Origin of the sequence: Microbacterium sp. B19(2022), assembly GCF_012030385.1 — a bacterium.
Lineage (GTDB): Bacteria > Actinomycetota > Actinomycetes > Actinomycetales > Microbacteriaceae > Microbacterium > Microbacterium oxydans_B.
This window is the reverse complement of record NZ_JAAUVO010000008.1, coordinates 1-56,557: the sequence shown is the minus strand read 5'-3', so window position 1 is coordinate 56,557 and position 56,557 is coordinate 1. Positions and strand designations below refer to the sequence as shown.

54 protein-coding genes, 1 tRNA gene and 1 riboswitch (1 of these 56 cut by a window edge) are annotated in these 56,557 nt (G+C 69.2%); of the genes, 26 read left to right on the top strand and 29 right to left on the bottom strand.

All coding sequences use genetic code 11. The features are described from left to right. Together HCX50_RS08980 and HCX50_RS08975 are read left to right on the top strand one after the other, a co-directional pair. Positions 1-407, top strand: the 3' portion of a protein-coding gene (locus HCX50_RS08980; RefSeq protein ID WP_167633929.1) for a carbonic anhydrase. It extends 277 nt beyond the left edge of the window; the window shows 407 of its 684 coding nt (coding positions 278-684); the start codon falls outside the window, past its left edge; it ends in the stop codon at positions 405-407. Continuing rightward, on the top strand, positions 404-1,798 hold the full coding sequence (locus tag HCX50_RS08975) for a class II fumarate hydratase (protein ID WP_167633927.1): 1,395 nt from the start codon (positions 404-406) through the stop codon (positions 1,796-1,798). Before HCX50_RS08980 ends, HCX50_RS08975 begins: the two co-directional genes overlap by 4 nt. Before the next feature lie 62 nt (positions 1,799-1,860). Here HCX50_RS08975 and HCX50_RS08970 read toward each other — a convergent pair whose 3' ends face one another. The 3 genes from HCX50_RS08970 to HCX50_RS08960 all read right to left on the bottom strand — a co-directional run bounded on the left by HCX50_RS08970 (position 1,861) and on the right by HCX50_RS08960 (position 5,354). Further along, the gene (locus tag HCX50_RS08970) at positions 1,861-3,246 is read right to left on the bottom strand and encodes a PhoH family protein (RefSeq protein ID WP_029262965.1); all 1,386 of its coding nucleotides are present in this window, start codon (positions 3,244-3,246) and stop codon (positions 1,861-1,863) included. Between the two features lie 158 nt (positions 3,247-3,404). Continuing rightward, a complete protein-coding gene (locus HCX50_RS08965) occupies positions 3,405-4,535 on the bottom strand; it encodes an aminotransferase class V-fold PLP-dependent enzyme (protein ID WP_091034272.1) in 1,131 nt (376 codons plus the stop codon). Positions 4,536-4,574: 39 nt separating this feature from the next. Beyond that, complete coding sequence (locus tag HCX50_RS08960) at positions 4,575-5,354, bottom strand: isoprenyl transferase (protein ID WP_091034563.1); 780 nt, start codon at positions 5,352-5,354, stop codon at positions 4,575-4,577. A 98-nt stretch (positions 5,355-5,452) separates the two neighbouring features. On the opposite strand from HCX50_RS08960, the gene trhA reads away from it, so the two are divergent. After that, a complete protein-coding gene (gene trhA, locus HCX50_RS08955; protein ID WP_091034275.1) occupies positions 5,453-6,184 on the top strand; it encodes a PAQR family membrane homeostasis protein TrhA in 732 nt (243 codons plus the stop codon). Positions 6,185-6,232: 48 nt separating this feature from the next. Here the strand turns inward: trhA and HCX50_RS08950 are convergent, their stop codons facing one another. Continuing rightward, the gene (locus HCX50_RS08950) at positions 6,233-6,538 is read right to left on the bottom strand and encodes a hypothetical protein (protein ID WP_237682422.1); all 306 of its coding nucleotides are present in this window, start codon (positions 6,536-6,538) and stop codon (positions 6,233-6,235) included. A gap of 68 nt (positions 6,539-6,606) precedes the next feature. On the opposite strand from HCX50_RS08950, the gene HCX50_RS08945 reads away from it, so the two are divergent. Together HCX50_RS08945 and greA are read left to right on the top strand one after the other, a co-directional pair. After that, positions 6,607-6,993, top strand: coding sequence for a DUF4307 domain-containing protein (locus HCX50_RS08945; RefSeq protein WP_167633925.1), 387 nt, complete (start codon positions 6,607-6,609; stop codon positions 6,991-6,993). Between the two features lie 96 nt (positions 6,994-7,089). Continuing rightward, the gene (gene greA / locus HCX50_RS08940) at positions 7,090-7,578 is read left to right on the top strand and encodes a transcription elongation factor GreA (RefSeq protein WP_029262971.1); all 489 of its coding nucleotides are present in this window, start codon (positions 7,090-7,092) and stop codon (positions 7,576-7,578) included. Positions 7,579-7,647: 69 nt separating this feature from the next. Here greA and ilvA read toward each other — a convergent pair whose 3' ends face one another. Beyond that, positions 7,648-8,877 (bottom strand): threonine ammonia-lyase, encoded by a 1,230-nt coding sequence (gene ilvA / locus HCX50_RS08935; RefSeq protein WP_091034280.1) that lies wholly within the window; start codon positions 8,875-8,877, stop codon positions 7,648-7,650. Further along, complete coding sequence (locus HCX50_RS08930; protein WP_205828950.1) at positions 8,874-10,070, bottom strand: AI-2E family transporter; 1,197 nt, start codon at positions 10,068-10,070, stop codon at positions 8,874-8,876. The genes ilvA and HCX50_RS08930 overlap by 4 nt, the downstream gene beginning before the upstream one ends. Positions 10,071-10,158: 88 nt before the next feature. Between HCX50_RS08930 and HCX50_RS08925 the strand changes: the two genes are divergently transcribed. After that, positions 10,159-11,415 carry a DNA glycosylase AlkZ-like family protein gene (locus HCX50_RS08925; RefSeq protein ID WP_167633923.1) on the top strand — a complete coding sequence of 419 codons (1,257 nt, stop codon included), beginning with the start codon at positions 10,159-10,161 and terminating at the stop codon, positions 11,413-11,415. Further along, positions 11,412-12,332: a hypothetical protein gene (locus HCX50_RS08920; RefSeq protein ID WP_167633921.1), complete on the top strand. Its 921-nt coding sequence runs from the start codon at positions 11,412-11,414 to the stop codon at positions 12,330-12,332. Before HCX50_RS08925 ends, HCX50_RS08920 begins: the two co-directional genes overlap by 4 nt. 27 nt (positions 12,333-12,359) lie before the next feature. Here HCX50_RS08920 and HCX50_RS08915 read toward each other — a convergent pair whose 3' ends face one another. The 3 genes from HCX50_RS08915 to HCX50_RS08905 form a co-directional block, all read right to left on the bottom strand. Then, a complete protein-coding gene (locus tag HCX50_RS08915) occupies positions 12,360-12,926 on the bottom strand; it encodes a LemA family protein (RefSeq protein WP_029262976.1) in 567 nt (188 codons plus the stop codon). Between the two features lie 93 nt (positions 12,927-13,019). Continuing rightward, entirely contained in the window at positions 13,020-14,333 is a 1,314-nt protein-coding gene (locus tag HCX50_RS08910) for a D-arabinono-1,4-lactone oxidase (protein WP_091034288.1), read from the bottom strand. Next, positions 14,330-15,577, bottom strand: coding sequence for an alanine racemase (locus HCX50_RS08905; RefSeq protein WP_091034291.1), 1,248 nt, complete (start codon positions 15,575-15,577; stop codon positions 14,330-14,332). Before HCX50_RS08905 ends, HCX50_RS08910 begins: the two co-directional genes overlap by 4 nt. Positions 15,578-15,664: 87 nt before the next feature. Between HCX50_RS08905 and HCX50_RS08900 the strand changes: the two genes are divergently transcribed. Beyond that, positions 15,665-15,737 (top strand) — tRNA-Leu (locus HCX50_RS08900). A gap of 9 nt (positions 15,738-15,746) precedes the next feature. On the opposite strand, the gene HCX50_RS08895 is transcribed toward HCX50_RS08900, so the two are convergent. From HCX50_RS08895 to HCX50_RS08845, 11 genes are all read right to left on the bottom strand, one after another. Continuing rightward, entirely contained in the window at positions 15,747-16,412 is a 666-nt protein-coding gene (locus tag HCX50_RS08895; protein WP_167633919.1) for a DedA family protein, read from the bottom strand. Between the two features lie 6 nt (positions 16,413-16,418). Beyond that, on the bottom strand, positions 16,419-17,315 hold the full coding sequence (locus tag HCX50_RS08890) for a cation-transporting ATPase (RefSeq protein ID WP_167633917.1): 897 nt from the start codon (positions 17,313-17,315) through the stop codon (positions 16,419-16,421). 289 nt (positions 17,316-17,604) lie between these two features. Beyond that, a complete protein-coding gene (locus HCX50_RS08885; RefSeq protein ID WP_167633915.1) occupies positions 17,605-19,122 on the bottom strand; it encodes an FAD-dependent oxidoreductase in 1,518 nt (505 codons plus the stop codon). Positions 19,123-19,147: 25 nt separating this feature from the next. Continuing rightward, a complete protein-coding gene (locus tag HCX50_RS08880) occupies positions 19,148-20,455 on the bottom strand; it encodes a S8 family peptidase (RefSeq protein ID WP_167633913.1) in 1,308 nt (435 codons plus the stop codon). Further along, positions 20,452-20,994 carry a DUF501 domain-containing protein gene (locus tag HCX50_RS08875; RefSeq protein ID WP_091034304.1) on the bottom strand — a complete coding sequence of 181 codons (543 nt, stop codon included), beginning with the start codon at positions 20,992-20,994 and terminating at the stop codon, positions 20,452-20,454. Before HCX50_RS08875 ends, HCX50_RS08880 begins: the two co-directional genes overlap by 4 nt. Before the next feature lie 47 nt (positions 20,995-21,041). Next, complete coding sequence (locus HCX50_RS08870) at positions 21,042-21,608, bottom strand: FtsB family cell division protein (protein WP_337749383.1); 567 nt, start codon at positions 21,606-21,608, stop codon at positions 21,042-21,044. A gap of 98 nt (positions 21,609-21,706) precedes the next feature. Then, complete coding sequence (gene eno / locus HCX50_RS08865) at positions 21,707-22,987, bottom strand: phosphopyruvate hydratase (RefSeq protein ID WP_091034310.1); 1,281 nt, start codon at positions 22,985-22,987, stop codon at positions 21,707-21,709. A gap of 118 nt (positions 22,988-23,105) precedes the next feature. Next, complete coding sequence (locus tag HCX50_RS08860; RefSeq protein ID WP_167633911.1) at positions 23,106-23,765, bottom strand: O-methyltransferase; 660 nt, start codon at positions 23,763-23,765, stop codon at positions 23,106-23,108. 31 nt (positions 23,766-23,796) lie between these two features. Then, positions 23,797-24,747, bottom strand: a complete 951-nt coding sequence (locus HCX50_RS08855; RefSeq protein WP_167633909.1) for a CPBP family intramembrane glutamic endopeptidase — start codon at positions 24,745-24,747, stop codon at positions 23,797-23,799. Between the two features lie 5 nt (positions 24,748-24,752). Then, complete coding sequence (locus tag HCX50_RS08850; protein ID WP_091034315.1) at positions 24,753-25,796, bottom strand: hypothetical protein; 1,044 nt, start codon at positions 25,794-25,796, stop codon at positions 24,753-24,755. Further along, entirely contained in the window at positions 25,793-26,143 is a 351-nt protein-coding gene (locus HCX50_RS08845) for a GntR family transcriptional regulator (RefSeq protein ID WP_091034317.1), read from the bottom strand. Before HCX50_RS08845 ends, HCX50_RS08850 begins: the two co-directional genes overlap by 4 nt. Before the next feature lie 102 nt (positions 26,144-26,245). Here HCX50_RS08845 and HCX50_RS08840 point away from each other — a divergent pair, with 102 nt between their 5' ends. Next, positions 26,246-26,716 carry a PaaI family thioesterase gene (locus HCX50_RS08840; RefSeq protein ID WP_167633907.1) on the top strand — a complete coding sequence of 157 codons (471 nt, stop codon included), beginning with the start codon at positions 26,246-26,248 and terminating at the stop codon, positions 26,714-26,716. Positions 26,717-26,759: 43 nt separating this feature from the next. Next, positions 26,760-27,989 carry an APC family permease gene (locus HCX50_RS08835; protein ID WP_167633905.1) on the top strand — a complete coding sequence of 410 codons (1,230 nt, stop codon included), beginning with the start codon at positions 26,760-26,762 and terminating at the stop codon, positions 27,987-27,989. 2 nt (positions 27,990-27,991) lie between these two features. Here HCX50_RS08835 and HCX50_RS08830 read toward each other — a convergent pair whose 3' ends face one another. Further along, positions 27,992-28,786, bottom strand: a complete 795-nt coding sequence (locus HCX50_RS08830; RefSeq protein WP_091034326.1) for an AraC family transcriptional regulator — start codon at positions 28,784-28,786, stop codon at positions 27,992-27,994. 87 nt (positions 28,787-28,873) lie between these two features. Between HCX50_RS08830 and HCX50_RS08825 the strand changes: the two genes are divergently transcribed. Next, positions 28,874-29,416, top strand: coding sequence for a VOC family protein (locus HCX50_RS08825; protein ID WP_091034329.1), 543 nt, complete (start codon positions 28,874-28,876; stop codon positions 29,414-29,416). Here the strand turns inward: HCX50_RS08825 and HCX50_RS08820 are convergent. The 4 genes from HCX50_RS08820 to nhaA all read right to left on the bottom strand — a co-directional run bounded on the left by HCX50_RS08820 (position 29,385) and on the right by nhaA (position 33,447). Continuing rightward, positions 29,385-30,191 carry an SGNH/GDSL hydrolase family protein gene (locus tag HCX50_RS08820; protein WP_337749378.1) on the bottom strand — a complete coding sequence of 269 codons (807 nt, stop codon included), beginning with the start codon at positions 30,189-30,191 and terminating at the stop codon, positions 29,385-29,387. The two genes, HCX50_RS08825 and HCX50_RS08820, sit on opposite strands and share 32 nt — an antisense overlap. 64 nt (positions 30,192-30,255) lie before the next feature. Further along, a complete protein-coding gene (hisS, locus tag HCX50_RS08815) occupies positions 30,256-31,506 on the bottom strand; it encodes a histidine--tRNA ligase (RefSeq protein ID WP_205828960.1) in 1,251 nt (416 codons plus the stop codon). A 64-nt stretch (positions 31,507-31,570) separates the two neighbouring features. After that, positions 31,571-32,176 (bottom strand): MazG family protein, encoded by a 606-nt coding sequence (locus HCX50_RS08810; RefSeq protein ID WP_205828959.1) that lies wholly within the window; start codon positions 32,174-32,176, stop codon positions 31,571-31,573. Positions 32,177-32,277: 101 nt separating this feature from the next. After that, a complete protein-coding gene (gene nhaA, locus HCX50_RS08805; protein ID WP_167633903.1) occupies positions 32,278-33,447 on the bottom strand; it encodes a Na+/H+ antiporter NhaA in 1,170 nt (389 codons plus the stop codon). Between the two features lie 114 nt (positions 33,448-33,561). Between nhaA and HCX50_RS08800 the strand changes: the two genes are divergently transcribed. Then, positions 33,562-36,252, top strand: a complete 2,691-nt coding sequence (locus HCX50_RS08800; RefSeq protein WP_167633901.1) for a phosphoenolpyruvate carboxylase — start codon at positions 33,562-33,564, stop codon at positions 36,250-36,252. Positions 36,253-36,385: 133 nt separating this feature from the next. Continuing rightward, complete coding sequence (gdhA, locus tag HCX50_RS08795) at positions 36,386-37,756, top strand: NADP-specific glutamate dehydrogenase (RefSeq protein ID WP_167633899.1); 1,371 nt, start codon at positions 36,386-36,388, stop codon at positions 37,754-37,756. Positions 37,757-37,866: 110 nt separating this feature from the next. Here the strand turns inward: gdhA and HCX50_RS08790 are convergent, their stop codons facing one another. Next, complete coding sequence (locus tag HCX50_RS08790; RefSeq protein ID WP_167633897.1) at positions 37,867-38,463, bottom strand: gamma carbonic anhydrase family protein; 597 nt, start codon at positions 38,461-38,463, stop codon at positions 37,867-37,869. Positions 38,464-38,509: 46 nt separating this feature from the next. Beyond that, complete coding sequence (mfd, locus tag HCX50_RS08785) at positions 38,510-42,097, bottom strand: transcription-repair coupling factor (protein ID WP_167633895.1); 3,588 nt, start codon at positions 42,095-42,097, stop codon at positions 38,510-38,512. A 79-nt stretch (positions 42,098-42,176) separates the two neighbouring features. Here mfd and HCX50_RS08780 point away from each other — a divergent pair, with 79 nt between their 5' ends. The 7 genes from HCX50_RS08780 to HCX50_RS08750 all read left to right on the top strand — a co-directional run bounded on the left by HCX50_RS08780 (position 42,177) and on the right by HCX50_RS08750 (position 47,779). Further along, positions 42,177-42,740, top strand: coding sequence for a GNAT family N-acetyltransferase (locus tag HCX50_RS08780; RefSeq protein WP_167633894.1), 564 nt, complete (start codon positions 42,177-42,179; stop codon positions 42,738-42,740). A 51-nt stretch (positions 42,741-42,791) separates the two neighbouring features. Then, entirely contained in the window at positions 42,792-43,655 is an 864-nt protein-coding gene (locus tag HCX50_RS08775) for an Fpg/Nei family DNA glycosylase (RefSeq protein WP_167633892.1), read from the top strand. A gap of 77 nt (positions 43,656-43,732) precedes the next feature. Further along, positions 43,733-43,877, top strand: a riboswitch (FMN riboswitch). Between the two features lie 63 nt (positions 43,878-43,940). Next, the gene (gene ribD / locus HCX50_RS08770; protein ID WP_091034370.1) at positions 43,941-44,990 is read left to right on the top strand and encodes a bifunctional diaminohydroxyphosphoribosylaminopyrimidine deaminase/5-amino-6-(5-phosphoribosylamino)uracil reductase RibD; all 1,050 of its coding nucleotides are present in this window, start codon (positions 43,941-43,943) and stop codon (positions 44,988-44,990) included. Beyond that, positions 44,990-45,619 carry a riboflavin synthase gene (locus HCX50_RS08765; RefSeq protein ID WP_091034373.1) on the top strand — a complete coding sequence of 210 codons (630 nt, stop codon included), beginning with the start codon at positions 44,990-44,992 and terminating at the stop codon, positions 45,617-45,619. The genes ribD and HCX50_RS08765 overlap by 1 nt, the downstream gene beginning before the upstream one ends. Beyond that, positions 45,616-46,884: a GTP cyclohydrolase II gene (ribA, locus tag HCX50_RS08760; protein WP_167633890.1), complete on the top strand. Its 1,269-nt coding sequence runs from the start codon at positions 45,616-45,618 to the stop codon at positions 46,882-46,884. The genes HCX50_RS08765 and ribA overlap by 4 nt, the downstream gene beginning before the upstream one ends. Continuing rightward, positions 46,881-47,354, top strand: coding sequence for a 6,7-dimethyl-8-ribityllumazine synthase (gene ribH / locus HCX50_RS08755; RefSeq protein WP_029263007.1), 474 nt, complete (start codon positions 46,881-46,883; stop codon positions 47,352-47,354). Before ribA ends, ribH begins: the two co-directional genes overlap by 4 nt. Before the next feature lie 71 nt (positions 47,355-47,425). Further along, the gene (locus tag HCX50_RS08750) at positions 47,426-47,779 is read left to right on the top strand and encodes a hypothetical protein (protein WP_029263008.1); all 354 of its coding nucleotides are present in this window, start codon (positions 47,426-47,428) and stop codon (positions 47,777-47,779) included. Positions 47,780-47,783: 4 nt separating this feature from the next. Here the strand turns inward: HCX50_RS08750 and HCX50_RS08745 are convergent, their stop codons facing one another. Continuing rightward, positions 47,784-48,770, bottom strand: coding sequence for a LacI family DNA-binding transcriptional regulator (locus HCX50_RS08745; protein ID WP_205828956.1), 987 nt, complete (start codon positions 48,768-48,770; stop codon positions 47,784-47,786). 159 nt (positions 48,771-48,929) lie between these two features. Between HCX50_RS08745 and HCX50_RS08740 the strand changes: the two genes are divergently transcribed. The 4 genes from HCX50_RS08740 (at position 48,930) to HCX50_RS08725 (ending at position 53,962) form a co-directional block, all read left to right on the top strand. After that, positions 48,930-49,847 carry a carbohydrate ABC transporter permease gene (locus HCX50_RS08740; protein ID WP_167633886.1) on the top strand — a complete coding sequence of 306 codons (918 nt, stop codon included), beginning with the start codon at positions 48,930-48,932 and terminating at the stop codon, positions 49,845-49,847. Between the two features lies 1 nt (position 49,848). Continuing rightward, positions 49,849-50,739, top strand: a complete 891-nt coding sequence (locus tag HCX50_RS08735; RefSeq protein WP_051662277.1) for a carbohydrate ABC transporter permease — start codon at positions 49,849-49,851, stop codon at positions 50,737-50,739. A 65-nt stretch (positions 50,740-50,804) separates the two neighbouring features. Continuing rightward, complete coding sequence (locus tag HCX50_RS08730) at positions 50,805-52,160, top strand: ABC transporter substrate-binding protein (protein ID WP_091034384.1); 1,356 nt, start codon at positions 50,805-50,807, stop codon at positions 52,158-52,160. Between the two features lie 65 nt (positions 52,161-52,225). Then, a complete protein-coding gene (locus tag HCX50_RS08725; RefSeq protein WP_091034386.1) occupies positions 52,226-53,962 on the top strand; it encodes a glycoside hydrolase family 35 protein in 1,737 nt (578 codons plus the stop codon). A 39-nt stretch (positions 53,963-54,001) separates the two neighbouring features. Here HCX50_RS08725 and HCX50_RS08720 read toward each other — a convergent pair whose 3' ends face one another. Next, positions 54,002-54,499 carry a metallophosphoesterase family protein gene (locus HCX50_RS08720; protein WP_091034389.1) on the bottom strand — a complete coding sequence of 166 codons (498 nt, stop codon included), beginning with the start codon at positions 54,497-54,499 and terminating at the stop codon, positions 54,002-54,004. 145 nt (positions 54,500-54,644) lie between these two features. On the opposite strand from HCX50_RS08720, the gene HCX50_RS08715 reads away from it, so the two are divergent. Beyond that, positions 54,645-56,105: an MFS transporter gene (locus HCX50_RS08715; RefSeq protein WP_167633884.1), complete on the top strand. Its 1,461-nt coding sequence runs from the start codon at positions 54,645-54,647 to the stop codon at positions 56,103-56,105. Between the two features lie 212 nt (positions 56,106-56,317). Then, entirely contained in the window at positions 56,318-56,524 is a 207-nt protein-coding gene (locus HCX50_RS08710) for a transcriptional regulator (RefSeq protein ID WP_091034395.1), read from the top strand. Positions 56,525-56,557: the final 33 nt, after the last annotated feature.

Here is a 56,557-nt window from a genome sequence, read left to right as displayed (position 1 = left end):
CGGTGCTCGAAGTGCCTCTGATCGTGGTCCTCGCGCACGACTCCTGCGGCGCGGTTCGCGCAGCGATCGACGGCACCGCGATCGACGCCGCGCCCCTGCCGCCGCACATCTGGAAGCTGATCGCCCCGATCGTTCCCGCGGCCCGGAAGGTCCTGGCAGAGAACGGCGGCGGCACCGTCGCCGACATCGACTCGGAGCTCGTCGGCATCGAGCACCTGCGCAACACCGTGCGCGACCTGCTGCAGTCGTCCGAGATCATCAGCAACGCCGTCACCGAAGGCCGTCTCGGCATCGTCGGCGCCAACTACCGTCTGGCCGAAGGCGTGGCAGTGCCCGTCATCACGGTCGGGCTCGACACCGACGTCACCAAGGGGATCGACCCCGCAACCAAGGAGGGTTCGGAATGACCGATAACGAGTACCGCATCGAGCACGACACCATGGGTGAGGTGCGGGTGCCCGTGAATGCCCTCTACGGGGCGCAGACGCAGCGCGCCGTCGAGAACTTCCCGATCTCGGGCAAGGGTCTCGAATCCACGCAGATCGCCGCGCTCGCGCGGATCAAGAAGGCTGCGGCGCTCGCCAACAAGGAGCTCGGCACGCTCGACGGAGCCATCGCCGACGCGATCGCGCAGGCCGCCGATCAGGTGGCCTCCGGCGCGCACGATGGCGAGTTCCCGGTCGACACCTATCAGACCGGTTCCGGCACGTCGTCGAACATGAACATGAACGAGGTGCTCGCGACCCTCGCGACCGGCATCCTCGGCTCGACCGTGCACCCGAACGACCACGTGAACGCCTCGCAGTCGTCGAACGACGTGTTCCCGACGTCGGTGCACATCGCCGTGACGCAGGCCCTCATCGACACCCTCATCCCCGCGCTCGACCACCTCGCGGTCGCCCTCGAGGCGAAGGCGGAGCTCTGGAAGGATGCGGTCAAGTCCGGCCGCACGCACCTCATGGATGCCACGCCCGTGACCCTCGGCCAGGAGTTCGGCGGCTACGCCCGACAGGTCCGCCTCGGCATCGAGCGCGTGCAGTCCGCTCTCCCCCGCGTCGCCGAGGTCCCCCTGGGCGGCACCGCGGTGGGCACCGGTATCAACACGCCCCTCGGCTTCCCGCAGAAGGTCATCGCGCTGCTCGCGGCCGAGACCGAGCTGCCCATCACCGAGGCCAAGGATCACTTCGAGGCGCAGGCCAACCGCGACGGCCTGGTCGAGGCATCCGGCGCTCTGCGGACGATCGCCGTCTCGCTCACCAAGATCAACAACGACCTGCGGTGGATGGGCTCCGGCCCCAACACGGGCCTCGGAGAACTGCACATCCCCGACCTCCAGCCCGGCTCCTCGATCATGCCCGGCAAGGTCAACCCGGTGGTCCCCGAGGCCGTGCTGATGGTGTGCGCGCGGGTGATCGGCAACGATGCGACGGTCGCGTGGGCCGGAGCATCCGGTTCGTTCGAGCTCAACGTCGCGATCCCGGTGATGGGCACGGCCGTGCTCGAGTCGATCCGTCTGCTGTCGAACGCTTCGCGCGTACTCGCCGACAAGACGATCGACGGTCTGCAGGCGAACGTCGAGCGGGCGGCGGCTTTCGCGGGTATGAGTCCGTCGATCGTCACTCCGCTCAACAAGCTCATCGGCTACGAAGCTGCGGCGAAGATCGCCAAGCACTCGGTCGCCAAGGGCATCACCGTGCGCGACGCCGTGATCGACCTCGGCTATGTCGAGCGCGGCGACCTCACCCTCGAGCAGCTCGACGAGAAGCTCGACCTGCTCTCGATGACCCACCCGGGCTGACCCGCACGAAACGACGGATGCCGCGAGGACTCGTTCCTCGCGGCATCCGTCGTTTCCGGTCGTCAGCTGAGCTCTCCGCCCTCCAGGAGCTCGGTGACGAGGGCGGCGATGGCCGAGCGCTCGGAGCGCGTCAGGGTGACATGCCCGAAGAGCTCGTGCCCCTTCAGCGTCTCGATCACGCTGGCGATCCCGTCGTGCCGGCCGACGCGGAGGTTGTCCCGCTGACCGACGTCGTGGGTGAGGATGACCCGCGAGTTCTGTCCCATGCGGCTCAGCACCGTGAGCAGCACGTTCCGTTCCAGCGATTGCGCCTCATCGACGATCACGAAGGCATCGTGCAGGGAGCGTCCACGGATGTGGGTGAGCGGCAGCACCTCGAGCAGTCCGCGCTCGACGACCTCTTCGATGACGTTGCCGGAGACGACCGAGCCGAGCGTGTCGAACACCGCCTGCCCCCAGGGGCCCATCTTCTCGCCCTGGTCGCCGGGCAGGTAGCCGAGCTCCTGGCCGCCGACCGCGAACAGCGGCCGGAACACGATGATCTTCTTCTGCTGCTGGCGCTCCAACACGGCCTCGAGCCCGGCGCACAGTGCGAGCGCCGACTTGCCGGTTCCCGCACGACCGCCGAGGGAGACGATGCCGACCTCCTGGTCGAGCAGCAGGTCGATCGCGATCCGCTGCTCCGCCGAACGGCCGTGCATGCCGAAGATGTCGCGGTCGCCGCGCACCAGGCGGAACTCGCCATCACCCGTGACGCGCCCGAGAGCGGAGCCGCGCTCGGAGTGGATGATCAGCCCGGTGTTCACCGGGATCCCCCGAGCCTGGTCGCTGATGCCGACTTCGCTCTCGTACAGGTCGCTGATGTCGTCGCCGGAGAGGTCGAGCGTCGCGATGCCGGTCCATCCGGAGTCCACCGCCTGCTCGGCGAGGTACTCCTCTGCCCGGAGTCCCAGCGATGCGGCCTTCACGCGCATCGGCAGGTCCTTCGAGACGATCGTGACGTCCTGGCCGTCTTGCGCGAGATGCATCGCGACCGAGAGGATGCGGGTGTCGTTGTCGCTGAGACGGATGCCGGCCGGGAGCACCGAGGAGTCGGTGTTGGCGAGCTCGACGCGGAGCGTGCCGCCCTCCCCGACCTCGACCGGAAAGTCCAGGCGTCCGTGTTCGATGCGCAGGTCGTCGAGGTGCCGCAGCGCCTGGCGTGCGAAGTATCCGATCTCCGGGTCGTGACGCTTGCCCTCCAGCTCCGTGATCACGACCACCGGGACGACGACCGAGTGCTCTGCGAAACGGAAGAACGCCTGCGGATCGCTCAGCAGAACGGAGGTGTCGAGCACGTAGGTGCGCAGATCCTGATCCGGATCGGCGGACGATGATGCCCGGCTTGACGTCTTACGGGTGGACTGCTGCGCGGTGCTGGTGGCCTGCTGCGCTGTACGTGTGGTCACGACCCACTCCCGACCCGGGGAATCCCGGCTATTCGAACGAGTCGACCAGGGGGTCACGAGCCGCGAACCTGAGGCCGACCCGAACGGGCGCCTTGCCCGATGCCTAGAACGTACGACCGCCCAGGGGATTAACCCGGGCTAGACACGCCAGGGATTCGTTACGCGCTGATGAACGTCTCGTTGCCGAACGCGTGCAGCGTCTCGTCGAGCAGTTCAAGGGTGGCCGCGTCTGTGCCCGCGTGCGGGGCGATGCGCACCGAGGATCCGCGCGCCGTCACCACGATTCCTGCATTCGCCAGCGCCGCCGCGAGCCGGGCGGGCTCTTCCGGCGCCAGCGCGACGATGCCGGCACGCTGCGAGCGCTCGCGCGGCGAACTCACCTCGATCCCATGGCGGTCGGCGATCTCGATGACACGGTCGACGTTGTCGGCGAGCCGCTCCTCGATGGCGGCGACTCCGGCGTCGCGCATGTCGCGCACACCGATCGCGAGTCGTCCCGCAGCGAGGGTGTCCGGCTGACTGACCGTATACGCCCTGGCGGATGCCGCCGGAGCCGGCAGCTCGTCGACGAACAGGTCGGTCGCCGTGGTCCCGGTGATCCCGGAGAGCACGGGGACGATCCGCTCCCGTGCTCGCGGCGCGAACCAGGCGAAGGCGCTGCCCCTGCCCGCACGCAGCCACTTGTAGCCGTGTCCGACCACCACGTCGGCGGCCGTGTAGTCGACGTCGATCACGCCGAACGACTGCACCGCGTCGACGATGAGCAGGCGGTCGGGACCGATCACGTCACGCAGTGCGGCGAGGTCGACACGGTACCCGGTGCGGAAGTCGACGTGACTCACCGCCAATGCGACGATCTCGTCGTCGAGAGCCTCGGCGACCGCATCCGGCGTCACGCGTCCGTCGTCGGGCGTGATCCACCGGGGCGTGACCGCGCGGTCCGATGCGGTCGCGGCCCGCTCGAGCGTCAGGCTGACGCTGGGGAACTCCGCCGTGCTCGCGATGACCGCCCCGGAGATGCCGTACAGCGCGTGCATCAGTCCCTGCGTCGACGAGGGCTGCAGGGTGACGTCGGCAGCGTCGCCGCCGAGCATCTCCGCGACGAGCTCTTGCGCCTGACCGACGCGCTCGGCGACCAGCGACAGGGAGGAGGGGCGTCCGCTTCCCAGGAGGTCGGCGTCGGCGAAGACCTCTTCGCGCACCGAGGGAGACAGCGGGCCGAAAGCCGCCCAGTTCAGGTAGCCGGACTCGTTGTCGAACGTGTCGACATAGTCCTGGAAAGTGCTCACTGCGTCATTGTGACACGGTGCCGGTCGCACCGCCTCCGGTCAGCGGCCGAACCGGCGTTCGCGATCCGTGTAGTCGCGGATCGCGCGGAGGAAGTCGACCTGTCGCAGATCCGGCCCGAGGGCCTCGACGAAATAGAACTCGCTGTGCGCGCTCTGCCAGAGCAGGAAGTCGCTGAGTCGCTGCTCACCGCTCGTGCGGATGACGAGATCGGGATCCGGTTGTCCCCCGGTGTACAGGTGCTCGCCGATCATCTCCGGAGTGAGGTGGGCGGCGAGGTCCTCCAGCGTGCCGCCCGAAGCTTCGTGCTTGGTGATGATGCTGCGAACCGCGTCGACGATCTCGTTGCGACCGCCGTAGCCGACGGCGAGATTCACGTGGAGTCCGCTGTGGTCCTTGGTGCGCGCCTCGGCGTCGGCGAGCACTCTGGCGAGTTCGGGCGGAAGGATGTCGGAGCGTCCGACGTGCTTGACGCGCCAGTTGCCCTCCTGGGACAGCGCCTCTGCCAGCTCGGCGATGATCTCGATGAGGTCGGCGAGCTCCGCGGAGTCCCTCTTTCGCAGGTTGTCGCTGGAGAGCAGATACAGCGACACGACGCGCACGCCGAGTTCGTCGCACCAGCCGAGGAACTCACGCATCTTCGCAGCCCCGGCCCGGTGGCCTTCTGCCGCACTGTCGAATCCGAGCTGGCGCGCCCATCGCCTGTTGCCGTCGATCATCATCGCGACGTGATGTGGGACGGAAGCGGGATCGAGGTGGCGACGCAGCCGACTGGTGTAGAGCCGATACAGCGGCCCTCGCACCGGATTCTCGCGTGATATCACCTCCCTACGCTACCGTGCCAGGGCTTTCGCCACGGTGTGCGGATGCTGAGGATCATGTGCTCGTCGAGGTATGCGCATCGGCTTAGAGTGAGCACGTGAGCACTCCCGAACAGTCCGGTCCCGATGTCCCCGAGCTCCCGCTGCACGCCGCCGGCGAAGTCGATGCCGCGGTGGAGATCCGGCCCACATGGCGAGGATGGATCCACGCGGGCACCTTCCCCGTGGCGGTGGTCGCCGGCGCGATCCTGATCCTCGTGGCCGATGGGGCCGCAGCGAAATGGGCCTCCGCCGTGTTCATGGTCACCTCGATGCTGCTGTTCGGCAACTCGGCGCTGTACCACCGGTTCGATTGGAAGCCGAAGGTGAAGGTACTCCTGAAGCGGATCGATCACGCGAACATCCTGCTGCTGATCGCCGGTACCTACACGCCGCTGGCGGTGCTCGCGCTGCCGCCTGAGCAGGGCGTGCTGCTCCTCTGCCTCGTCTGGGGTGGGACCGCCATCGGAATCCTGTTCCGAGTCTTCTGGATCAACGCGCCGCGCTGGCTCTACGTCGCCCTGTACCTGCTGCTCGGCTGGGCGGCCGTGATGTACATCGGCGACCTTCTCGCGGCGAACGTCGCGATGATGGTGCTCGTCATCGTCGGCGGGCTCCTGTACACGGGCGGCGCGGTCGTCTACGCGCTCAAGAAGCCGAATCCCTGGCCCGGCCACTTCGGCTTCCACGAGATCTTCCACGTGTGCACCGTGCTCGCGTTCCTGTGCCATTGGACCGCGTGCCTGCTCATCGCCCTCGCACCGCTGTCGCCCTCGCTCGGCGCTCCGTAGTCACCCGTCGGCCTGGGCTCGCTCGGGCGCTCCGGCGCCCTGGGGCACTCAGCGTGCCGGCGGTTCTTCGCCCTCGTCGCGGGCGCCGGCGCCGTCGATCTCGGTCGATCCCGTCGTGCTCGTGTCGCCTTGGGCTCCGAAGGCGGCGCGTGCGGCTTCCTCGGCGTCGAGTTCCTCGCGCACCTCGTCGCGGTACCGGACGCGGCGGATCCGACGATTCATGTCCCAGATGAGCAGGATCACGGCGATCACGATCACCACGATCACGGCGAAACCGATGAACCCGGGGGTGACGGCCTCCGGCTTCACCGTCATGGACGGTGTCGGCATCGGGGTCTCGGTCAGAGCGAGCATGAATCGGCCTTTCGTACGCAGGTCGCATAACCTGGTACTACCAGCCTAACGACCGGGAAGACCCACCTGTGACGACCGCACAAGAGCTCGACGAACGCTATGGACGAACCCGACGGCGGCGGTGGCCGTGGATCGTCGGCGGCGGCCTCGCGCTGCTCGTGGTCGGTGCGTTCAGCTGGATGACCGTCGCGCAGTCCATGGCCTCCGTCGACGCCGACGATCTGGGCTTCACGCTCGTCGACGAGTACTCGGTAGAAGTGAGCTTCCAGGTCACCGGCGTGCAGGGCCGGGACGTCGTCTGCGCCCTCGAAGCCCTCGATGAGGAGTTCGGCGTGGTCGGCTGGAAGATCGTCGAGATCCCCGCCGGGGACAGTCACTCACAGGCGAAGTCGGTCACCATCCCGACGGTCGCCGAGGCCACGACAGGTTTGGTGAACACCTGCTGGGTCGCCTAGACTCGTGGCAGACATACGACGCCCCGGCACGAGCCGGGGCGTCTTGGCATATCCCCCGCAGCATGCCGGAGGGATCCCGAAAGAAGGAGCTTCGCCATGTCCACCGATGCTCAGGTTCCCTTCCTCACGCAGGAGGCTTACGACCGGCTCGTCGCCGAGCTGGAGCACCTGTCGACCGTGGGTCGCGATGAGATCGCCAAGCGCATCGAGGCGGCCCGCGAAGAAGGCGACCTCAAGGAGAACGGCGGATACCACGCCGCGAAGGATGAGCAGGGCAAGCAGGAGGCCCGCATCCGTACCCTCGAAGCTCTGCTGAAGACCGCCAAGGTCGGCGAAGCTCCCGCCAGCCGCGGGATCGTCGAGCCCGGCACCGTCGTCACCGCGCTCGTCGCCGGCGGTGAAGAGGTCTTCCTCCTCGGCAGCCGGGAGATCGCCGTCGGCAGCGACCTCGACGTCTACAGCGAGGCCAGCCCGCTCGGTCAGGCCATCCTCGGCCTCAAGGTCGGCGAGAAGTCGGCCTACGAAGCGCCCAACGGGCGTTCCATCAGCGTCGAGATCGTGAACGTCGAGACCTACGCGGGCTGACTTCCTACGCAAGAAGCGCCCCCGCATCCTCTCGGACGCGGGGGCGCTTCTGCGTGAGCGACCGTGTACCTAGTCGGCGACGATGATGGGCTCGAACCCGGCGCGGCGCAGAGTGTCGAGAGTGTGCTCCGAATGCTCCGGGCCGCGCGTCTCGACGCTGAGCTCGAGGATGACCTCGCTGATCTGCAGTCCGTGACCGTGCCTGGTGTGGATCGCCTCGATGACGTTCGCGCCCGCCCCGGCGATGAGGTCGGAGACACGGGCTAGTTGACCGGGGCGGTCCGGCAGCGGAACCCGGATCGTGAGGTACCGGCCCGATGCGGCGAGCCCGTGGGACACGACCCGCTGCAGGAGGAGCGGATCGATGTTGCCGCCCGAGAGCACAGCCATGGTCGTGCCGGTACCGGAGACCTTGCCGGCCATGATCGCGGCGACACCGGCCGCACCGGCCGGCTCGACCACGACCTTCGCCTGCTCCAGCAGGATCAGGATCGCCCGAGCGAGGTCGTCGTCGGAGACGGTGACGACCTCGTCGACGAGATCCTTGATGATGTCGAACGGAATGGCGCCGGGGCGTGCGACCAGGATTCCATCGGCGATGGTCGGTCGAGTGACGATGTCGACGGGCTCCCCCGCAGCGAGAGACGGGGGCACGGCGGCGGCGTTCTCGGCCTGCACGCCGACGATGCGAACGGTGCGCCCCAGCTCCGCGGCGCGCGCCTTCACGGCCGCAGCGACACCGGCGATCAGGCCACCACCGCCGATACCGAGCACCACGGTGTCGACGTCCGGGGCGTCTTCGAGCAGTTCGAGTCCGAGCGTCCCCTGCCCGATCACGATGTCGCGGTGGTCGAACGGATGGATCAGCACGGCACCGGTGCGCTCGGAGAACTCCGCCGCCAGACGCAGCGAGGTCGCCACGGTCTCGCCCTCCAGCACGACCTCTGCACCGTACCCGCGCGTGGCGAGAAGCTTGGGAACCGGAACGCCCAGCGGCATGAAGATGGTCGCGGGAATGCCGAGCGCCTGCGCCGCGAGCGCGACGCCCTGAGCGTGGTTGCCCGCGGATGCCGCGACGACGCCGCGCGAGCGCTCTTCAGCGCTCAGGCGTGACAACCGATACGCCGCACCGCGGATCTTGAAGGAACCCGTGCGCTGAAGATTCTCCATCTTCAGCAGGACGGGGCCTCCGTGAATGTCGGAGAGGGCTCGCGACGGCAGCGTCGGCGTGTGCGAGATCACCTCAGCCAGACTCTGAGCTGCTTGTTCGAACTCGGTCAGGCTGGGGACTGCACTCATCGATTCCTCCGTCTCCGCTCGCGCGGTACTGTGCTCCAGATAAGGTCTCCGCTCGGACCGACGCCGGTGCGCCAGGAACCCGAACTGATGGTCACGGCCGCGACGTTGACGAAGGCCGCCAGTGGAACGGCGAAGAGCGCTCCGGGGATGCCGGCGATCATCGCGCCACCCGCCACGACGAGCACGACCGCGAGCGGGTGCACCTTCACCGCAGAGCCCATCATGATCGGCTGCAGGATGTGGCCCTCGATCTGCTGGACAGCCAGCACGACCACGAGCATCCACAGTGCGATCCACGGCCCGTTGTAGACGAGTGCGAGGAACACGGCGACAGCGCCGGTCGCGACCGCACCCACGATCGGGATGAAGGAGCCGAGGAACACCAGCACGGCGACCGGAAGCGCGAGCGGCACCTGCAGCAGGAAGGCCCCGAGGCCGATGCCGATCGCGTCGATGGTGGCCACGAACAACTGAGTGCGGGCGTAGTTCACGATCGTCGCCCAGCCGTTTCGCGCAGCCCCGTCGACCGCCGGGCGGGCCTTGCGCGGGAAGATCTTCACGGTCCACCGCCAAATGCCGGCGCCGTCGGCGAGCAGGCAGATGAGGATGAACAACGACAGCAGCGCACCGGTGGCGACGTGACCCACGGTGGTGCCGATGGCCAGGGCACCCGTCCACAGCGCCTGCGTCTGCTCGTCGAGGAAGTCGAGGCCCTGCTGCAGATAGTCGGCGATCTGGGTGTCGGAGAGGTTCAGGGGGCCCTCGTGCAACCAGACCTGGAACTGGTCGAACGCCTCGGTCGAGCGCGCCTGCACGTCGGGCAGCTGGGCACGCACCTGCCAGACGACGAGCCAGAGCAGGCCGGTCACGATGGCCGCTGTCCCGATGAGCGAGATGGCGATCGCCAGCCAGCGAGGGAGTCCGCGACGCAGCATCCACGAGAACGCCGGCCACAGGAGCGCCGTGATGAGGATGCCGACCATCAGCGGGATGACCAGGAGCTTCAGCAGCATCACCAGCCAGATGAAGACGCCGATCGCTGCGGCGATGATCAACAGCCGCCAGGAGTAGCTCGCTGTGATCCGCAGCGACAAGGGCACCGCCTCATCGGCGTCGGTCGTCACGGTGCGGTCTGTGGACACCGGGCGCGGACGGAAGAAATCTCGCAGCCGGGGGCGCTGGTCCTCGCTCATCGCCCAAGTCTACGGTCAAGCCGTATTCCGTTCGACGCATCCTTCGCTGAGAACGGGCGATGTCGGCGCCCGGCGATACGCTGACGGCGTGACCGAGACCCTCAGCTCCACCCAGGCCCGGCGAATCGCCCTCGCCGCTCAGGGGTTCACCCGCGCCAGACCCGAGGCGGTCACCGCCCGCCACGTGCACCGGGTGATGGACCGCCTGGGGGTGCTCCAGATCGATTCGGTGAACGTGTTCGCACGCTCGCACTACCTTCCCCTGTTCTCCCGTCTCGGCTCCTACGACCCGGCGCTCCTCGACAGGGTCTTCCTCTCCCGCACCACCCACTACGTCGAGTACCTCGCCCACGAGGCGACGTTCATCCCGGTGGCGGACTGGCCGCTGTGGCGATTCCGCATGGACGACTTCCGGCGGAAGTGGGCGGATGAAGACTCGTGGATGAGCAACAACGCGCGCACGGTGCAGTGGGTGCAAGACGAACTGCGTGCGCGGGGTCCGCTGCGTCCCGCCGATCTGCGTGACGACGCGCCGCGGGAACGCGGAACATGGTGGGACTGGGACGAGGCCAAGCTCGCGCTCGAACACCTCTGGCGCACGGGTGATGTCGCCGTCAGCGGCCGCCGGGGCTTCGAGCGCACGTACGCCCTGGCCGAGCAGGTGATTCCAGACGGTATCCGGTCGCGGGAGATCTCCCGCGCCGAGGCGATCCTCGAGCTGACGCGTCGTGCGGCTCGCTCGAGCGGTGTCGCGACGCAATCCGACCTCGCCGACTACTACCGGATCCGTGACCGTGCCGCGGTCGCCCGATCGGTCACCGAGCTCGTCGATGCCGGGGAACTGCAGCCGGTTCAGGTGCGCGGGTGGGAACGCGGAGGCCGTCCTTTGCCCGCCTGGCGGCATCGCAACGCCGTTCTGCCGCGCAAGGTCGGAGCCGCAGCCGTTCTGACGCCCTTCGATCCGGTGGTGTGGTTCCGCGACCGGGCGCTGCGCATCTTCGACCTCGACTACCGCATCGAGATCTACGTCCCGGCTGAGAAGCGCCGGTTCGGCTACTACTCGCTGCCCGTGCTCGTCGGCGACCGCATCGTGGCGAGGGTCGACCTGAAGGCCGACCGCGCCACCTCGACACTGCAGGTGCAGTCCGCGTGGTGGGAGCCGCAGGCCCGGCCGGGCGATGCCGAGCCCGTCGCCGCGGAACTGGCCCTCGCCGCCGCTTGGCAGGGTCTGGAGCGCGTGTCGGTCTCTGGTTGGGGCGATGCCACGGCAGCGCTTCATGAGGCGCTGAGCGGCACGGGCGCGCAGGTGCACAGACACGTGCACGCCAGAGAGAATTCCCCGTGAGTCGGCGGCGCTGGTGGCTGATCGCCGGTGCGGTCGGCGTCGTCGTGCTCGTCGCCGGTGGCGTGTGGATCTGGCAGGCGACCGGCCGCCCCGCCACGGCGGAGGAGGCGGCGGCGGAGTACCTGCGCGCGCTCGAATCCGGTGACCCCGCAGCGGTGGAGGCCACTGGTGCCGTGATGCAGCAGGAGACGCTCGACGCGTTCTCCGACGCGACCGCACTCGTCCACGATGCGGAGGTGATCTCCGTCAGCGGAGACGACAGCGCGCCGGTCGGTGGTGTGACGGCGACGGCCGAGATCTCCTTCCGCCTGGCTGACGAGAAACACTCCGCAGAGCTCACGCTCTCCCCCATCGACGGACGGTGGGTGGTGGATGAGTCCGGGCGGGGTACCGTGACCGCCCGCCCCTCGGTCGGCTCATTCATCGCCATCGGGGAGCAGCTCCTACCCGCCGACGAGGCGACGGCGCTGTTGCCGGCGACCTACACCGTCGCCGCCGCACCGGTGTCGCTGCTCAGCGGAGAGACATCGGTGACCGTGCTCCCCGGCGACGAGACGGCCGTCGACATCGATGTGTCGGTACGCCCCGAGGCGACAGCCGCCGCGCAGAAGCAACTCGACGAGCACCTCGAGACGTGCGCGAAGCCCGGCACCGCCGCGCCCGAGGGCTGCGGAATCCGCATCCCCTGGGGCACCGAGTTCCGCGCAGTGTCGGAGTACCGATACCGCATCGAGAAGCTACCGACGCTGGCCCTGACCGGCACGGAGTTCTCGGCGGAGGGCGGCGGCCTGGTCACCACGGTCACCGGAACAGGGCAGGACGGCGCGAAGCGCGAGGCCACCTACCGGACCGAGACGTGGACCGTGCGCGGCGACGTGTCGTTCACCGCAGACGGCGTGGTGCTCAGCGCCTGGTGAGCGGGCCCCTGGTGAATGCGATTCGAATCAGAACTGCACGCGAGGCGGCTCGGAGATCGCACTGCTGTCGGCGACCTCGAAGAACTCCCGCTCGGTGAAGCCGAGTCCCTTGGCGAACAGGTTGTTCGGGAAGACCTTGATCTTGGTGTTGAGCTCGCGCACGCCACCGTTGTAGAACCGGCGCGCAGCCTGGATCTTGTCTTCGGTGTCGACCAGCGCCTGCTGCACCTGGAGGAAGTTCGTGCTCGCCTGCAGCTGCGGGTACGCCTCGGCGACCGCGAAGAGACTGCGCAGCGCCTGCTGGAGGTGTCCCTCGGCGATGCCTGCCTCACCGGGACCGCCGGCGGACAGCGTCTCGGCGCGTGCACGAGTCACGTTCTCGAAGACCGCCTTCTCGTGGGAGGCGTATCCCTTGACCGTCTCGATGAGGTTGGGGATGAGGTCGGCTCGTCGCTTCAACTGCACCGTGATGCCGCTCCACGCCTCGTCGACGCGTACCTTCAGCTGCACCAGCGAGTTGTACGTGGCCCACAGATAGATGCCGGCGAGCAGGATCACTCCGACAACGATCAGTACCGGCACGAGCCATTCCATCAGAGGCCCACCCTTCCTCGTGTTTCTCTCATCCTAGACGCGCACCCTGCACGTGGACTGGGCGCGCGGCCCGGGTTGCGGTCCCGAACCGTGTCAGGCTCCGAGTACCCGTTCGAGATAGCGATTCGTGAAACGCCGCTCCGGATCGAGACGGTCGCGGAGCGCGACGAAGTCGTCGAATCGCGGATAGCGCTCGCGCAGCGCCTCGTCCGTCAACGTGTGCAGCTTGCCCCAGTGCGGCCGTCCCCCGAACTCGAGCATGATCTCCTCCACCGCGTTGAAGTACTCCGTGGGGTCGGCGCGCCAATACCGGTGCACGGCGATGTAAGCGCTCGGCCGCCCGTGCGCCGTCGACAGCCACAGGTCGTCTTCCGCCGCGAAACGCACCTCGATCGGGAACTCGATCCGCCACCCGCGCTGAGCGATGAGGGCGCGGACCGCCTGGAACGCCGGCACGACGTTCTCGGCCGGGAGCGCATACTCCATCTCACGGAACCGCACGGTGCGGCTCTGGATGAGCACCCGATGCGACTGCTCGGTGAACTCGCGGTCTCCGGTGAGCTTGACCGCCAATCTGCTGAACGGCGGCGTCATCGCCGGAACGACCTGCCCCGCGGCGCACACGACACGGTAGACCCCGTTGGAGAGAAGCGTCTCATCGATCCACCTGCCCACGACGGGGAGCGGCTTGCGTACCGTCGACTCGGGCAGTCGCGTCTGACGCTTCGTCAGTGCCACCTCGGTATGCGGGAACCAGTAGAACTCGAAGTGGTCCGACGAAGCCACACGTTCATCGAGCGTGGCGAGCACGTCGTCGAGCGGGGCCGGCTCGTCGATGGCGTGCATGACGAACGCCGGTGTGCACTGCAGCGTCACCTCGACGATGATGCCGAGAGCGCCGAGCCCGAGCGCGACAGCAGGCAGCAGCTCGCTCTCGTGCTCGTCGTCGATGCGGAGGAACTCTCCGGCGGCGGTGACCATGGTGATGCCGACGACCTGAGTCGCCAGGCCGCCGAACCGAGCGCCGGTGCCGTGGGTTCCGGTCGAGATCGCTCCCGCGATGGACTGGCGATCGATGTCGCCCAGGTTCTCCATGGCGAGCCCATAGGGCGCGAGCAATCCGGGGACGCGGTGCAGCCGGGTGCCCGCGAGGAGGGTGACGCGGCCGGTGGCCGCATCCGCCGAGACGAGTCCCTGCAGGTCGTCGAGCTCCAGCAGGACACCGGGTGCGACGGCGATGCCGGTGAAGCTGTGCCCCGCTCCCACAGCCTTCACGCTGAGACCGTGCTTCACCGCCGCGATCACCGCGCGCTGCACGCCTTCGGGGCTGCGCGGACGCTCCACGCGCACGGGGCGCACCGAGGCCGACCGGCCCCAGTTCTGCCAGGAGCCGCCGATTCTCGTCACAGGAACGCCTTTCCCTCGCCGCGGTAGGTGGGGAGCTCATCGATGACCTGCTCCCCCGAAACCAGGTGGTAGCGCTCGATGCGCTCCGCGGGCTCACCGCTCTTCGCATGCCGGAACCAGACCCGGTCTCCCACGCCCAACGACGTGGCGGCGGGGCCCTGCAGCGGCGTCTGCACCTCACCGGCGGCCTCGCGCCCGAGTGTGCGGAGCCCTTCGGGCCACACCGGACGGGGCTGACGGGAGGCGAGCGCAGGGCCGGAGGCGATCCAGCCTCCTCCGAGCACGGTGGCGATATCGGCGGCCGGACGGCGCACCACATCGAAAGCGAAGGCTGAGGCCGGGGCGGGACGGAACGAGCGGTAGCCGTCGAACAGATGGCCGCCGAGCAGCCCGCTCCCGGCACTCGCCTCGGTGAGCGACTCGTCGCTGCCGGTGAACTCGAGCGAGCCCGTGCCCCCACCGTTGAGGATCTCCAGCGGGGCGATCGCACCGACGGCGGCGACGATGGCCGCCCGTCGCTCGCGCAGCTCGTTCCTCGACCTCGCCTGCACCACGCGGATCAGCGGCGCGTCGGCCCCGGCATCATCGCCCTGTCCGGCGATCTGCGCGTCGTACATCTGCAGTCCGACGAGGCGGAAGCCGGGACGCGCGACCACCTTGCGGGCGAAGCCGGCGACCTCACCGGCAGTGAAGAGCGCCGAGCGGCGCACGCCGATGTGGCCGAGGAGGGACGATCGCCAGGAGGCGTCGACATCGATCGCGACGCGGATCTCGGGGCGCGAGGCGGGACCTGCGACGCTGTCGATCAGGTCGAGGTGGACGAGATCGTCGACCATCAACGTGATGCGCTGCGCCGCACGTTCATCGGCGAAGAGCCGTTCCAGGCCCGCACGATCCACCGTCGGGTAGCCGAGCATGATGTCGTCATGCGTCTCGGCGAGCCACAGCGCCTCCTCGAGCGTGAACGCGAGGATGCCGCGGAATCCGGGCAGCTTCAGCACCGCATCGAGCACGGCGCGCACGCGCACCGACTTCGAGGCGACTCGGATGGGGAGTCCGCCCGCGCGCACTAACAGGTCCATCGCGTTGTAGCGGAGCGCCTCGCGATCGATCACCCCGACCGGCGCCGGCAGGTGTCCGGTCGCGGCGGAGAGGCGTGGCCAGTACCGCGCCGGACCTTCCCACTCCGGGGCGATCGCGGGCGCACCCTGGACGGGGCTCAGTTCGTCGATGAGGTCGAGCACTCCCCCACCCTAAGGCTTTCTCGTACTCCGGATCATCCCCTGCGGCACCGGGTCGCAGCCACCGCTCGGCGATAGGCTGGCGACGCGGCCCCCGTAGCCCAATGGCAGAGGCAGGCGACTTAAAATCGCTTCAGTCTGGGTTCGAGTCCCAGCGGGGGCACTCCGCTTCTCACTTCTCGCCGTCGGCAACCGCCCTCCGCTCTCCCGCGGCCTCGCGCACTCGCCGGGCCACCAGGACGACGAGGGCGATCACGATGGCCGTGTAGACGGCGTAGTCGAGGTATCCCAGGTACTGCTCCAGCTGCTCGTGCTGCGTGCCGAGGGCCGCACCGACACCGAGGAGCAGAGCGTTCCAGGCGCCGCTGCCGACGATCGTGTAGATGCTGAAGTTGACGAGATTCATTCGCGATGCCCCGGCGGGGATGGAGATGAGACTGCGCACACCCGGGACCATCCGCCCCACCAGCACCGTCCAGCCCCCGCTGCGCGTGAACCAGTCGGCGCCCCGCTCCAGGTCCGAGCGGCTCACCAGCCGGGTCGCCGCCAGCAGCCGCACCGCCCGTTGCATGCCGATCGCCGCGCCGAGCCCGTACAGCAGCAGGGCTCCCAGCCAGGAGGCCAGCGTGCTCCAGAAGATGAGCCAGCCCAGGTTCAGCTCTCCACTCTGGCTGAGGTATCCGGCGAAGGGCAGGATCACCTCGCTCGGGATCGGCGGGATCAGCACCTCGAGGAAGACGAGCACGCCGACCCCGACGTCGCCGAGGGAGGTGAGCACGTCGGCCGCGAATCCGGTCAGACCGGTGAAGCCGTGTTCGGCGTCGGTTGCAAAGAACATCCGAGCTCAGCGTCCGAACAGATCGCCGATGCCCGGGATGCCGAGGTCCCCGAGTCGCTCGCCCCATCCGGTGGCCGCCTCGCCGAGGCCGGAGGCTGCCTCCCCCGCGGAGCCCATCAGGTCGCCTGCCCCGCCGGCGAGCGACTCGACATCGATGCCCTCGGCCAGCGCGCCGAAGTCGACGCCGATGTCCGCGGCCTGCTCCAGAAGCGGACCGGCCACCGTGCTGAGCACCGCACCACCGGCAACCGCGCCGAGGAGTCCGACCGCCGCACCGCCTGCAGCAACCGCAGCACCACCGGCACCCGCGCCGCGCACGCGCGACAGGAGTCCGCGCATCCGCCCCGGCTTCATGGCCTCGGCCCGCCCGGCCGCGCGCGCGAGATCGTCCGGCGACGAAGACCTCGGACGCTCCCCCGGCTCGAGCTCCTGCCGCATCCGCGCCTCGACGAGTGTGCGCTGCACGGGCGTCAGGCGGGCGAATGCCTCACGGTGAATCTGCTCGACGCGCTGCGGGTCGGCTGTCTGCAGCAGGTAGTCGTAGCGCGCGATGGCCGCTCGATCGGCGTCGGATGCCGCAGGGGCTGTGCGCGAGGATCCGGCTACCGGCGGCGCGTAACGATCCCGCGGAGGAGTCGAACCGGCCCTGACGCTCGGAGCACCGGGTGCCGGCGGCGCGTAGGGATCCGCCCCCGCGGTCCGTGCGCTCTGGTCTGCGCGAGGGGTTCCCTCCGCCGGACCGCGGACCGCGTCCACGGCACCACGGAGCATCCCTCCCCAGTCCGTCGACCGGGAACCGTCCTGCGAGCGGGGACCGCCCGCCGAGTGGTCGCTGCGTCCGGACCCGGCATTCTTCTCGAGCGCGTCGGATGCCATTCCGATCAGTCGGGAGAGCTTTCCCATGGGTGTCCCTTTCGTGGTGCGGGCCACCGGGGATTCCCACGTCGAAGCGACGGCAGGGGTTACTCGGCACCCCGCGATGCGGGTGCCAAGGTCTCCTCCACCCTCACGGGCCAGCGGGCCGGAGCACGATCTCGTGCTCGTAATGACGACGACGCTGCAGACGGGAGTACTCCCCTTGCTGCTCCCAAGGTAATGGCTGTACCTGTGCATCGCCCCGAAGCCGCACCGACGAAAAGACGATCGGCCCCGGCGCAGAGCGCGCGGGGCCGATCGTCTGACAGAAGTGCGACTACTTCGCGGTCGCCTCAGCGGGCTCGGCGGCGGTCTTCGAGGGAGCCTTCTTCGCCGCGGGCCTCTTGGCCACCGGCTTCTTGGCTGCCGTCTCGGCCGCAGCATCTCCCGATGCTGCCTTCGCCGTCGTCTTCTTGACGGCCGGCGCGGACTTCGCAGCCGGCGCAGCGTCTGCGACGGGCGCCGCGGGAGCTGCCGGCCGCGGACGCGCGGCGAACTCCTCGAACACGTAGCGCGGGTTCTGCACCGTCTCGAGGTTCACCAGGTCGCGACCCAGCCACAGGTTGTTCCACCAGCCCCAGATCACGCGGAACTTGCGCTCCCACGTGGGCATCGCGAGGCCGTGGTAGCCGCGGTGCGCGACCCAGGCCACGAAGCCCTTGAGGGCGATCTTGCCGGACTGGAAGACACCGTTGTACAGGCCGAGACCTGCGACAGCGCCCATGTTCTTGTGGAAGTACTCCTTGGGGTTCTCGCCCCGGAGGACGGCCACGAGGTTCTTCGCGAGGAGCTTCGCCTGACGCACCGCGTGCTGAGCGTTCGGCACGCAGAAGCCGCCGACGCCACCGCCCGAGAGGTCGGGCACTGCCGACACGTCGCCCGCAGCCCAGGCGCCCTCGACGAAGGCCTCCGGCGTGCCGACGCGCAGGTCGGCGCGGGTCTGGATGCGACCGCGCTCCTCGACCGGGAGGTCGCCGCCGCGAACGACGGTCGGGTTCGCCATGACACCCGCGGTCCACACGATGACATCGGTCGGGATGACCTCGCCCGTGGAGAGCTCGACGTTGCCGTCGACCGCGCTCGTCAGCTGCGTGTCGAGGTGCACGTTGGCACCGCGCTTGGCGAGGTCCTTGAGCACCCACTCGCTGGTCTGCAGCGAGACCTCGGGCATGATGCGGCCCATCGCCTCGATGAGGTGGAAGTGGGTGTCTTCGAAGCTGATCTGCGGGTACTTGCCCACCAGCGCGGAGGCCAGCGAACGCAGCTCGGCGAAGACCTCGATACCGGCGAACCCGCCGCCGACGACGACGACGGTCAGCAGACGGTCGCGCTCGGGTCCGGCGGGGAGCGCGGCGGCCTTGTCGAAGTTCGACATGACCTTGTCGCGGATCGCGACGGCTTCCTCGATGGTCTTCAGCCCGATGGCGTTGTCGGCGATGCCCGGGATCGGGAAAGTGCGGGAGACGGCTCCCGCGGTGACCACGATCTGGTCGTAGGCGAACTCGTACGGCTCGCCGACGGGCGGCGTGATCGTGGCGACCTTCTGCGCGTGGTTGATGTTCGTCACCTTGGCGGTGAGGACGTGGGTGCGCTTGAGGTGACGGCGGTGGGCGACGACCGAGTGACGTGCCTCGATCGAGCCGGCGGCTACCTCGGGCAGGAACGGCTGGTACGTCATGTACGGCAGCGGGTCGACCATGGTCACGTCGGCCTCACCCTTGCGGAGGTGCTTCTCGAGCTTCCACGCGGAATAGAAGCCTGCGTACCCTCCGCCGACGATCAGAATCTTGGGCACAGTGCTGTTCTGAGGCACAGAAGAACTACTCCTCGGAGTCGGGGATTTGGCGTACGGAAACGCGCGCCGATCGGATGCGCCGGGCAGCTGCGGTGACGCCAAGCGCTATCAGGATACCAGGCACCGTGAGCGCGATGAGCGGCAGGGTACCGTAGCGCAGGGAATCGGCGCTGGGAAGCAACGGTGAAGCGACGTCGGTCGGCGCATCGGCCGCGGGCAGAGGGGGCACGGCCACCGGAGTCATCGAAGGCACGGGCTGCGGCTCGGATTCCGCGCGACGGAAGTAGCGGATCCATTCCGCGAGGTCGCCCATGGGGTTCGCACTCACCGGGGCGATGTTCGCGGAGATCGCTGCGGCCGCGTCCACCAGCCCGTAGCCGTACAGCGGATCCTGCGGCTTGACGGCGTCCGGCACCGGTATCGCGGTCTTGATGATGCGGTTGATGACGTCGATGGCCTTGATGTCGGGGTGCGCGGAACGGATCAGTGCGGCGACCCCCGCGACGATGGGTGCCGCGCCGCTCGTGCCACGCCAGCGCTCGACCTTGCCGTCGGCGGAGACGCCGATCAGGCCCTCGCTGGGTGCGGAGATCCCGATCGTGATGCCCTGGGTGGAAGCCTCGACGCTCGCCGTGCCGGTCTGGTCCACGCCGCCCACTGTGAGCACGCCGGGGATGGTCGCAGGAGCACCGATGATGTTCGTGCCGCTCCCCCGGTTGCCCGCGGCGACGACGACCACCACGTCGTGCTCGAACGCGTAGAGGAACGCATCATCCCAGCTCTCGTCCCAATCGAGTGTGTTCGTCGTGAACGAGAGGTTGATGATGTCGGCGCCGTGGTCGACCGCCCAGCGCATGCCCTTCGCGACCTGCTCCGTGAACGGCACGGCGGCGGCTGCGCCGAACCCGACCGAGATCGAGAGGAGATTGGCCTCCGGCGCGACGCCGATCATGCCGGTCCCGTCGGCCGCGCCGCGTCCGGCGGCAAGCGAGGCCACCCAGGAGCCATGGTTTCCGTCGATCGCGCCCAGCGGCGTCCGTCCGTCCGGCGTGCCGGCACCCGAGACATCCGTGCCGCCGACCACGGCGTCGCCGAACACCTCGGGCACCTTGCCGATGCCGGTGTCGATCACGGCGATCGTCACGCCCTTGCCGCGGGTCGTCTGCCATGCCTCGCGGATCCGCGCCCCGTCGAGCCAGTACTCCGACGCACGGGTCGGATCGGACGGGTCGTCCGGGATCGGGGGCGGCGTCGCGGTGGCGCCGAGGAGCAGCACAGACGCCGCGACCACCATCATGGCGGCGGCGCTGCGCAGCGTCCGTCGGGCTGTCATGCCGGTGACGCCGCCGCTTCGCGCTGCGCGGCGCCGGGGTCTTCGCACCGGCACACGTCGGGCGACCAGGATGACCGCGCCAGCGCGGCATCGCCGATGGGGTTCACGCCAGGACCGGCTGCGAGAGCATGCCCCGCCAGTGCGTGCAGGCACTTCACACGCGTCGGCATCCCTCCGGCGGAGATGCCGTCGATCTCGGGCACCTCCCCGAACTGCGTCCGATCGGCGAGGTAGGCCTCGTGCGCGGCGAGGTAGGCGGCCGCGACGTCTTCGTCGTCGGCCAGGAGCGCCGCGAGCTCCGGCATCACCTGGTTGGCCTCGAGGGTCGACATCGCGGCCGTGGCAGCCGGGTGCGTGAGGTAGTAGAACGTGGGGAACGGGGTGCCGTCCGGAAGGCGCGGCGTCGTCGCGACCACCGTGGGGTTGCCGCATGCGCAGCGAGCTGCGATGCCGACCACACCCCGGGCAGAACGACCGAGCTGGGCCGAGACGACGGCGAGCTCGGCGGGCGTGGGGGCGGGGAACGGCGGCGTGGTCACCCCTCCAGCGTAGGGGAGCCGGCCGAGAGGATGCTCGGAGCGAACGCTCAGGGAGCGGTCGTCGCCGTGCCGCTGAGTCCCGTCGCGACCAGGGTACGCAGCAGCTGCGGCATCCAGTCCGACGGCTTCTCCTCGAGCGTGTCGCTCACGGGCGCCTGCTCACGCGGGAGCGCGGACGGATCGAGGTCGTTGTCGATCAGGTAGACGACTTCGCCCGGCTTGACGTAGTACAGGCGCTCGCGCGCCTGAGTGGTGATGTAGGCGGGGTCGTTCCATCGTTCGCGCTCGGCGATCAGGGCGGTGATCTCGTCTTCGCTGACCTGCACCGATGCCTCGAGCGCCGCGATCTTCTGACGCTGGTCGATGAACGTCCCGAGCGTGGGCACGAGGACCCAGGCTCCCAGTACCACCAGCGAGAGCATGATGACCGAGAACGCCGAGAGGCGGATGCCGGAGGCCCATTCGCGAACGTCGACACGTGGGGCGTCGCCGCGGTTCCTCCCTGAGGCCCTGGGCGCGGGGGCGGCGGCAGAGGACGCCTTCGGTCGGGCAGCGCCCTTTCCGGGCGTCTTCGGGGCCGGAGATGACGAAGGAGGAGCCGGTCGTCGTGCCACGGCCCCTCCTTCGTCTTACCGCTTCAGCGGCTTCGTGCGCCGCGGACGACGGCCGTCTCAGCCGCCGCTTCCGCCGCTTCTTCGGGTGTCAGCTGCGTTCAGGCCTGCGAACGCGGGAACGCGGAGCGACCGGCGAAGACCGCGGCGTCGCCGAGCTCCTCCTCGATGCGCAGCAGCTGGTTGTACTTCGCGACGCGCTCGCTGCGAGCGGGCGCACCTGCCTTGATCTGACCGGAGTTCGTCGCGACGACGAGGTCGGCGATGGTCGTGTCTTCGGTCTCGCCCGAGCGGTGCGAAAGCATGGCCGTGTAGCCGGAGCGCTGCGCCAGGCTGACCGCGTCGAACGTCTCGGTGAGCGTGCCGATCTGGTTGACCTTGACCAGCAGCGAGTTGGCGACGCCGCGCTTGATGCCGTCGGCGAGGCGCTGCGGGTTGGTGACGAACAGGTCGTCGCCGACCAGCTGGACCTTGGAGCCCAGGGCGTCGGTGAGGTGCTTCCAGTTGTCCCAGTCGTCCTCGGCGAGAGCATCCTCGATCGTGACGATCGGGAAGTCGTTGACCAGGCCGACGTAGTACTCGGTGAGCGCGGCCGCGTCCCAGTCCTTGTTGTCGAGGCGGTAGACGCCGTCCTTGAAGAACTCGGTCGCCGCGACGTCGAGGCCGAGGGCGATGTCGGTGCCGGGGGTGAAGCCGGCCTTCTCGATCGCCTTCACCAGGAAGTCCAGGCCCTCGCGGTTGCTGGGCAGGTCGGGGGCGAAGCCGCCCTCGTCGCCGAGGCCGGTCGCGTAGCCGGCGGCCTTCAGCTCTGCACGCAGCACGTGATAGGTCTCGACACCCCAGCGGAGTGCCTCGGAGTAGGTCTCCGCGCCGACCGGGGCGAGGAAGAACTCCTGCATGTCGATGCCGTTGTCGGCGTGCTCGCCGCCGTTGATGACGTTGAACAGCGGAACGGGCAGCACGTGCGCGTTCGGGCCACCCAGGTAGCGGAACAGCGGGAGATCGGCCGAGTCTGCAGCCGCCTTGGCGACGGCGAGGCTCACGCCGAGGATGGCGTTGGCGCCGACGCGCTTCTTGTTCTCGGTGCCGTCGACATCGATGAGGATCTCGTCGACGATACGCTGCTCGCTCGCCTCGACACCCTCGATGGCCGGGCCGAGCTCGTCGATGATGGCCTCGACGGCCTTGAGGACGCCCTTGCCGCCGTAGCGGCTCTTGTCGCCGTCGCGGAGCTCGTACGCCTCGAACGCGCCGGTGGAGGCACCGGACGGGACTGCCGCCCGCTGCACGATGCCGTCGTCGAGGAGGACCTCCACCTCGACGGTCGGGTTTCCGCGCGAGTCGAGAATCTCGCGTGCGCCTACAGCCTCGATCAGTGCCACTGATGTGCTCCTTGTTCAGGGGGAAAACGTGGTGTGGAGCGTCGTCGATCCGCGCCCAGTCTAGCCCGGCCGTGCGACCGGACCAGGGACTCATCCGGCCGCCGCGCGCGGAGCGGGTTCAGACCACGACGGCGATCGCGAAGCCGTCCCAGCCCTTGGCCCCGACCGTCTGCAGCGCCGTGGCATCGAAGCGCGTGTCCTCCCCCAGCATCCGCAGCGAGTCACGGGTGCCGATCACCTTCGAGTCGGTGCTGTCGTCGCGGACGATCTCGCCCTCGCGCCCGATGTTGTCCAGCACGACGACCGTGCCCGCGTGACCGAGTCGCGCGGCCCAGTCGAGATAGACGGTGTTGGACTCCTTGTCGGCGTCGATGAACACCAGATCGAACCCGCCGACCAGAGTCGGCAGCACCTCGGCGCCCCGGCCGATGCGGATGTCGACCCGGTCGCCGACGCCTGCGGCGTCGATGCTGGCCCGCGCGACGGCGGCGTTCTCGGCCTCCGCCTCGATCGTCACGACGCGGCCTTCGGAACCGACGGCCCGGGCGAGCCAGATCGTCGAATAGCCGCCGAGGGTGCCGATCTCGAGCACCCGTCGCGCGCCGCTGATGCGGACGAGCAGGTTCAGCAACTTGCCCGCGACGGGCGCGACCTCGATCTCGGGCAGCCCTGCCTCACGCTGAGCGACGAGAGCCGATTCCAGTTCGGCGTCGGGCCCGACGAGCGTGTCGGCGAGATACGAGTCGGCCTGCGACCAGGCGGCGGGGGTGGAGTCCATGACCTCAGCCAACCGCCGGCCCCGGCCCCCGTCAACCCCGCGGCGGCGAGAGCAGACGACCAGGAGCGTCGGCGAGCTCCGGCTGCTTCCGGAACTGGCCGGTCAGCACGAGCATCAGGATGACCACCGCGATGACGATCCATGCCGCCACGCCGAGCGGTCCGGCGAGGGCCATGTCGGGCTGCGTGGCCGCGAACAGGACGATGAGCCCGGCGGCGGCGTTCAGTGATCCGTGCGCGATCACGGCCGGCCAGACGGATGCCGACCGCAGTCGCAGCCAGCCGAGCAGGACGCCCCAGGCGACGCAGCCGCCGACCATGAACAGGACGCCCGTGATGTCGGTGCGCCCGAAGTTGTAACCGAGCAGGATGATCGGGCTGTGCCACAGGCCCCAGATCGCGCCGCTGAGGATCAGGGCCGGCCAGGTGCCGAGCGGTCGCAGCGCCGGCACCAGCCAGCCCCGCCATCCGAGCTCCTCCCCGAAGGCGAAGATGCTGTTGAAGAGCGCTCCGAGCGGGACCATCGCGATCTGCGCGAAGACCACGATCTCGACCTGCGGTACCGGCACACCATCGGGCAGCGCCTTCGCGAGCTCGGCCGCGAAGCCGGCGAAGGTCAGATCGAGCTGCACGAACCCGAGTGCTGCGGACACGACGACCGTGAGCGCCACCAGGACCGGCGGCACGAGCCAGGCGGCGACCATGAGCCAGACCACGCGTTTGGCGGGCCGCAGCGGCCAGAGGCCCAGGAAGCGCGCCCGCTCTCCCCGCGCAGGCACGCGCATCGCGAAGGTGACGACCAGCACCGCGACGGCGGGCGTGAACATCATGACCGGGAGGAGGAACACGGACATCGGCTCCGCGAGTCCGTCGCCGAGCCACAGCGGCAGCGCCACCAGCCAGGCCAGCGCGCAGGCGACGGCCACGAAGACGATGACGGCGGGCCACTGGACCCTTCGAGACGTGGGGATCGTGGAGTTCATGCGGTTCACCCTTCCTTCCGTGTGACGGCGGCGAAGGCCGCCGCCGCTGTCTGCGCGTCGTCGACCGTGACGACGAACCGCCGTCCACCGACGCGCGTCACTTCGAGCGCTTCACCCCGGCGCAGCACCACGCCGTATCGTCCGTCGAGGCCGTAGCGCAGCCCCCATCCACCGAACTCGGCGAAGGGATCGACGTCGATCGCGCGCACCGACGCGACATCGACCGTGGGGATCTCGATCTTCGGCCAGCCCGCCAGCGACCGCACGAGCAGTCCGGCGGGCCCGATGCGCACGCGGAACGCGAAGGTGGTGACGAGCGCGGCGATCAGGATCGCGCACGTGACCAGCATGATGACCGCGGTCAGCACTCCGCCCGCGCCCGTCGCGATCATGATGGCGGCGAGCGCGCAGGCGAGCAGCACCGCGCCACCGAGCACCGCCAGGCCGCTGCGGGCGATCGTCGCGGTGCCGATCCAGACGAGGCGTTCCGTGGCGGAGGTCGGGAGGGGATCCGCCGGGCTCTCGGACCGGCTCGTGTCCGGCAGGGGCGTCGCCGGCTGCAGGAACCATCCGAGCGCCACACCGCCGGCCATGAGCACGAACCCGATCAGCACCTCGAAGCCGATGTCGGGGGTGTCTGCGGCATCGGCGAGACCACGTTGCGCGTCGACGCCGACCAGCGTGATGAGGGAGATGAGGGCGACCGTGCCGAGGTTCATCGCACCGAGGAACCTCGCCGTGATCGACCACTGCGGGCGCTCGGCGTCGGCGGCGGGAACCGGCTGCCCGTTCTGCGGGAGTCGGTGCGCGAACCACGCGAGGAGGGCGAACGCGATGACCATCACCGCGATGCCGCCGAGGATGGCGAGGTAGGTCCAGCCGGGCCCGAAGCCGTTCACGCCGTCGTCCGACCAGTGGATCGCCGCGGGCTCCGGTATCTCGGGAAGCCAGAACGCGACGATGACCGCCGACACCGCCAGGATCGTGAGCGGAATGATCACCCCCACCCAGAGGAATGCAGTGCGGGCACGGCGGACGTCGGCGGTCATACGGTGATCTCCTTCACGAGAGCGGCGAGTGTGGCCGGGGCGACGCCGAGTGCGGCGGCGCGCGACACCAGATCCTGCAGATCCTTCGTCAGGTCAACGAGCGGACCGACGGAGGCCGAGACCACGGCACCGCGGCCGCGTCGCAGGTCGATCAGCCCGTCCGTGCGCAGCTGCTGGTACGCGTGCAAGACGGTGTGCAGGTTGATCTCGAGGGTCTCGGCGACTTCGCGCGCCGAAGGAAGGCGGTCTCCCGGCGCCAGCCTGCCGGCGATGATGTCGGCACGCACGGACGCCGCGACCTGCTCGTAGAGCGGCACCCCGCTCGCCATGTCGACCCTGATCAGCATCCGACCTCCGCCTTGTTGGCCTTATTCTATTCGAACTAGAACAACTGTAGCTACCCTCCAGACGTCTTCGTCGCCCGGTCCCGCGTCCCCCACACTGGCGGGATGCGCATCACTCCCCGCCGCCTCGCCCTCGGCATGAGCCTGTGGATCCCGAACCTCTTCAGCGGCATCCGCATCCGCCGCTTCAGCGAGGACTGGACCCACGCCACGGTCGAGTTGCACGTGAACGTCTTCACCCGCAACTACGTCAAGACCGCTTTCGGCGGATCGATGTCGGCCATGACCGACCCGTACTTCTTCATGCTCGTGATGCATCAGCTCGGGCGCGACCACGTGGTGTGGGACACCCGTGGCGAGATCGAGTTCCTGAAGCCCGGCCGCGGCGTGCTGACGGCCGAGTTCGAGGTGTCGAAGGAGAAGGCCGAGGAGATCCGCGAGCGCGCCCGAGGCGGGGCGAAGGTGCTCGAGTGGTTCGAGACGGTCATCACCGACCGTGAGGGCGACGTCGTCGCGAGGGTCCGCCGCGAGGTGTACATCCGCGAGAAGAAGCGGGTCACGGCGTCCCGGGACTGAGCCGCGTCATCCGCTGTTCACTCCCGCGTGCCACGATGACGGGATGCCCCTCGCTCGCCGGCTGACGCTCGGAGACGCCGTCGCCATCGGCCTCGGCTCGATGATCGGCGCCGGTGTGTTCGCCGTATGGGCTCCGGCGATCGGGGCTGCCGGCAGCGGCATCCTGATCGCGCTCGCGATCGCCGCCGTCGTCGCGTACGGCAACGCGACCGCATCGGCGCAGCTCGCGGCCGCGCATCCCGTCGCGGGCGGCACGTATGCGTATGCCCGCGCCGAGATCGGACCATGGTGGGGATTCGTCGCCGGCTGGAGCTTCGTGATCGGCAAGATCGCGAGTTGCGCCGCCATGGCGATGACCTTCGCCGCCTACGCCGCGCCCGAGGGATGGCAGGTGCCCGTCGCCGTGGTCGCCGTCGCCGCGCTCGCGGTCGTGAACTGCTTCGGCGTGACCAGGACCGCGCTGCTCACGCGCATCCTCGTCGTGTGCTCGCTGCTCGGTCTCGCGGTCGCGGTCGGCTTCGGGCTCGGCGCGACGCCGTCAGCCGCACCGAGCCCGCTGCCCGACGCCACGGCATACGGCGTGCTGCAGGGTGCCGGGCTGCTGTTCTTCGCGTTCGCCGGCTACGCGCGCATCGCGACCATGGGCGAGGAGGTCGTCGACCCGGCGAAGACGATCCCGCGCGCGATCGTCCTCGCACTCGGCGGAGCGATCGTCGTCTACACCCTCGTCTGCGTCGCGGTCATCCTGGTCCTCGGCGCCGACGCGATCGGATCGAGGGCGCCCCTGGTCGACCTGCTCGGCGCGGCGGGTGCCTCGGCGTGGGCACCGGTCATCCGTGTGGCCGCCGCCGCCGCTTCGCTCGGCGCGCTGCTGGCGCTGCTGACCGGCATCGGGCGCACGACGCTCGCCATGGCGAGAGAGAGCGACGTCCCGAGCTTCCTCGCGAAGATCGATCAGCGCCATCTTGTGCCCCGGCGCGCGGAGATCGCGATCGCCGTCATCGTGATCGCCATCGTGCTCCTCGCCGACCTTCGCGGCGCGATCGGCTTCTCGTCCTTCGGAGTGCTGCTGTACTACTTCATCGCCAACGCAGCGGCGTTCCGGCAGGTGGGATCGGCGCGCCGCTACCCCCGGGCACTGCAAGTCGTCGGCGCACTCGGCTGCCTCCTGCTGGTGGCGACCCTCCCCGTGCTGGGCTCCGCCATCGGCGCCGCCATCCTCCTGATCGGCGTGGGATATCGGATGCTGCGGCTGCGACTCGCGCGCGCCTGAGGTCAGCGGCTCGACTCGGAACGGTACGCGCGCGGAGCGAGGCCGAGGACCGCCTGGAAGTCGCGGGTGAGATGGGCGTGATCCGCGTACCCGAGATCGGCGGCGATCGACGCGAGATCGGTATCCGGCTGCTCCCGCACGCGCACGGCTGCCTCCTGCAGTCGCCGTCGCCGGATCATCGCGGCGGGCGAGAGCCCGACGTGGCGATGGGTCATCCGCTGCAGGGTTCGCACCGACACCGCGAGGCGCGTGGCCGCCTCTTCGGGAGTGAGAGCGGCATCGTCGCCCATCAGCACGTCCATGAGCGCGTTGGCCTGACGCGCGGGATCGCCCACCGGGCCGACGCGTTCCCCGAGCCACCGGGCGAAGATCGCGACCGCCTGCTCGCGGTGCCCGTCTCCGGAACCCATCGCCGCCGCCACGGCACGGTGCAGCTCCGCGACATCCGCCGTCGGCCCACCCAGGACTCGCTCGCCGTCGACCAGTGCGGTGGGGGCATCGATCAGGGCGGCGACAGCGGCGGGGCGCAGCAGGGCGCCCACCGCCCAGCCTCTCCCCCGGAGATCACGGTGGGACACCCGCGTCGTGGCGCCCGACAGCATCACGGCATCCGCATCGACGACGAGGTTGAGCGCCGGATAGGCGACGATCTCCTGGCGCGAAGAACGGCCGGGCTCGATGTCCCACTCCGGAATCCAGAACCACGCGACCAGCTCTGTCACCGCGGCCGGCGCGGGAAGGCGGTGGAACTCGGGCAAGCGAGCGGGGTACAGCACGCCACGGGTCGGGTTCACCATGCGCCCAGCGTAGGCTCCCGCCCCGACTTCGGGAGGTTGTCGCGGATGTTCAAGTTGCGGGCCGTGCCCCCGGCCTAACGTGGCGGCATGAGCAACGACATCCCCACGACAGACGCCCCCACGACCGGTGCCACCGGGACGTACACGACCGACGGGCGCCCGAACAGCGCGACCTCACTCACGCCGTTCCTGGCGATCCCCGACGCGAAGAAAGCGATCGAGTTCTACCGCGACGTCTTCGGCGCCAGAGTCATCGACGTGACGGAGTTCGGCGGCGTGGTCGCCCATGCCGACCTCGACTTCGGACTCGGCATCCTGCAGCTCGGCGAGCCGAACCCGGAGTACCACCTCGTCCGCTCGCCCGAGGGCGACGACGACTGCTACTCGATGGGCCTCTACGTCTCAGACGTCGATTCGGTCGTGGCGAAAGCCGTCGAGGCCGGAGCTACGGTGCGCGAAGCACCGGCGCCGTTCGTCTCGGGCGACCGGTTCGCGAGCATCCGCGACCCGTTCGGCGTGCGCTGGTCGGTGATGACCCGTGTCGAGGACATCTCCGACGAGGAGAGCAGCCGCCGGGTGGCCGAGTGGGCCGCGTCCTTCAGCGCGGCCCCGAGCGACGGCGCGAGCTGAGGGCCACCTCCGCGGCACGGCACACCGCAGGCAGCAGCGCCTCAGCGGTGCGCCGGTAGCCCAGAGCGCTCGGGTGGAAGCGGTCGAGACTGAACATCGCCTCCGGCTCGTCGAAGAACATCGGCCCCACCGCACGGCGCAGATCGACCGGCTCGCCTCCCGCCCGTCGCGCCGTCTCGTCTTGGATCTCGGCGAGACGGCGCGACAGGCTCGACGCGATGCGGCGGAGCGGCTGCGGAACCGCACGCAACGCCCCGAGATCGGGGCAGGTGCCGACGACGACCTCGGTATCGGTCTCCCGCAGCCGCCCGATCGCCTCGTGCAGATGCTGTGCGGAGAGCGCCACCGGAAGCCGGTGGGTCACATCATTGCCGCCCACGACGATCACCGCCACGTGCGGACGGTAGCCGGCGGGGAGCGTGTCGAGCTGCGCCGGGAGGTCGGGCGACTCCGCCCCCACCACCGCGGCAGTGCGCAGCCGCACCGGTCGGTGCATCCGCTGACCGACGCCCTTCGCGAGCCGCCCTCCGAGTGTCTCCTTGCGATGCTCGACGCCGAGGCCCGCGGCGATCGAGTCGCCGAGCACCAGCAGGTCGAGCGGCTCGCCGTCGAGCGCGCGACGCCAGACGCGGTCGGCATCGACGGACTCCTCCCCCAGCGGCTTCCCGATCCGCTTCCGCGCGATGGCAGCCTGCTGCGCGAGGGCAAAACGGATCGCGGCCAGCACCGCCGCGAGGGCGAGAGACACGATGGCGAGGGTGCGGATGCGGCTCACGCCCCGATTCCACCGCGCCGGTGTGAACGCGGCGTGAACGCGACGCGAGCGTCCGAACCTCGCGTCAGGAGAGCGGCTTGACCTCGAGGTCGCCGGCGCCCGCGGACACGGTCGCGAAGGCCGTGTAGCCGTCGGCCGCCGAGCGCTCGAGCAGCGCCTTGACGTTCTTCGTGCGTCGCTCGAGCCGAACCCGGGCCCCGCCCGCGATGAGCGTGGCTTTGTGGCGGACGAGCTCGTGCACCGGCACGTCGGCATCGTGGATCAGCACGACCGCCTGCGCGGCGGCATCGGCCTCATCGGCGATCAGATCGACGAGCCGCTCGAAGCCCAACGAGAACCCGACCGCGGGGACCTGCTGTCCGAGGAAGCGACCGATCATGCCGTCGTAGCGCCCGCCGCCGCCGAGTGAGTACCCGACGGACGGGTGCGCGAGCTCGAAGATCGTTCCGGTGTAGTACCCCATGCCGCGCACGAGGAACGGGTCGAAGACGAGCGGGATGTCGGACTGACCACGCCCCGCAGCCACCGCCTCGCCGATGCCGACCAGGTGCTCGATCAGCTCGGCCGGGGCGCCGTCGGGCAGGGCCTTGCGGATCTGACGCTCGCCGAACGGGTGGTACTCCATCGTCTGCGGGCGCCGCAGGAAGGCATCGAAGGCATCGGCGGCGGCCGTCGAGGCGCTGCGCTCGTGCAGCTCGGCGGCGACCCCCTCCGGAGCGATCTTGTCGAGCTTGTCGATCGTGATGAGCACGCCGGGACGCTCCTCGGCGGTGAAACCGAAGCTGTCCAGCATCCAGTCCAGCACGCGGCGGTCGTTGATCCGCACCGTCGCACCCTCGAGGCCCAGGGCGTCGACCACGTCGAGCGAGGCGACCATCAACTCGGCCTCGGCACGAGACGAGTCGTCTCCCATGATGTCGATGTCGCACTGCACGAACTGCCGGTAGCGGCCCTTCTGAGGGCGCTCCGCACGCCAGACCGGGCCGATCTGGATCGAGCGGAAGACGGTGGGGAGCTGGCCGCGGTTGCTCGCGTAGAAACGTGCGAGCGGGACGGTGAGGTCGTAACGGAGGCCCAGGTCCGAGAGGGCAGCAGGGTCTTCGGCGGCCGCGCGGATCGCGTCGGCGTCGAGCCCACGCCGCAGGATGTTGTACGAGAGCTTCTCGTTGTCGCCGCCGATCCCGGCATGCAGCCGGTCGTAGTCCTCGACCACGGGCGTCTCGATCTCGTCGAATCCGTGCGCGAGGTAGCGCTCGCGGATGACGGAGAGCACGCGCTCACGGCGGGCCTTGTCGGCGGGGAGGATGTCGCGCATGCCGCGCGGCGGGTTCACAGTAGCCACGAGTCCATCTTCCCAGGTCGGGCACCCCGACCGTGCGTCAGGAGCCGGCCTCGGCCGCCCGGACGTCGTCTTCGAGCGCGCGGAGCCGCTCGCGCAGTGCGCGTTCCGCGTCCCACCCCTCGGCGCGGGCCGTCGCCACGAGCGCGAGCAGCGCATCGCCGAGCTCGGCTTCGGATGCCGGGGGCACTGCCGTCGAAACCGGTGCGACTGTCACACCGACACCGGCCGCGCGACCGACGAGCTTCTGCGCGAGCGCGAGTGCCGGCATCCCCCGTGGCACTCCGTCGAGCACGCTGCTGCGGGTGCGCTTCTCGGCAGCCTTGGCCGCGTTCCAGTGCACCAGGACCTGCTCGGGCGTCTCGGCGATCTCTCCGGCGAAGACGTGCGGATGCCGCCGCACCATCTTCTCGGTCAGGGTGCGTGCCACGTCGTCGATGTCGAACGGGTCCTCCGGATCCTGCGCCGCGATCGCCGCGTGGAAGAGCACCTGCCAGAGCAGGTCTCCGAGCTCTTCACGCAGGTCGTCGCGTGTGCCGGCCTCGACCGCGTCGATCACCTCGTGCGACTCCTCGATCAGGTACGGCACGAGGTCGCGGTGCGTGATCTGCTGCGACCACACGCAGCGGTCGCGGACCGCGTGCATGGTGTCGGCGGCGGTGCGGAGCGGGTCGGCGCCGTCTGCCTGAGGCTCGGGTCGTGCGCTCACGCGTGCTCCTTCTGGTCGGTGCGGATCCGGCTCCGCGCTCACGAAGAGGCGGATGCGACCCGACGGTACCAGCGCGCACGCAGCGACACGATGAATGCGGAGAGCACCAGGGCGATCAGCGAGCCGACGAGCACACCGAGGATGGCCTGGTCGCGGATGCCGCCGTCGCTCGCGAAGGCGAGGTTGGCCAGGAGCAGCGAGACCGTGAAGCCGATGCCGCCGAGCGCACCGGCCGCGAGGATGTCGGCGAACGGCAGCGCGGGCTCCGAACCCTTCGGGCGGATGCGCATCGCGATCCACCCGAACAGCGAGATGCCGATGATCTTGCCGACCGGCAGCGCGACGACGATCGCCCAGAATGCCGGCGACAGCTGCGTGAGCGAGAGGGCGGGGATCACGACGAACGCCGCGACGAACGCGAACACCGGGAGGATCAGACCGTTCACGGTCGGCTCCAGCGCGTGCCGGGTACGGGCCGCGGGGACCGGCGACATGACGAGCCCGAGCAGCACTCCGGCGATCGTCGCATGGACGCCGGACGAGGCGACGAGGCCCCAGGTGACGACGCCGACCACGACCATGGCGACCGCGATGAGCGGGTGCCCCTTCGCGTGCAGCAGACGGCTGAGCGCCCAGAACACGGCGACACCGACGATCGCGAGCACGAGCTGCAGCCACTGCACGTCGTCGGCGAAGAGCACCGCGATGAAGATGATGCCGATGATGTCGTCGAGGATCGCCAGGGCGAGGAGGAACACGCGCACCCGCGACGGCAGGCCCTTGCCGAACATCGCCAGCACACCGAGCGCGAACGCGATGTCCGTGGCCGTCGGGATCGGCCAGCCCGACGCGGTGGAGCTGTCACCACCCGCGATCAGCAGATACACGGCGATCGGGACGAGCACTCCGCCGGCCGCGGCGATCGCGGGCTGCAGAGCCTTGCGCGGCGAATCGAGCTCGCCGTGCGTGAGTTCGTGACGCAGCTCGATGGCCACGACGAGGAAGAAGATCGCGAGGAGGCCGTCGGACACCCAGTGCGAGATCGACAGATCGAGATCCGTGCCCGGCACCGCGATGTGGAAGTCGAGGAACGCCGCCAGCGCGTCGTGCGTGGGCAGGTTCGCGAGCAGCAGGCCGAGACCGGCGGCGATGAGAAGAAGGACTGCGGGGAACTGCTGACCGCGGAGGGGGTTCGCTGAGATGCGCATCCCCTCCATCGTAGGTTGCGGCGATATCGCCGTGCATGCCGTGTCGTTCCGGGTCGGCGCGGGTGCGGCGTCATGCGTGCAGGACACCCCCACCGCCCGGGATACTCTCGAAGGGTGACCCCCGCACACTCTTTCTCCGAGCCCACGAACACCGAGGCGATCCGCGTGATCGGCCGATTCGAAGCCAGTAGCGGCACGCCGGATGCGATGCGCACCGATGTCAGGATGCTCGGGCAGCTGCTCGGGCAGGTGCTGCGCGAAGCCGGCGGCGACGATCTCTTCGAAGACGTCGAGCGTCTGCGGCTCGCCACGATCCAGGCGTATGACCAGGAGACGCCCGATGCGTTCGAGCGTGCCGCGGCGATCGCCGAGTCGTTCACCATCGCCAGGGCCGACGAGGTCGCCCGGGCCTTCACCTGCTACTTCCACCTCGTGAACCTGGCCGAGGAGCACCAGCGCGTGCGCGTGCTGCGCGAGCGCGCCGGACAGCCGGGACGCGAGGATGCCGCCGACACCGTCGCGACCGCCTACGCACGACTGCGCAGCGAGGTCGGCGACGAGGAAGCCCGCCGCCGCCTGGACGGCCTCCGCTTCCACCCCGTCTTCACCGCCCACCCGACCGAGGCCCGCCGCCGTGCCGTCTCCTCGAGCATCCGTCGCCTGTCCGAACTGCTGACCCAGCACGATGCGGCGAGCGCCGGCGGATCCGAGGAGCACCGTGCCCGCCGCCGGATGCTGGAGGAGATCGACACCCTCTGGCGCACCGCGCCGCTGCGGTCGCAGAAGCCCTCCCCGACCGACGAGGTCCGCACCGTGATGGGCGTGTTCGACGAGACGCTGTTCACGACCGTGCCCCACGTGTACCGCCGCATCGACGACGCTCTCCGTGGCGAGGAATCCGGCTCCAGTGCTCCTGTGGTGCCCGCGTTCGTGCGCATCGGCTCCTGGGTCGGTGGCGACCGCGACGGCAACCCGTTCGTCACGGCATCCGTCACCCGCGAGGCCTCGCAGATCGCGGCCGACCACGTCCTTCGCGGACTGGAGCGCGCGCTCGACCGCATCGGCAGGACCCTCACGCTGTCTGCGGACGACACCCCGCCGAGCACCGAGGTCGTCGCCGTGTGGGAGCGATTCGCCGCGGCAGAGCCGGATCTCGCCGCCGAACTCGCGGCCCGCTCCCCCGATGAGCCCCACCGCCGCGTGCTGCTCGTCCTGTCCCGACGAGTCGCCGCGACCCGCCACGGTGACTCGGCCCAGGGCTACTCGCGTCCCGAGGAGCTACTCGCGGATCTGCGGGCCGTGCAGTCCTCGCTCGCGGCTGCCGGCGCGAAGCGTCATGCGTTCGGCGGCGTGCAGCATCTGATCTGGCAGGTCGAGACGTACGGCTTCCACCTGACCGAGCTCGAGGTGCGTCAGCACTCGCAGGTGCACGCGAAGGCCCTGGCGGAGCTCGACGCGGGCGAGGCCATCAGTGCCCAGACCGAGGAGGTGCTGGAGGTGTTCCGCGCGATCGCGGACATCCAGCGCGACCGCGGCCTGCGGGCGGCCGGACGCTACGTCGTCTCGTTCACCCAGGCCGCCTCCGACCTCGCAGGCGTGCACCGTCTCGCCCGGTACGCGCTCGGCGACGACGCACCGGTGCTCGACGTGGTGCCGCTGTTCGAGACGTTCGCCGACCTTCAGGCAGCGCCCGGAATCCTGGCCGAGGCCGTGACCTTCCCGGAGTTCCGCGAGCGAATGGCCGCCACCGGCAACCGCCTCGAGGTCATGCTCGGATACTCGGACTCGTCGAAGGATGTCGGCCCCGTCGCCGCGAACCTCGCCCTGTACGAGGCGCAGGAGAAGATCGCGCGCTGGGCGCAGGAGTCCGAGATCGAGCTGACGCTCTTCCACGGTCGCGGTGGCGCCCTCGGGCGTGGTGGCGGCCCCGCCAACTCCGCGATCCTCGCACAGCCGCCGCACTCGGTCGACGGCCGCTTCAAGCTCACCGAGCAGGGCGAGGTCATCTTCGCGCGCTACGGCGAGCCGGCCATCGCGATGCGGCACATCGACCAGGTCGCCGCCGCCACACTGCTCGCGTCGTCCCCCACCGAGGAGGAACGCACCAGCCGCGCGGCCGAGCGCTACGCCGAGGTCGCCTCGGTGATGGATGCCGCCTCCCGCGAACGCTTCTTCTCGCTCGTGAAGGCCGAGGGGTTCGCACCCTGGTTCGCCACGGTCACCCCGATGGAGGAGATCGGTCTGCTCGCGCTCGGCTCGCGGCCCGCGCGTCGCGGACTGTCCGTCGAGTCTCTCGAGGATCTGCGGGCCATCCCGTGGGTGTTCGCGTGGACGCAGGCGCGCATCAACCTCGCCGGCTGGTTCGGTCTCGGCACCGCCCTGGACGCCGTCGGCGATGAGCAGCTGCTCATCGAGGCGTACCGCGAGTGGCCGCTGCTTCGCACCATGATCGACAACGTCGCGATGAGCCTCGCCAAGACCGACGAGCGCATCGCCCGGCAGTACCTCGCCCTGGGCGACCGCGATGACCTGGCACAGCTCGTGCTCGACGAACTCGCGGTCACGCGGCGCTGGGTGATCCGCCTCACCGGCGGCGAGCGCCTGCTCGAGAACAAGCCTGTTCTCCAGCGCGCCGTGCAGCTGCGCAGCCCCTACGTCGACGCGCTCTCGCTGCTGCAGCTGCGTGCCCTGCGCGCGCTGCGCTCGGCCGAGGGGCCCACCGGGTCCGGCGCCGATGCCGAACAGCAGCGCCTGCTTCTGCTCTCGGTCAGCGGCGTCGCCGCCGGCCTTCAGAACACCGGGTGACCGATATACCGTCTGGCCGGGTGCGCGATCCGCATTCGGCCGGCCGCTAGAGTGAAACCTCCGCCGACACCGGCGATGCCTCACGCGACACGATCGCCTGCACCACAATCCCCCATCAGAAAGCCTCTTCCGCGTGACCGCAACGACTCCCGCCGACTTCCATCCGCTCGCCGCCTCCGTGCAGCCCGTGTTCGACACGGTGCTGTCCCGCAGCCCGTACGAGCCGGAGTTCCACCAGGCCGTCCACGAGGTGCTGCACTCGATCGCCCCCGTCCTGGAGCGACGCCCGGAGTACGTCGACGGCGGCATCCTCGAGCGGCTCGTCGAACCCGAGCGGCAGATCCTCTTCCGCGTGCCGTGGATCGACGACGCCGGCAAGCTGCAGGTCAACCGCGGCTACCGCATCCAGTTCTCGTCGGTGCTCGGCCCGTACAAGGGCGGACTGCGCTTCCACCCCTCGGTGAACCTCTCGATCATCAAGTTCCTCGGCTTCGAGCAGATCTTCAAGAACGCGCTCACCGGTCAGGGAATCGGCGGCGGCAAGGGCGGGTCCGACTTCGACCCGCACGGCAAGTCCGACGCCGAGGTCATGCGCTTCTGCCAGTCGTTCATGAACGAGCTGTACCGCCACCTCGGCGAGCACACCGACGTCCCCGCGGGCGACATCGGCGTCGGCGGCCGCGAGATCGGCTACCTCTTCGGCCAGTACCGCAAGGTCACCAACCGTCACGAGTCCGGCATGTTCACCGGCAAGGGCACGGGCTGGGGCGGTGCTGAGGTGCGCACCGAGGCGACCGGCTACGGCGCGGTGTTCTTCGCGCAGGAGATGCTCGCCGTGCACAACGACTCCCTCACCGGAAAGCGCGTCGGCATCTCGGGCTCGGGCAACGTCGCCATCTACGCGATCCAGAAGGCCACCCAGCTCGGCGCGACCGCCGTCACGGCCTCCGACTCCTCCGGCTACGTCGTCGACGACGCCGGTATCGACGTCGACCTGCTCCGTCAGCTGAAGGAGGTCGAGCGCGCCCGGATCGTCGAGTATGCCAACCGTCGGCCCAGCGCCCGCTTCGTCGAGGGCGGCAGCGTCTGGGAGGTCCCGGTCGACATCGCCGTCCCCTCCGCCACGCAGAACGAGGTCAGCCTCGCCGATGCCGAGGCACTGATCGCCAACGGCGTGCGCGCCGTCTCCGAGGGCGCGAACATGCCGTGCGTGCCCGACGCCGTCGAGGCCTTCCAGAAGGCGGGCGTGCTGTTCGCTCCCGGCAAGGCTGCGAACGCCGGCGGTGTCGCGACCTCGGCCCTCGAGATGAGCCAGAACGCCTCGCGTCAGCGCTGGACCTTCGCCGACAGCGAGAACAAGCTGCGCGAGATCATGGCCGACATCCACGACGCCGCCTTCGACGCCGCAGAGCGTCACGACGTCGGCGGCGACTACGTGGCCGGAGCCAACATCGCCGGCTTCGAGCGCGTCGCCGCCGCGATGCTCGCCCAGGGCGTCATCTGATCCGAGTTCGCACCTCGCGCGGCGAGACTTCGCAGAACCACACGAACGTCGCAGGAATCCCGGGATTCTCTGCGACGTTCGTGCTGTTCTGCGAGTTTCGGACCGCGGAGTCAGACCTCGCGGTCGTGGGCGTGGCGGGCCAGTGAACTGCCGTAGCGCTCGGTGAGCTGCACCATCAGGTCGGGGGTGTCTCGGTCGACACCGAACACATGACCGGGGAAGTCGAGCTCCGGCTGCGCAGCGGCGATCTCCTGATCCCGGTCCGGCGAGAGTAGCTGCACCGGGTCACCGACGGCCACCCACCCGATCGGGACCACCGTGCGCTCGGGAAGCACGGCGCGGCGATGCACGATCGCGTTGACCCGCACCTCGCAGCGCGCCCCGACGAGCGCGCCGTTGAAGACGCGGGCACCGGATGCGAAGAAGACCTCCTCGCCCACCGTCGCGCCGGCGATGCTCGCCAGCGTCCCGATCAGCGTGTGCGCACCGATGTGGACCGCATTGGCCGCGGTGGCGCGGATCAGCGCGTTCTCCATCACGATCACGTTCTCGCCGAGGGTGATCGGCCCGCCCTCGGCCGTGATGACGGCGCCATGCAGCACCTGGCAGCCCGGCGCCACCTCCACGTCGCCGGAGACGACGGCGGTGGGGGCGATGACGGCGGTGTCATGGATGCGGGGGCGAGCCCCGAGGTGCTCGTACAACATGCGGCCAGACTAGTCCCGCCGCAGCCGCGAAAGCAGCCGCCGCACGTTACTCGACTTTGGCGGGCTCCGGGAAGATGGCGGTGAACAGCTGCTCGACCCATTCGAGGAGCTGCGTGTCGGGCAGCGGCTCGAGTCCGACACCCACAGCGGCGGGAACCGTGGGCATCGTCACGACCAGCGCCTCTCCCCCGGCCACGAGCTTCGCCTTCGGGTACAGCCGCTGCAGCCGCACCTTGATCGAGTCCTCGAGCCGCGCCGGCGCGATGCGCAGGTTCGAACCCATCACGACCACATCCGTCAATCCGGCGCGCGCAGCCCGACGACGCAGCCGCGAGATCGCCAGAAGCCCCTCGACCTCTTCGGGAGGCGTGCCGTAGCGGTCGACGAGTTCTTCGATCACGAGGTCGATGGCGCCGTCCTTCGCCGTGGCCGCCGAGGCCGCCGACAGCTTCTGATACGCCTCGAGGCGCAGTCGCTCGCTGTCGATGTAGTACTCGGGGATCCGGGCATCGAGCGGCAGTTCGAGCCGCAGCTCCTGCCCCGTCTCGACCTCGTCGCCGCGGAACGTCGCCACCGCCTCGCCGATCATGCGCAGGTACAGGTCGAAGCCGACGCCGGCGATGTGTCCGGCCTGCTCGGCGCCGAGCATGTTGCCCGCGCCGCGGAGCTCGAGGTCCTTCAGCGCGACCTGCATGCCCGAGCCGAGCTCGTTGTTGACCGCGATGGTCTGCAGGCGGTCGGCGGCGGTCTCGGAGAGCGGCTTCATCTCGTCGTAGAGGAAGTACGCGTACGCCCGCTCGCGCCCTCGCCCGACGCGGCCGCGGAGCTGGTGCAGCTGGCTGAGGCCGTATTTGTCGGCGCGGTCGATGATGATCGTGTTCGCGTTCGAGATGTCGAGGCCGGTCTCGATGATGGTGGTCGAGACGAGCACGTCGAACTTGCGCTCCCAGAAGTCGTCGACGACCTGTTCGAGCTGGTGTTCGCCCAGCTGCCCGTGGGCGACGGCGATGCGCGCCTCGGGAACGAGTTCCGCCAGCTGCGCCGCGACGCGCTGGATGGACTGCACGCGGTTGTGCACGAAGAAGATCTGGCCCTCGCGCAGGATCTCGCGCCGGATGGCCGCGGCGATCTGCTTGTCGCTGCGGGGTCCGACGAACGAGAGGATCGGATGCCGGTCCTCCGGAGGTGTCGCGAGCGTGGACATCTCCCGGATGCCCGTGACCGCCATCTCCAGCGTGCGCGGGATCGGGGTGGCGCTCATGGCGAGGATGTCGACGTTGGTCTTCAGCTTCTTCAGCGCGTCTTTGTGCTCGACGCCGAACCGCTGCTCCTCGTCGATGATCATCAGACCGAGGTCCTTGAAGATGACCCCCTCCGTCAGGATGCGGTGGGTGCCGATGATCATGTCGACGGAGCCCTCCAGCAGCCCCTGGAGAGTGAGCCTGACCTCCTTGTCGGTCTGGAAGCGCGACAGCGCGCGCACCTTCACCGGGAAACCGGCGAAGCGCTCGGTGAACGTCTCCATGTGCTGCTTGACCAGGAGCGTCGTCGGCACGAGCATCGCGACCTGCTTGCCGTCTTGGATCGCCTTGAACGCCGCGCGCACGGCGACCTCGGTCTTGCCGAAGCCGACGTCGCCCGAGAGCAGCCGGTCCATCGGGATCGGCCGCTCCATGTCGGCTTTGATCTCGTCGATCGTCTGCAGCTGGTCCAGCGTCTCGGCGAACGGGAAGGCCTCTTCGAGTTCGCGCTGCCAGGGCGTGTCCGGGCCGAAAGCATGGCCCTTGGCGCTCATGCGTGCGGAGTACAGCTTCACGAGCTCGACCGCGATGTCGCGCACGGCCTTGCGAGCCTTGCCCTTGGCCTGCGACCAGTCGCTGCCGCCCATCTTCGAGAGGGTCGGGGCCTCACCGCCGACGTACTTCGAGAGGGAGTCGAGCTGATCCGTGGGGACGTACAGCTTGTCGCCGGGGTAGCCGCGCTTGGAGGGGGCGTATTCGAGGATGAGATAGTCGCGCACGGACTTGGTCGCGTTGCGACCACCGGTGGACACCTCGCGCTGCGTCATCTCGACGAACCGCCCGATGCCGTGGGTGGCGTGCACCACGAAGTCGCCCTGCTTCAGCTGCAGCGGGTCGACGACGTTCTTGCGACGGGAGGCGAGCTTCTTGACGACCCGCTGGTCGCCACCGATCGTGCGTCCGTAGAACTCGTTGTCGGTGAGGACGGCGAGCTTCGCCTCCGGCACCTGGAATCCGGCTTCGACCGACCCCGTGACCAGCGTCGCGACACCGGCCTCCGGCGCATCCGTGAGACTCTCGACGACGCGAGCCGCGAGGCCGCGGTCGGACAGCACATCACGTGCACGATCGACCAGACCGCTGCCGGCAGCGATCACCACCACGCGCCAGCCGTCGGTGACCTTGGCCTCGACGAACGAGATGGCCCCGTCGACGTTGCCGTGGAACGACGGGATGATGGCGGCGCCGAGGGTGGCGGCATCCGCATCGGAGGCCGCATCGCCGTCGCCGACGCTGATGCCGAAGGGGCTCAGCTGCCACCAGACGCCACCCCGGTCGCGCACGCCCTCGCGCAGTTCGGCGATCGTGAGGAAGTCGCCGGCACCGAGATCGATGGGCGCCGACGCACCGGACGTGGCCGCGCTCCAGGCGGCATCGAGGAACTCGCGGTTCGTGTCGCCCAGAGTGATCGCGCGCGCGGTGGAGCGGTCGGGATCGACGACGGCCGTCGCCGCCCCCGCCGGCAGATACTCGGCCAGGGACTTCAGCGGCCCCGCGACCGCGGGCAGGAGCGATTCCATGCCCTCGACCGGGATACCCTCGGCCATCTTCTCGAGCATCCCCCGGATCGCCGGGAAGCCCTCGATCAGGGCGCGCGCGCGATCGCGGACATCGGCGGTCAGCAGCAGCTCGCGGCTGGGCGGAAGGTCGACGCCGGGAACGTCACCCGGGAGCGAGCGCTGATCGGCGACGGAGAACGCGCGGATCTGGTCGATCTCGTCGCCGAAGAACTCGACGCGGAACGGGTGCTCCGAGACAGGAGGGAAGACGTCGAGGATGCCCCCGCGCACGGCGAACTCGCCGCGACGCGACACCATGTCGACGCGGGAGTATGCCCGCTCCACGAGCTGCTCGACGACGCGGTCGAGATCGTTGCCCCGGCTGCCGACGGCGAGCTCGAGCGGCGCGATCTCCCCGAGGTTGCCCGCGATCGGCTGCAGCGCAGCCCGCACGGACGCGACGACCACGAGCGGATGATCACCGGTCCACTCGGCGATGCGGCGCAGCGTCTGCAGGCGCTGGCCGACCGTGTCGACGCTGGGACTCAGGCGCTCGTGCGGCAGCGTCTCCCAGGCCGGGAACGTCAGGATGTCGGCTGAGGGCAGGTAGGCGTGCATCGCCAGCGCCAGGCTCTCGGCACGCCGCCCGGTGGGGACGACGGCGAGGAGCGCAGGGGGGTGCCCCGCCGCAGCGCGCTTCTCCAGCAGGCCGGCGAGCGCCGGCGCATCGAGCCCGTCGACCAGGCCGAGGTCGGCATCGGTGTGCGCCCACTGCAGGGCGTCACGGTACAGAGACGCCTCTTCCAAGGCGCGCAGAATCCCCGGAACAGTCACCGGATAAGACTAGTCGCGCCCACGGACACTCCGGCCCGCCCGCTCGTTCAGAGGGCGCCGACCTCAATAGGCTGTCGGGATGGAATCCGTCGCCCTGACCACCGAACGTCTCGTCCTGCATGCACCGACGGAGGCGGACATCGATGCGATCACAGAGGCGTGCCAGGATCCGGAGATCGCGCGCTGGACGACGGTTCCGAGCCCCTACAACCGCGAGGATGCGGAGCACTTCGTGCGTCTCGTCGCGGGGTCGTGGGCCGACGGCTCGGAGGCGGTCTGGGGTATGTACGCCGACGACGAGCTCGTGGGCATGATCGGTCTGCACGGTATCGCCGCCCACTTCACGGGCGGGAGCGCCGAACTCGGGTACTGGGTGACCCCGGCCGCCCGGGGCAAGGGCCATCTCGCGGAAGCTGCCCGCGCCGTGATCGATTGGGGTTTCACCGAGCTCGGGCTCGTCCGCCTCCGCTGGCAGGCCGTGGCCGGGAACGTCCCTTCCGCCCGCGCCGCCCGCGCGCTCGGCTTCCGCTACGAGGGTCTGCAGCGGCAGGCGCTCACGAGTCCGCGCGGTCGTGACGACGGGTGGATCGCCGGCCTGCTGCCTGATGACGACCGCACGCCGGTGGACTGGCCGATCCTCTGAGACGCACGCCCACCGGGTGACAGTGTCGGCGGCCGATGACAGGATGAACGCATGCCGGAGATGCCGGAAGTCCAAGGCCTGACCACGTTCCTCGCCGACCGCGCCGTGGGGCGCACGATCACGCGCGCCAGCGTCGCGGCGATCGCCGCGCTGAAGACCTACGATCCGCCCATCACCGCGTTGCAGGGCGCGACGATCACGGCCGCCGTCCGGCTCGGAAAGTTCGTGGTGCTGTCGTGCGGCGACGAGCTGCATCTCGTGTTCCACCTCGCGAAGGCCGGGTGGCTGCGCTGGTATGAGACGCTGCCGACGACGCTCATCAAACCCGGCAAGTCGCCGATCGCTCTGCGCGTCGCGCTCGATGACGACAGCGGTTTCGACCTGACCGAGGCCGGAACGAAGAAGTCGCTCGCGGTGTACGTGGTCCGTGATCCGCAGGAGGTGCCGGGCATCGCGCGGCTCGGCCCCGACCCGCTCGACCCCGCCTTCGACCGCGGCACGTTCGCTGCGCTGCTGGAAGACCGGCGGATGCAGATCAAGGGACTGCTGCGCGACCAGGCGGTGATCGCGGGGATCGGCAACGCGTACTCCGACGAGATCCTGCACGCCGCCCGGATGTCGCCGTACGCGATCGCGGGAAAGCTCGACGATGCCGAGATCGACCGCCTGTACGACGCGATGCGCGAGACGCTCACCGAGGCGGTCGCCGAGGCATCGGGCAAACCGCCCGCCGACCTCAAAGACGCCAAGCGACGGGGGATGCAGGTGCATGCGCGTCGCGGCGAGGCATGCCCCGTCTGCGGTGACACCGTCCGCAGCGTGTTCTTCGCCGACCGCTCCCTCGAGTACTGCCCCACGTGCCAGACCGGCGGCAAGGTGCTCGCCGACCGTCGTCTCTCTCGACTGTTGAAGTGACCTCGCCCTTCCGGGCCCTCCCGGTCCATGTCTCGGAATGAAATGCGCGCAGATGCGTTGAGTACACTCAGAACAACAACGTGCTCCGGGGTCGGTGGGAATCCGAACCGGCGGTGACAGTCCGCGAGCGTCTCGAGAGATCGGGATGCCGATCCGGTGAAATTCCGGGACCGACGGTGATGCGAGGGAGACCTCGCTAGTCCGGAAGGGAGGCAGCACGAGACGCATCCGTGCGTCCGTTCCGCCATCCCTGTCTGACCCCGGAGCCTCAGAGGAGGACGACGGATGGCAGTGAACGCGGCAGAGCGCAGCGCGATGGATCGCGCGCTCCAGCTCGCCACGCGCGGACCGCGCGGGGCGAACCCGCAGGTCGGCGCGGTCATCCTCTCCCCCGATGGCACGGTCCTCGCCGAGGGCTGGCATCAGGGAGCCGGGACACCGCACGCCGAGGTCGACGCGCTCTCGAAGCTCGCACCCGGCGACGCCCGCGGCGCCACTGCCGTCGTGACGCTCGAGCCCTGCAATCACACCGGACGCACCGGGCCCTGCGCCGTCGCGCTGATCGAGGCAGGGGTCGCCAGAGTCGTGTACGCCCTCGACGATCCCGGCGCCGAATCAGGAGGCGGAGCGGAGCGCCTGCGCGCCGCCGGCGTCGACGTCGACTCGGGTGAGCAGGCGGATGCCGCGCATGCCCTGATCGACGGCTGGCTGACGGCACAACGCCTGGGACGCCCGCACATCACGGTCAAGTGGGCGCAGAGCCTCGACGGTCGCGCCGCTGCCGCCGACGGCTCGAGCCAGTGGATCACGGGACCGGCCGCTCGGGCCGACGTGCACCACCGCCGCGCGGAGGCCGACGCGATCGTCGTCGGCACCGGCACCGTGCTCGCCGACGACCCGGCTCTCACCGCCCGCGACGGCGACGCTCTGCTGCCGCACCAGCCCGTCCCGGTCGTCATCGGTTCGCGCCCGACGCCGACGGACGCCGCCGTGCACCGTCATCCGCACTCCCCACTCTTCTACGACACCCACGATCTGCACGCGGTGACCGCCGATCTGCACGCGCGTGGCATCCAGCGCGTCTTCGTCGAGGGTGGGCCGACCCTGGCCAGCGCCTTCATCCAGGCGGGCCTGGCCGACCGGGTGCTCGCCTACATCGCGCCGGTGCTGCTCGGCGGCGACAAGCTCGCCCTCGGCGACATCGGCGTCGCATCGATCGACCATGCGCGCCGCCTCACGATCGACGAATGGGTCCCCCTCGGACCCGATCTGCTCGCCGTCGCACGCCCCGCAGCACCGACAGACCCTCAGAACCAGAACGAAGGAGCCGCCTGATGTTCACCGGAATCATCGAGGAGATGGGCGAGATCACCGCGATCGCGCCCGCGGGCGACGGCTGGCGCCTGACCGTGCGCGCCCCCCGCGCGGCAGCGGATGCCGTGCACGGCGAGTCCATCGCCGTCTCGGGCGTGTGCCTCACGGTCGTCGGCTCGACTGCCGACACCTTCGACACCGACGTGATGAAGCAGACGCTCGACGTCGCCGCGATCGGATCGGCGACGGTCGGCACCCGCGTCAACATCGAGAAGGCCATGCCTGTCGGTGCACGACTGGGCGGACACATCGTGCAGGGACATGTCGACGGAGTCGGCGACGTGCTCGAGGTGCGACCCGGTGCCCAGTGGAGCGTGCTGCGCATCAGCCTGCCGACTGACCTCGCCCCGCTCGTGGTCGACAAGGGCTCCATCTCCGTCGACGGAACGTCACTGACCGTGAGTGCCGTCAGCGAGCCCGCCGACCCCTCCCCGTGGTTCGAGGTCTCGCTGATCCCGGAGACCCTCGCCGCGACCACCCTCGGCAGCCGAGCGGTCGGCGACCGTGTGAACCTCGAGACCGACATCCTCGCCCGTCACGTCGAGCGCCTGCTCGCGTTCCGCGCCGCACCGGAAGGAGGCTCGCGATGAGCCTTTCCACCATCGCCGAGGCCCTGGAGGCGCTGCGCGCCGGGCGCCCCGTGCTCGTCGCTGACGACGAGAATCGCGAGAACGAGGGCGACGTGATCCTGTCGGCTGAGCTGGCCACGCCCGAGTGGGTGGCGTGGACGGTGCGCTGGTCGTCCGGCTTCATCTGCGCGCCGATGCCGACCGACCTCGCCGACCACCTGAACCTGCCGCCGATGGTGGCCGCCAGCGAAGACGCCCGCTCCACCGCCTACACGGTGAGTGTGGACGCGGCCGAGGGCGTCACCACCGGCATCAGCGCCCACGACCGCGCGCACACGCTGAACGTGCTGGCGAACCCGGGATCGACGGCGACCAGCATCATCCGTCCGGGCCACGTCCTGCCGCTGCGCGCCGTCGACGGAGGCGTGCGCGAGCGCAGCGGTCATACCGAGGCCGCCGTCGAGCTGATGAAGCTCGCAGGCCTGCGGCCGGTTGGTGCGATCGCCGAGGTGGTCGCCGAAGACGGCAGCATGATGCGTCTCCCCGGCCTGATCGACCTCGGAGCGCGCGACGGCGTGCCGGTCATCACGATCGAGCAGCTCATCGCGCACCTCAATGACATCGATCCCGAAGGCGCCACTCCCTCGGCGCATCGCGGGCGCCGCGTGAGCCTGCGCGCCGACGCCACGGTGCCGACGACCCACGGGGTCTTCCGGTTCCTCGCCTACAAGGACCGGGTGACGGGGACCGACCACATCGCCGTCGTCTCGGGCGAACTCGGCGAGACGGCTCTCGTGCGCGTGCACTCGGAGTGCCTGACCGGCGAGGCGTTCGGCTCGCTGAAGTGCGAGTGCGGACCGCAACTGGATTCGGCGCTCGACGCGATCGAGAAGCAGGGCGGCGTCGTCATCTACATGCGCGGGCACGAGGGACGCGGCATCGGCCTCATCAACAAGCTGCGGGCATACAGCCTGCAGGAAGAGGGCCTCGACACCGTCGACGCGAACCTCGCCCTCGGGCTGCCGGCTGACGCACGCGACTACGCCGCGGCAGCGGGCATCCTCGCCGATCTGGGTGTGTCGAAGGTGCGGCTGCTGACCAACAACACCGACAAGGTGGAGCAGCTGCGCGAGCTGGGACTCGACGTCATCGAGCAGGTCCCCCTGATCGTGGGCGTCGGACCGAACAACCATCAGTACCTGGAGACCAAGCGTGACCGGATGGGTCACATCATCGGCGAAGCGGAACTCGCAGAGGCGCTCGCCCACGGGAAGGACGAGAAATGAGCGGCGCAGGAGCACCCGAGACCGGCGACATCGATGGACGCGGTCTGAACGTCGTGATCGTCGCCGGCACCTGGCACGAGACCATCTCGAACGGCCTGATCGCCGGCGCGGAGCGCGTGCTGAATGAGGCGCAGGCCTCGCACCGCCTCGTGCGGGTGCCCGGCTCGTTCGAGCTCGCTCTCGCCGCGCAGGCCGCCTTCGCCGGCGGCGCCGACGCGGTCGTCGCACTCGGCGTCATCATCCGCGGCGGCACCCCGCACTTCGAGTACGTGTCGGCGGCGACCACCGACGGCCTCACCCGCGTCGCGCTCGACGCCGGCAAGCCGGTCGGGTTCGGCGTGCTGACCCTCGATGACGAGCAGCAGGGTCTCGACCGCGCGGGCCTCGAAGGCTCCAAGGAGGACAAGGGTGCCGAGGCGGCGGATGCCGCACTGCGCACCGCGCTCGTCGTCCGGGAGCTGCGCGGCTGAGTCGGGCCCGACTGCGCAGGTCAGCCTGACCTTGCTAGCGCGGACCGACCCGCACCTCCTACGGTGAGGGCATGGAGACTCTGCGCCACATCGTGCTGTTCGTCCACCTCATCGGCTTCGCCGTGCTCTTCGGGGCGTGGGCGGTCCAGGCGTTCGGCGGCAAGCGCGAGTTCACTCGTCTGATGAACATCGGCATGGCGATCGCCGCGGTCGCCGGCCTCGCTCTCGCCGCCCCCTGGGGAATCTCGTACGAGCTCAACTACGTCAAGATCGGCGTCAAGCTCGTGATCCTGCTCGTCATCGGTGCGCTGCTCGGAATCGGCCTGGGCCGTCAGCGCCGCGGAGCAGCCATCCCGCCGGCGGTGTTCTGGCTCGTCGGCATCCTCACCGCCGCCAACGCCGCCATCGCCGCGATCTGGCGCTGAGCGCTCAGCGTTTCCGCGGCGCCGCCGTGCTCTCGCGCACGACGAGCTCGGTGCTCACGAGCGGCGTCTGCTGACGTCCGGTGCCGTCGAGCTCGGCGAGCAGCGCGTCCACCGCGAGCGCCCCGACCCGTTCCGGATGCTGCTGCACGGTCGTCAGCGGCGGCCACAGCTGCGCGGCATCCGGCAATCCGTCGAATCCGACGAGGCTCACATCTCCCGGCACCTCGCGTCCGGCCTCGCGGAACGCGCGGAGCACGCCGATCGCCATCTGGTCGTTCGCCGCGAACACCGCGGTGACGCCGTCGATCTCACGGAGCCGGAGACCCGCCACGTACCCCGAGGCGGCCGACCAGTCGCCCTGCAACGGTTCCGGCACCGGGCGTCGGTGCTTCTCGAGCGTCTCCCGCCAGGCATCGCGACGCCGTTCCGCGGAGTACGAGCGCGCGGGACCGGTGACGTGCCACACCGTGTCGTGTCCGAGTTCGAGCAGATGCTCGGTCGCCAGCCGCGCACCCTGCGCCTGGTCGGTGTCGACGAACGGAAGCGTCTCGCCGCGATTGGAGTCGACGAACACCACGGGCAGGGCATCGGGGATCTCGATGTCGGCCTCGTCGAGCTGGTGTGCCTCGATCACGATGATGATGCCGTCGACCGCGTGCTCCTCCAGGCGCCGGAACGCACCGGCCACGGTCTCGCCGGCACTCGACTCCACGGGGATGAGGGTGAGCGCGTAGCCGAGCTGGGCGGCGCGCACCGCGATCGCGTCGAGCGTGCGCTGGTTGCCGTACGAGCTGAACGAGAACATCACGACGCCGATGGTGCGGAATCGCCCTGACCGCAGCGCGCGGGCGGCACTGTTGGGTCGGTAGCCGAGGCTCTGCATCGCGGCCTCGACGCGCTCGCGGGTGGCGGCGCCGACGTATCCCCTGGCGTTCACGACGCGAGAGACCGTCTGTCCGGAGACGCCCGCCTCACGGGCGACGTCTTCCATCGAAGGCTCACGACGACGTGCCGACGTCTCTGTCGGTTGCTCTGGGGTCACGATCACCCATCCCCTCATATGTTGACGTTGACACACTAGCAGCGCATCGCATATGTTGACGTTGACACACGGCGCACGGTGCGCCCGGAACGTAAGAAGGAATCGTCGATGACGACTGAAACCCCCGTCGCCCTGGGTGCCCCCGGCATCCGGCGCCGCGACAAGCGCGACTGGAAGGGCTGGACCTTCGTCGGTCCGTTCATGGTCGTGTTCGCCCTGGTGTTCCTGACACCGCTCGCCTACGCGCTGTACCTGAGCTTCTTCCAGGAGAAGCTCATCGGCGGCACCGCCTTCGTCGGGCTGGACAACTACGTCCGCGCGCTCACCGACCCGCAGTTCTGGGAGGCGTTCGGCCGCGTGCTGATCTTCCTCGTCGTGCAGGTGCCGATCATGCTGGTCCTCGCCCTCGGTGCCGCCCTGGCCATCGACAGCGCACGCCTGCGCGGAGCATCGTTCTTCCGCATCCTCATCTTCCTGCCCTACGCGGTACCCGCCGTCGTGGCGGTGCTGATGTGGGGCTACATCTACGGCGACCAGTTCGGGCTCACGAGCAACATCAACGACTTCCTCGGAGTCGACGCCATCACGCCGTTCGCCAAGGAATGGATGCTGGTCTCGATCGGCAACATCGTCACGTGGGAGTTCGTCGGCTACAACATGCTGATCTTCTACTCATCGCTCAAGAGCATCCCGACCGACATGTACGAGGCCGCCTCCCTCGACGGCGCGGGGGCATGGCGCACGATCTTCTCGATCAAGATCCCCTCCGTGCGCGGCGCGCTCGTGATCGCGACGATCTTCTCGATCATCGGCAGCTTCCAACTCTTCAACGAGCCGAACATCCTGCGGCCCCTGGCTCCGAACGTGATCACCACGTTCTTCACGCCGAACATGTACGCCTACAACCTGTCGTTCGCCGGACAGCAGTTCAACTACGCCGCCACGATCGCCATCATCATGGGCATCATCACCGCGGTCATCGCCTACGTCGTGCAGCTGCGCGGCTCGAAGTCGGAGGTGCGCTGACATGGCACTCCCCCTCGCCCGCCCCTCTCGCCGTCGCCACGATCCGCTGAACCCGCGCAAGTCCAACACGCTGCTGATCGTCATGATCGTCTACGCGCTGTACACGCTCGTGCCCCTGGTCTGGCTGCTGTTCAGCTCCACTAAGACGCAGGCGGGACTCTTCAGCTCGTTCGGCCTCTGGTTCTCCGATGACTTCGCGTTCTTCGACAACCTCGTCGCCACGTTCTCGTACCGCGACGGCATCTTCCTGCGCTGGCTCGGCAACACGCTGCTGTACGTCGTCGTCGGCGCGGGCGGGGCGACACTGCTCGCCACACTGGCCGGCTACGGCCTCGCGAAGTTCCGTTTCCCCGGCCGACGCGCGGTCTTCGCCGTCGTCCTCGGAGCGGTCGCCGTTCCCGGCACGGCGCTCGCCGTCCCGACATTCCTGCTGTTCAGCGAGCTGGGCCTGACCAACACCCCCTGGGCCGTGATCATCCCGTCTCTCATCAGCCCCTTCGGGCTGTATCTGATCTGGGTGTTCGCCTCCGAGTCCGTGCCGACCGAGCTGCTGGAGGCCGCGCGCATCGACGGCGCCGGAGAGTTCCGGACCTTCTTCACGATCTCGATGCGCCTGCTCGCGCCCGGCATCGTGACGGTCGCGCTGTTCACGGTCGTGGCGACCTGGAACAACTACTTCCTCCCCCTGATCATGCTGTCGGATCCCGCCTGGTATCCGCTCACGGTCGGCCTCAACCAGTGGAGCGCCCAGGCCATCGGCGCCGGCTCCCAGCCGATCTACAACCTCGTGATCATGGGCTCGCTGCTCACGATCATCCCGATCGTCATCGCCTTCCTGCTGCTGCAGCGCTTCTGGCAGTCAGGTCTCACCGCGGGCAGCGTCAAGCAGTAGCCCCGCACTCCTTCCTCACCCCCTCGCGATCCGATGCTGGACCGCACCCCCGAAAGGACACAGCAATGAAGCACCTTCCCTCACCGACACGGCGCACCCTCGCGGTGCTCGCCGCAGGAACCGTGGCAGCACTGGCGCTGGCCGGCTGCAGCACCGGCGGCGACGCGGGCAGCGGATCCGGTTCCGGATCCGGCTCCTTCGACTCCGTCGAGGCTGCACTCGAGAAGGGCGGCGAGATCACATACTGGTCGTGGACGCCGTCTGCCGAGGCCCAGGTCGAGGCGTTCCAGAAGGAATACCCGAACGTCAAGGTCAACCTCGTCAACGCCGGCACCAACAACGAGGAGTACACGAAGCTGCAGAACGCGATCAAGGCGGGCTCCGGTGCCCCCGACGTCGTGCAGGTCGAGTACTACGCCTTGCCGCAGTTCGCCCTGACCGACGCTTTCGCCGACCTGTCGAAGTACGGGTTCGCCGATTTCGAGGACGACTACACCGCATCCACCTGGAACTCGGTCACCAGCGGCGACGCCATCTACGGCCTGCCGCAGGACTCCGGCCCCATGGCGCTGTTCTACAACAAGACCGTGTTCGACGCCGCGGGCGTCGAAGTGCCGACCACCTGGGACGAGTACTACGAGGCGGCGAAGAAGATCCACGCCGCGAACCCCGACGCCTACATCACCAACGACACCGGCGACGCCGGCTTCGCGACCTCCATGATCTGGCAGGCCGGCGGCAAGCCGTTCGAGACCTCGGGCACCGACGTCACGATCGACCTGCAGGACGAGGGGTCGAAGAAGTGGACCGAGAACTGGAACCGCCTCGTCGAGGAAGACCTGGTCGCACCCTACGGCAGCTGGAGCGACGAGTGGTTCCGCGGCCTCGGTGACGGCAGCCTCGCCACCCTCGTGATCGGCGCCTGGATGCCCGGCAACCTCATCACCGGCGCGCCCGACGGCGCCGGCGACTGGCGCGTCGCCCCGATGCCGACCTACGACGGCACCCCGGCGAGCGCCGAGAACGGCGGTGGCGGTCAGGCCGTCACGACGCAGAGCAAGAACCCGGAGCTGGCGGCCGGCTTCCTGTGGTGGCTGAACAACTCGGAGGAGAGCATCTCGATCTTCCTCGAGTCGGGCGGCTTCCCGTCGACGACCGCCGAGCTCTCCAGCGAGGAATTCCTCGCCGATGCTCCGGAGTACTTCGGCGGCCAGAAGATCAACGAGGTCCTCGCGGCCGCAGCCGACGACGTGGTCGAGGACTGGAGCTACCTGCCCTACCAGGTGTACGCGAACAGCATCTTCGGCGACACCGTGGGCCAGTCGTACCAGAACGGCACCGACCTGAACGAGGGCCTGACGGCCTGGCAGGACGCGCTGGTCGAGTACGGCAACGCCCAGGGCTTCACCGTCAACAAGTAACACCCGCGGCTGAGCCGGCCCCGTGCGGGGCCGGCTCAGCTCCTCGATCGAAAGCACTCCGACACGTGACCACGTTCTCTCTCGGCGACACCGACTTCCTCCGCGACGGTCAGCCGCATCAGGTGATCTCCGGCGCCATCCACTACTTCCGCGTGCACCCGGACCTGTGGCAGGACCGCATCCGCAAGGCACGGCTGATGGGCCTGAACACGATCGAGACGTATGTCGCCTGGAATGCGCACGCACCGCGGCGCGGCGAGTGGGACACGACCGGGTGGAACGATCTCGGACGCTTCCTCGACCTCGTTCATGCCGAGGGTCTGGATGCGATCGTGCGCCCGGGTCCCTACATCTGCGCCGAGTGGCACAACGGCGGTCTGCCGGTGTGGCTGACCGGGAGCATGGAGAACCTGCGATCGTCGGCTCCCGACTTCCTCGTCGAGGTGAGCGCCTACCTGCGACGCGTGTACGACATCGTCGCGCCGCGCCAGATCGACCGGGGCGGGCCCGTCGTGCTCGTGCAGATCGAGAACGAGTACGGCGCTTACGGCGCGGACAAGGCCTACCTCGAGGCCCTGGTCGCCGTCACGCGCGATGCCGGAATCACGGTGCCGCTGACGACCGTGGATCAACCCGTGGATCAGATGCTGAGCGACGGCAGCCTTCCTGGCCTGCACAAGACCGGCTCCTTCGGATCCCGCAGCGCGGAACGCCTCGCCACCCTGCGGCGGCACCAGCCGACGGGCCCCCTGATGTGCTCGGAGTTCTGGGACGGCTGGTTCGACTGGTGGGGCGGAGTGCATCACACGACGGATGTCGCCGCTGCCGCAGCCGATCTCGATGCCCTTCTCGCCGCCGGAGCGTCGGTCAACATCTACATGTTCCACGGCGGCACGAACTTCGGGCTCACCAACGGCGCGAACGACAAGGGCCGCTACCTGCCGCTCGTGACCTCCTACGACTACGACGCGCCGCTCGACGAGGCCGGCAACCCCACGGAGAAGTTCTTCGCCTTCCGAGAGGTGATCGCGAAGTACGCTCCGGTGCCGGAAGAGATGCCGGCAGTCACGATCGCTGCCCCCGCGTTCGACGTCTCCCTCTCCCCCGTCGGAACCTGGACGGGCGGCGACGGGGCCGGCACGGTCACCGCGCAGCCGCAGAGCTTCGACGCTCTCGGACACCTGAGTGCGCTGGTGCGCTACGACGTCGACCTCCCGGACGGGAGCGGCGGTCTCCTCGTCACCGACGAGGTGCGCGACCTCGCCTGGGTCAGCGTCGACGGGGTCGCTGTCGGCACGCTCTCCCGCACGCGACACGACCGTGCGATCCGCATCCCGAAGGGCCGTACCCTCAGCATCCTGGTCGAGGACCAGGGTCGCGTGAACTACGACCACCGACTCGGGGAGGAGAAGGGCCTGATCGGCGCGGTCACGCTCGATGGCACGCCCATAACCGGGTGGCGCTCGACACCCCTCGACGTCGCCGCCGTCGCCGCGGAGATCGATGCGGGTCAGCCGACGGATGCTGCGGGAGAACGCCCGCTCGCGTGGACGGCCGAGTTCACCCTGGATGCCCCTGCCGACCTGTTCCTCGACACCGCACCATGGAGCAAGGGATACGCGTTCGTCAACGGATTCTTCCTCGGCCGCTATTGGCGCAACGGACCGCAGCGCACGCTCTACGTGCCGGCCCCGGCAACGCGCGAGGGCCGCAACCGGCTCGTCGTTCTCGAACTCGAGCAGATTCTGGCACCCGTCGCCCGGTTCGTCGAGGCACCGGCACTCGGCGTCACGGAGGAGTGACGCCGGAGCGCAGGGGAGCGCGGGAGACGGGCGGATGAATCACGACAACGGCAGCAGCGTCGCCTCGATCCGGCGTCCGTCCACCTCGACCCACATCATCGTGCACACCGGCTGCCGACGCCGATCCGTGGGCGATCCGGGGTTGAGCAGCCGGAGGCCCGCGGGCGACACGGTGTCCCAGGGAATGTGCGAGTGCCCGAATACGAGGAGATCGATGCCCGGGTACGCCTCGTCCATCCGCTCCTCACGCTTGCGGGACTCCCCCGTCTCGTGCACGACGGCGACATCGACGCCCTCGACCGTGAACCGGGCGACCTCCGGAAGACGTGACCGCAGCTCGGACCCGTCGTTGTTGCCGTACACGCCGTGCAGTACCCGAGACCGCGACTCGAGCAGATCGAGTGTGGCTTCGTCGACCCAGTCGCCCGCGTGCACCACGATCTCGGCATCGTCGACCGCCTGCAGCACCGCATCCGGCAGCCTTCTCGCCCGCTTCGGCACGTGGGTGTCGGCCAGGAGCAGCATCCTCGTGGTCATCGTTCCTCCCGCCTTTCGCCGCCCTCGACTCTACGCATCCGGGTCGCGCACCGGATGACACGCGAAACGCGTACACAGCCAACACTCAGGAAGGCGTAAACTCGCCGAGTCCCCGGTATACCAAGGGGCTGAACGGAGGAGCCTCATGAGTACTGCCACTGCGCCTGCGAACCCACGCTCGCGCGTCATCACCGCGAGTCTGGTCGGCACGACCATCGAGTTCTACGACTTCTACGCGTATGCGACGGCGGCCGTTCTCGTGTTCCCCGTGCTGTTCTTCCCGACCGGAGACGACACCACCTCGCTCCTGTCGTCGTTCGCCGTCTTCGGTGCAGCGATGGTCGCGCGCCCCATCGGCGCCGTGGTCTTCGGCCACTTCGGCGACAAGTTCGGCCGCAAGGCCACCCTCGTCGCATCACTGCTGACGATGGGCATCGCGACCTTCGTGATCGGCTTGCTCCCCACGTACCAGGACATCGGCTGGTGGGCAGCGCTCCTGCTGCTGATCCTGCGTCTCGCTCAGGGCTTCGCGCTCGGTGGTGAGTGGTCGGGCGCGGCTCTGGTCGCCACCGAGAACGCCCCGAAGGGCAAGCGCGCCTGGTACGGCACCTTCCCGCAGCTGGGCGCACCGCTCGGCTTCATCATCGCCAACTTCCTCTTCCTCGCGATCAACTGGCTGCTGCCGCACGCCGAGAACCCGGTCCTCAAGTCCGAGGCGTTCCTCTCCTGGGGCTGGCGCATCCCGTTCCTGTTCTCCGCCGTCATGGTGATCATCGGCCTGTGGGTGCGACTGAAGCTCGTCGAGTCCGACACCTTCAAGAAGGCCGAGACCAAGGGCGCCATCCGCAAGCTCCCGCTGGCGACCGTCTTCCGCCACCACTGGAAGCAGCTGATCCTCGGCACGTTCATCATGCTGGCGACGTACGTGCTGTTCTACCTGATGACGAACTTCACCCTCGCCTACGGCACCAAGCCCGCGTCGCTGGAGACTGCTTCGGCCGCCGCGAAGGCTGCCGCAGAGGCGACGGGCGCCCCCTTCGACCCGACCAAGTTCGCGGCGCAGTTCTACCCCGGCCTCGGCTTCGGCTACACCGACTTCGTGCTGATGCAGATCATCGGCGTGGTGTTCTTCGGCATCTTCACGCTGCTGTCCGGGCCGATCGCCGACGCGATCGGTCGACGCAAGCTGCTGCTCTGGGTCACGGGCGCGATCATCGTGTTCGGCTTCACGTTCAACACGTTCCTGCTGCCCGCCGTCGACCCGAAGTTCACGGGTGCCCTCACGCAGGCGTTCCTCGTCTTCGGCTTCATGTTGATGGGGGCGACGTTCGGCCCGATGGGTGCGCTGCTGCCCGAACTGTTCCCGACGAACGTGCGGTACACGGGGTCGGCGATCGCCTACAACGTGTCGTCGATCCTCGGCGCCGCCGTGGCACCACTGATCGCCCTGAAGCTGTGGGAGGCAGCGGGCGGTGCCCCGTGGCTGGTCGGTCTGTACCTGTCGGCGATGGGCGTGCTGACCTTCGTCGCGCTGATCTTCACGCCCGAGACCAAGGACCACGACTACGACGACGACCTCGGGGTCGCCGCCGCCGTCGAGCTCTGATCGCTGAGAGGCGGCCTCCCCACCAGGAGGCCGCTTCTCTGCATCGGGACGTCCGTCAGAGGACGATGACCTCGCAGTAGCGCGCCGCCGTTTTCGCGAGCGTGCGGTCGAGCGTCAGAAGCGGGATACCGAGGGCCTCGGCATAACCCGCGGCGTCAACAAAAATTGACATCCGTGACGAAGTCAACAAGTATTGACGCAGGAGGTCCATCATGACAAAGCCGACCGCGATCGCACAGGACGACGGCAGCGAGCCCCTGGCCGCACTGCACAGGCTCGCCGAGACACGCAAGGAGATCGCTCGCGCCGAAGAGGCGAATGTGCGCCGCGCCCGCAACCTCGGATACTCGTGGCAGGCGATCGCGAGCGCGCTGGGAGTGAGCAAGCAAGCCGCGCACCGGCGGTTCGGTCGCTCCTGACGCTCGACCCCGACGACGCCCACCCATACAGCC

Coding starts and splice junctions, on each gene's coding strand:
- HCX50_RS08975 (WP_167633927.1), top strand. CDS start 404: ATGACCGATAACGAGTACCGCATCGAGCACGACACCATGGGTGAGGTG.
- HCX50_RS08950 (WP_237682422.1), bottom strand. CDS start 6,538: ATGCTCGCTCTGACCGAGACCCCGATGCCGACACCGTCCATGACGGTG.
- greA (WP_029262971.1), top strand. CDS start 7,090: ATGTCCACCGATGCTCAGGTTCCCTTCCTCACGCAGGAGGCTTACGAC.
- ilvA (WP_091034280.1), bottom strand. CDS start 8,877: ATGAGTGCAGTCCCCAGCCTGACCGAGTTCGAACAAGCAGCTCAGAGT.
- HCX50_RS08930 (WP_205828950.1), bottom strand. CDS start 10,070: ATGAGCGAGGACCAGCGCCCCCGGCTGCGAGATTTCTTCCGTCCGCGC.
- HCX50_RS08915 (WP_029262976.1), bottom strand. CDS start 12,926: ATGGAATGGCTCGTGCCGGTACTGATCGTTGTCGGAGTGATCCTGCTC.
- HCX50_RS08895 (WP_167633919.1), bottom strand. CDS start 16,412: ATGTTCTTTGCAACCGACGCCGAACACGGCTTCACCGGTCTGACCGGA.
- HCX50_RS08890 (WP_167633917.1), bottom strand. CDS start 17,315: ATGGGAAAGCTCTCCCGACTGATCGGAATGGCATCCGACGCGCTCGAG.
- HCX50_RS08880 (WP_167633913.1), bottom strand. CDS start 20,455: ATGACAGCCCGACGGACGCTGCGCAGCGCCGCCGCCATGATGGTGGTC.
- HCX50_RS08860 (WP_167633911.1), bottom strand. CDS start 23,765: ATGGACTCCACCCCCGCCGCCTGGTCGCAGGCCGACTCGTATCTCGCC.
- HCX50_RS08855 (WP_167633909.1), bottom strand. CDS start 24,747: ATGAACTCCACGATCCCCACGTCTCGAAGGGTCCAGTGGCCCGCCGTC.
- HCX50_RS08850 (WP_091034315.1), bottom strand. CDS start 25,796: ATGACCGCCGACGTCCGCCGTGCCCGCACTGCATTCCTCTGGGTGGGG.
- HCX50_RS08845 (WP_091034317.1), bottom strand. CDS start 26,143: ATGCTGATCAGGGTCGACATGGCGAGCGGGGTGCCGCTCTACGAGCAG.
- HCX50_RS08840 (WP_167633907.1), top strand. CDS start 26,246: ATGCGCATCACTCCCCGCCGCCTCGCCCTCGGCATGAGCCTGTGGATC.
- HCX50_RS08835 (WP_167633905.1), top strand. CDS start 26,760: ATGCCCCTCGCTCGCCGGCTGACGCTCGGAGACGCCGTCGCCATCGGC.
- HCX50_RS08830 (WP_091034326.1), bottom strand. CDS start 28,786: ATGGTGAACCCGACCCGTGGCGTGCTGTACCCCGCTCGCTTGCCCGAG.
- HCX50_RS08825 (WP_091034329.1), top strand. CDS start 28,874: ATGAGCAACGACATCCCCACGACAGACGCCCCCACGACCGGTGCCACC.
- hisS (WP_205828960.1), bottom strand. CDS start 31,506: ATGCGCGACATCCTCCCCGCCGACAAGGCCCGCCGTGAGCGCGTGCTC.
- HCX50_RS08810 (WP_205828959.1), bottom strand. CDS start 32,176: ATGCACGCGGTCCGCGACCGCTGCGTGTGGTCGCAGCAGATCACGCAC.
- nhaA (WP_167633903.1), bottom strand. CDS start 33,447: ATGCGCATCTCAGCGAACCCCCTCCGCGGTCAGCAGTTCCCCGCAGTC.
- HCX50_RS08790 (WP_167633897.1), bottom strand. CDS start 38,463: ATGTTGTACGAGCACCTCGGGGCTCGCCCCCGCATCCATGACACCGCC.
- HCX50_RS08780 (WP_167633894.1), top strand. CDS start 42,177: ATGGAATCCGTCGCCCTGACCACCGAACGTCTCGTCCTGCATGCACCG.
- HCX50_RS08775 (WP_167633892.1), top strand. CDS start 42,792: ATGCCGGAGATGCCGGAAGTCCAAGGCCTGACCACGTTCCTCGCCGAC.
- ribD (WP_091034370.1), top strand. CDS start 43,941: ATGGCAGTGAACGCGGCAGAGCGCAGCGCGATGGATCGCGCGCTCCAG.
- HCX50_RS08765 (WP_091034373.1), top strand. CDS start 44,990: ATGTTCACCGGAATCATCGAGGAGATGGGCGAGATCACCGCGATCGCG.
- ribA (WP_167633890.1), top strand. CDS start 45,616: ATGAGCCTTTCCACCATCGCCGAGGCCCTGGAGGCGCTGCGCGCCGGG.
- ribH (WP_029263007.1), top strand. CDS start 46,881: ATGAGCGGCGCAGGAGCACCCGAGACCGGCGACATCGATGGACGCGGT.
- HCX50_RS08750 (WP_029263008.1), top strand. CDS start 47,426: ATGGAGACTCTGCGCCACATCGTGCTGTTCGTCCACCTCATCGGCTTC.
- HCX50_RS08745 (WP_205828956.1), bottom strand. CDS start 48,770: ATGGAAGACGTCGCCCGTGAGGCGGGCGTCTCCGGACAGACGGTCTCT.
- HCX50_RS08740 (WP_167633886.1), top strand. CDS start 48,930: ATGACGACTGAAACCCCCGTCGCCCTGGGTGCCCCCGGCATCCGGCGC.
- HCX50_RS08735 (WP_051662277.1), top strand. CDS start 49,849: ATGGCACTCCCCCTCGCCCGCCCCTCTCGCCGTCGCCACGATCCGCTG.
- HCX50_RS08730 (WP_091034384.1), top strand. CDS start 50,805: ATGAAGCACCTTCCCTCACCGACACGGCGCACCCTCGCGGTGCTCGCC.
- HCX50_RS08720 (WP_091034389.1), bottom strand. CDS start 54,499: ATGACCACGAGGATGCTGCTCCTGGCCGACACCCACGTGCCGAAGCGG.
- HCX50_RS08715 (WP_167633884.1), top strand. CDS start 54,645: ATGAGTACTGCCACTGCGCCTGCGAACCCACGCTCGCGCGTCATCACC.
- HCX50_RS08710 (WP_091034395.1), top strand. CDS start 56,318: ATGACAAAGCCGACCGCGATCGCACAGGACGACGGCAGCGAGCCCCTG.